This is a genomic window from Streptomyces sp. NBC_01334, from assembly GCF_035983595.1.
Taxonomy (GTDB): domain Bacteria; phylum Actinomycetota; class Actinomycetes; order Streptomycetales; family Streptomycetaceae; genus Streptomyces; species Streptomyces coriariae.
On record NZ_CP130718.1, the window covers coordinates 7207969 to 7265639 of the forward strand.

The window sequence follows — 57671 nt, forward strand, 5'->3', positions numbered from 1 at the left end:
ACACCGCGTACAACGGCTTCCCGGTGCTCGGCTCGATCCTGGCCCAGGACCGCTATCTGCCCCGCCAGCTGCACACCCGCGGCGACCGCCTCGCCTTCTCCAACGGCATCGTGCTGCTCGCCGGCGCGGCCACGCTGCTGGTCGTCATCTACGGCGCCGACTCCACGCGGCTGATCCAGCTGTACATCGTCGGCGTGTTCGTGTCGTTCACCCTCAGCCAGATCGGCATGGTCCGGCACTGGAACCGCCTGCTGGCGACCGAGACCGACCAGCTCAAGCGCCGGCACATGATCCGCTCCCGCGCGATCAACACCTTCGGCGCCTTCTTCACCGGCCTGGTCCTGATCGTCGTCCTGGTCACCAAGTTCACGCACGGCGCCTGGGTCGCCCTGCTCGGCATGGTGATCTTCTACGGGACGATGAGCGCGATCCGCCGCCACTACGACGGCGTCTCCGAGGAGATCGCCGCTCCCGAGGGCCCCAGCGACGACACCGTCCGGCCCTCGCGCGTCCACTCGGTGCTGCTGATCTCCAAGATCCACCGCCCGACGCTGCGCGCCCTCGCCTACGCCAAGCTGATGCGCTCCGACACCCTCGAGGCGCTCACCGTCAACGTCGACCCGGCCGAGACGAGGACGCTGCGCGACGAGTGGGAACGGCGCGGGATCGACGTACCGCTGAAGGTCCTGGACTCGCCCTACCGCGAGGTCACCCGGCCGGTCATCGAGTACGTCAAGAGCCTGCGCCAGGAGTCGCCGCGCGACGCGGTGTCGGTGATCATCCCCGAGTACGTGGTCGGCCACTGGTACGAGCACCTGCTGCACAACCAGAGCGCCCTCCGGCTCAAGGGCCGGCTGCTGTTCACGCCGGGCGTCATGGTCACGTCCGTCCCGTACCAGCTCCAGTCCTCCGAGGCGGCGAAGAAGCGGGCCCGCAGGCGCTCGGAGTGGAACGCCCCGGGCTCGGTACGACGCGGTCCCGCGCAGCAGGGTCACCCGAAGGAGCCGACGGGCACCGGTTCCGGCAGCGCCCCGGGCAGTGCTCCCGGCAGCGCTCCAGGGTCCTCGAAGCCGGACGCGAAGAACTGACCCTCGCGCCGGGCGGGCGCTCGACTCTCGCCCCTCGCCCCGGCGCGTGGTGAACGGCCGGACGACAGCCACGTAGACTGGTGGGCTGTTGTCCGGCCGTTCCTCGTTCGACGTTGTGGAGTCACCCCGCCATGCAGGCAGAACCGAAGAAGTCGCAGGCGGTGTCGCTCGTGGGGCAGGAATACGAGGTCGAGATCGGCCCCGTCGCCCACGGCGGCCACTGCATCGCCCGGACGGAAGCCGGTCAGGTGCTGTTCGTCCGGCACACGCTGCCCGGCGAGCGGGTCGTCGCCCGGGTGACCGAGGGCGAGGAAGGGGCCCGGTACCTGCGCGCGGACGCGGTACAGGTGCTGGAGGCGTCCAAGGACCGCGTCGAGGCGCCCTGCCCGTACGCCGGACCCGGCCGCTGCGGCGGCTGCGACTGGCAGCACGCCAAGCCGGGCGCCCAGCGCCGCCTCAAGGGCGAGGTGATCGCCGAGCAGCTGCTGCGGCTCGCGGGCCTCACGCCCGAGGAGGCCGGCTGGGACGGCACCGTGATGCCGGCCGAGGGCGACAAACTGCCGGCCGGCGAGGTGCCCGCATGGCGCACCCGCGTCCAGTACGCGGTCGACGCCGACGGCAACGCCGGGCTGCGGCGCCACCGCTCGCACGAGGTCGAGCCGATCGAGCACTGCATGATCGCGGCGCCGGGCGTCAGCGAGCTGGGCATCGAGGACCGCGACTGGTCCGGGATGGCGTCCGTCGACGCGATCGCCGCGACGGGTTCCCAGGACCGCATGGTGATCCTCGAACCCCGCCCCGGCGCCCGTCTGCCCCTCGTCGAGCTGGACCGGCCCGTCTCCGTCATGCGGGTCGAGGAGCACGACGGCGGCATCCACCGCGTCCACGGCCGGGCCTTCGTCCGCGAGCGCGCCGACGGCCGGACGTACCGCGTCGGCAGCGGCGGCTTCTGGCAGGTCCACCCGCAGGCCGCCGACACCCTCGTCAAGGCGGTCATGCAGGGCCTGCTGCCGCGCAAGGGCGACATGGCGCTCGACCTGTACTGCGGCGTCGGCCTCTTCGCGGGCGCCCTCGCCGACCGCCTCGGCGACAAGGGCGCGGTGCTGGGCATCGAGTCCGGCAGGCGCGCCGTGGAGGACGCCCGGCACAACCTCGCCGGGTTCGAGCGGGTGCGGATCGAGCAGGGCAAGGTCGAGGCGGTGCTGCCGCGCACCGGGATCACCGAGGTCGACCTGATCGTCCTCGACCCGCCGCGCGCGGGCGCGGGCAAGAAGACCGTCGAGCACCTGGCTTCGCTGGGCGCGCGGAAGATCGCGTACGTGGCCTGCGACCCGGCGGCCCTCGCCCGCGACCTGGCGTACTTCCGGGACGGCGGCTACAAGGTGCGGATGCTGCGGGCGTTCGATCTGTTCCCGATGACTCACCATGTGGAGTGCGTGGCGATTCTGGAGCCGGTGGGCAAGGGGGCCTGAGTGCACCGTTCTGCATGGGTGAGCGGCAACCAGGGGAAGGACCTCGCTCTCGGCGTGGAGAGCCTGCGCCGTGGCCACCCAGAGCCTCGGTGCCACCATCGGCCAGCTCGGCTACCGCAGCGGTTCGGTTGTGGGCAAGGGGCTTCCCAGCTCGCAATGACGGGCTTGGAGGCCGGCCCCGGTGGTGTCAGTGACCCTGTTGGAAGGCGACCGCGGCAGGGTTGTGGGTGAGCCACCATTGGCACAGGTTCCGGTGATTGTCAGGGCCCCCGGCGTCGTCCGTCGAACGTCACGACAGCCACGGCAGGGCTACTGCAGTTGGGGCTCGGTGCGGTGTGCATGCTGCACTTCAGTGGGCTGCCAGGTGGCATCTCGTCAATGGCCTTGATGACGGACCATGGGGAGGAGAGACGCCAGCGACGAAGCGTTCGTCATTGCCCTGTGCAATGAGGTACTGGGCGAGACAGCCCTGACCAAGCACAAGTTCGACTGGCTTCTGGGCGATCTCGACACGAGGGGCCGACGAGCCAAGCTGCCCGTTGATGCCTACTGGCCGGGGCGTCAACTGGTCGTCGAATATAAGGAGTTGCAGCACGAAAAGCCTGTTCCGCATTTCGACAAACCGGACAGGCTGACGGTGAGCGGTGTCCATCGAGGTGAGCAGCGGGCCCTGTACGACTCGCGGCGCGACACCGAGATCCCCGCCCATGGGCTGCGACTGGTAGTTGTACGCCCCGCCGACCTCAACGCGGACAGTCGTGGGCGCCTGCGCCGAAACGCAGAGGCCGACATCGCGGCACTCAGAAGGATCCTCGCGCGGGACAGCGACGAGGACTGGGTCACGGATGCCTTCCGGGCCTGGCTGCTGACCGAAGGCTGGACACCGGTGAATCCGACCGACCGTTGGACGGACATCGAAGCGGTACGCCGGAGTGAGCGACTCGTCGGCGAAGCCAAGGGACGAACCAGTGAGAAGGGCATCGACGCCGACATTGCGTATGGTCAGCTCCTACGCCCTATGACCAGCGACCATCCGGATGCGCGATATGCGCTGGTTGTCCCTGCATCGTCAGCCAGGGCCGCCGAGCGCGTTCCGTCACAGGTGCGACGACTATTGCGCATCGATCTGTATGAGGTGACAGACGACAATCATGTGCGACGACTGCCCCCCCGTAGCCGTTGCCCCCGCGGCGACTCTCAGGTGATCGGTTCGTTGGAGAAGCGCTTCGGTTCCAGGAGCGCTGCGCGTGCCCCGTCGAAGTCGGCAAGTCTCGTCGACAGCGTGGCCACGGCCAGTCGCTGTGGGAGTGCTGCCGAGAACTTGAGTCCGCGCACTGCTCGGTGGTCGACGTCAGGGAGGACAAGTGCCGACCCGGTCTGGACGGCATCGACTGCGGTGCGCCACATGTTCGGATTGAGATCCTCCCGCAGACGCAGGTAGCAGTCAGTGGGGCGCTGTACCGGGTCGGCGATCGACGCCAGCGTTGCGGCCAGCGTCGCGTTGGCGCGGTAGCCCGCCCACGTCCACCAACGCACGTCGTTGCCCTGCCGAGCCACCAGCGTCCCACCAGGGTGGACCCATCGCGGCGCATCCTCGTCACGCCATTCCTTGAGACAGACCTCGGCTCGTCGTGTCAGGGCGACAGGTGGGTCCGCGCCCAGGAGAACATCCCGCATGGCGCGCGTCAGCGCGTTCGACAGTCCGACGAGGGTGCCTCCTGACCACTTGGCGACCCCGCCGCTCTCGACCGGCTCGACGAAGACACGTTTCCGTCCCCAGTCGATGAACGTCACCTGCCAGCTACGGCCGGCCAGCAGCAGACGCCGCGGTCCTGGACGTTCCTCGGTGAGTACGGAAGGGTCCATCCGGCCGATCTCGGTGCGCCCGGACAGAACGGTGAACTGCGGTGGCGCGGTGAAGGAAGCGGTCAGCTCGATGAAGTGCCGTCGTCCGAAACGGTGTTCGGCCTCCGGGCCGATGAACAGCATGCCGCCGTCGGTGTCCAGGAAACCCTCCTCCGTCAGATGACGCAGGATGGGAGCAGCCGAACGGTCGAAGGGAGCGAGGCCGTTCCACTGGTCGGGCCAGAGCTGGTCGCCCAGCTTGTGTTCCTGGAGCGTGACGGCGAGCAACTGCTGAGCCACGAGGTGGCGCGGCTCGGGCGGTGGGACGACCGGTTCGACCCAGCCGCGGCTCCAGAGGAGAAGGAGACCGGCAGCCTGCAGCAGTGAGTCCTTGTCTGTGGCAAGAAAAAGGCAGTTGCGGGTACTCCCTGCGCGGCGCCCGGTACGGCCGATGCGTTGGAGGAACGAGGCGACGGTGCCGGGTGAATCGATTTGGATGACGCGGTCCAGGTCGCCGACGTCGATGCCCAGTTCCAGGGTGGAGGTGGCGACGATGATGCAGTCCCGTGCTTCGGCGAAAGCCTGCTCGGACCTGGCCCGTTCGTCGGCCGAGAGCGAAGCGTGGGACAGGAACACCGTGACATCGCGTGCCCGGAGGGCGGCGCCCAGTTCCTCGACCTGTCGTCGGGAGTCGCAGAACACCAGTCGCTTCTCGCCCTTGTGCAGGACGGAGAGAACCTTGGCCGCGTTGGAAAGGGAGCCCACATAGTCGAGTTCGATGTCTCCCGGCGGCGGCCCGGTCACGCCGCTTGCGGTGCCCGAGCCGGACGAGTGGCTCGTGATGTCCGGGGCGACGACCCGTCCCGGGCGTCGGCCGGCACCCGACCCTTGCAGCCAGGCGAGCAGCTCTTTCGGATTCCCGACCGTCGCCGACAGCCCGATCCGCTGGATCGGACGCCCCGCGACCCGTTGCAGACGCTCCAGGACCGCCAGCAGATGCCAGCCGCGGTCGTCACCGGCGAACGCGTGGACCTCGTCGACGACGACGGCTCGGATCCCGCCCAGCAGGTGTGCGTGGTCCGTCTTCACCCCGATCAGCATCGCCTCCAGCGACTCAGGTGTCGTCAGAAGGATGTCGGGTCGCTCGGTACGGATGCGCTGGCGCTGGGACTCCTTGGTGTCCCCGTGCCACAGGGCCGCGCTGCGTCCGAGCCACTGCGCGTATCCGTCGATGCGGGTCACCAGGTTGTTGAGGAGCGCCTTGAGCGGGCAAAGGTAGAGGACCGAAGTACCGGTCCAACTCTGCGCGGACATGGCCGAGAGGACCGGCAGACAGGCTGCCTCGGTCTTGCCGCCGGCCGTGGGCGCGAGCAGCACGGTGTCCTCGCCGTCCATCACCGGATCGATCGCGGCCCGCTGGAGAGGCCGTAGGTCCGGCCAGCCCAGCGTGTTGACCACGTGATGCAGGATGACGGGGTCGAGCCGGTCGACGGGGTCCGCGGCCGGCGTCATCACAGTTCCAGGTCGATGTCGTCGGCCGACGACGAAGCGGCGAGGTTCCGCTCGACGTCGGTGAGTTCACTGCTGCCCACCGTGAGCCGGTAATGCTGCCTTGGGTCGAAGTCCGGGAACTGGTCGATACGGTCGAGAACGTCGCCGACCAGCTTCTTGAGGAAGAGCCGCGGCGCGACGCCCACCTTGCCACCGAGGGCTCCGCCCACCGCACGGGCGAGATCGGCGATATACGCGTCGTCTGCCAGCGTTTTGACCCGGTCGGCGGAGTCCGCCCCGGACGCGTAGAGATCGCGGATGGTCACCCCGAGGCCTGTCAGCGAATCCAGAGTGAACCCGGACAGACGCAGCTGGACCGCCCGAGGATTGTCGAACCGAGGATCGGTCGTGAAGTCCGTGGCGAGCCGCTGTGCAAGCGGCGGGAGCCGCTGCACACCCTGTTGACCGTCGTAGAAGGCGGGTGTGCCGGTGATGACCAGATAGAGGCCGGGGAAGCGCCCGGAGTGGACTTCGTCGATCAGTTGCCGCAGCGCGTTGAGTGCCTTGTCGCGGGCGTCCGACCGCACTCTCTGAAGGGTCTCCACCTCGTCCAGTACGACGAACAGCCCCCGGTGGCCGGAGTCCCGCAGGACGGTGAGCAGTCCTTGCAGGAAGCCCAAAGCGCCGAAGTGGTCCAGGTCGCCGCGTACCCCCGCAGACCGGCGGGCCGCCGCCGCCACGTGGGGCTGGCCGCCGAGCCAGGCCAGGACGGCCGCCGCAGTCGACTCGTCGCCTTCGGCGAGCGCGGACCTGTATCCGCGCAGCGCCGCCGCGAAGGACGGGGCGTGCCGCGACACCTCGGTCAGCCGGGCGGCCAGCAACTCCTCCACCGCGCCGCTCAGATCGTCCTCGTCCGCTCCCGCAGCGAGGGCATCCTCTTCCAGGGCGTAGAACCAGGCGTCCACCACGGGACGGAGTGCGCTCGGGGGGAAGCTCGTGGTGGACAGCCGCTCGGTGAGGCGCCGGTAGACGGTCTCCAGCTTGTGCAGCGGGGTCTCCGTCTCCGAGACCTGGATCTCGGAGACCGCGAAGTTGCGCTGCTTGGCACGCTCCCCGAGCCACCGGGTGAAGAACGTCTTGCCGGAACCGTACTCACCCCGTACGGCCTTGAAGACCGAGCCACCGGAGGCGACCGCGTCGAGTTCCGCGTCTAGCGCGGACTCGAAACGGTCGAGGCCTGTGGCTAGCAGATCCAGGCCACTCTCGGGCACGGCACCGCGCCGGAGAGCGTCGAGGGCGGTGCGCCGCCGGGCGGCGGAGACGGGAGAAGGGCGAGGACCGGTCACTGGCTCATTGTCCCATCCGCGCCGCCTGGCGGACCGTGCCCCGAGGTCACCTGCGGCGGAGGCTGCCGTACCCGAGGTTGGCCGTGAGGTAGGTGACGAAGTCGCTGCTCTTCGCGGTCTTGTCGGGCCCCGATCGGCTCTCTCGCTGGAATGCGTCGAACTGCTCCTGGAGTGACGTCCACAGCGAATCGAGGCGCGTGGACGTCGGGAAGACGTCTTCCCGGGCGGCGTTGTTCAGCGCTTCGGGCTTGCTGAACACACGGCCCACGAGGTCTACGGCACCGAGCATGGCGAGGTGGAAGCGGAGGTTGGTGTGCAGGGAACGGACGGCGGGATCCGATATCGACTGCAGATACTCGTCGACCTGGCGTTGCACCCTGGCCAGCCATAGGTAGACAGGGAGTTCCGTCTTGTCGGAGAAGACGCGGCGGTAGTCGGAGTCCGATTTCAGCAGGCTCGACGGGCGGGCGCGGGCGTAGTCCGGCTGTCCCAGTGCCATGGCCATCACGGATTGCGCAAGCAGGGGGATGCTGACGATACGGTCGGTCGACTTGCCCTGGTTCCGATAGAAGTTCTTGCGCCGGTCGTAGAACCAGTCGTGCTCGAGGAAGTACGACTCGATCTGCCGCTGGATGTCGTCCGTCGCCCTGAGGGAGGCGACCGGCACGCTCGTCTGCCGGTTGGTGGCGCGGATGACCGAGTCACGGGCTGCCTGGTCCACCGTGACGAGGATGCGCACCTGCACCAGCCTGCCGAAGACGGCGTCCGTGGGATCGTCGGCATAGAGGTCGCTGAGCGTCTCGTGGAGCGTGTACGACGTCTGGAGACCGTTGACTATCTGCACGTCGGAGAGGCTGAGCCGCTTCCCGACCGAGGTCGCCTGCGAGCACACGATGGTGATGCCGTTGTTGAGCCACCAGAATTCGGGTGCCTCGGGGTTCTGGAGAGATGCTGTGATCTCCCGGTTCACTTCGACATTTCCCTGGTAGTCACGGACGTTCCAGTCGAAGATGTGCGACTTGATCGCCCCGGTCTCGTCGCTGAGGAAGTCGAGGTACTCGCCCAGCGAAACGAGGGCGATATGGCTCGTCCCGTGAGTGATGCTCTCCCGGTAGGGAAGCTCCAGGGTGTAGGAGGGCAGGGTGCTGGCCCGCTTCCAGAGCTCCGCGGGGCCCAGGAACTCGACCTCACCGGTGGAGACGGCGAAGGCGTTGGAGAACTGCGCCTCCATGATCTTGGCCTTCGCCTGGACCTTGGGATGCACCTCGCTCGCGTCGCCGCGCGTCACGTACGAGAACTTGATCAGGACGGTGGGATGTCGGCTGAGGAGCCGCAGCAGCGCTGTCCTGAACAACCTGAAGCGGGCGAGCAGGTCTTCGGTGTACAGGATCCCGACGGTGGCCTCGTCGACCTCCATGTCAAGAAGGTTCGCGCAGGTGGACGCCACCTTGTCGAGGGCCACCTCGGAAAACCCGGGGCTGGTCTTGGCCTGGACGAGCCAGAGCGTCAGCTGGGTCCCCTGCTCCACGTTCGAGACGGCGGAGGTCTGCTGAAGGATCTCGCTGTCCTCGTGCAGGAGCCGACCACCGAGGAAGACGTACACCCCGTCGATGCCACCGTCGTTCGCCCCACCGATCACACCGGCTTCGATCTCCTCTTCCGAGAGACCGAAGCCGTGCAACGCGTGTTCGCTGGCGAACCGCTCGAAGGCCGCGTCGAACGAGAGAGGGACGGCGCGGGTGTTGCGGCGCTCCTCGATCATCTGGTTGATCAACACACGGTCGTTGGCGCTCATGGCTCCCGGCTCATCGGTGGGCGACAGGGCTGATGGATCGTCAGACTAGGTCGAACTGCATGCGGAGCAAGGAGAGATCGAGGCGGACGGTCCGACCGTCCGGCAGCGTCTCCAGGACTTGCACTCCGTCGTAGTTGAGTAGTTGGCGCAGGATCGCCGCGAAACCGTCGGCGCGGGTGGTCGGGTAGGACACGCGCTGGGCGAGGGCCGTCACCGGCAGGGTGCCTCCGGCGTCGAGCAGGGCCCGGATCGCCCCTTCGACCTTGTCCATCGGCGGCTTGCGTGCGAGCAGGCCGATCTGGCCCTGGAACGCCTCCGAGGCGAAGAGGGCCGAGACGAGGGTGTCGTCGGGACCGACGACGGTGGCTGTCACGAGTGTCCCCTCGTCATCGGACGCCGGGACTACGGCGACTTCGAACAACGAGGCGTGCGTACGCGCCAGTTGGGCCTGAATCTTCGTCGGCTTCTGCCGCGTCGGACGCTTCGCGGTGGCCGCCGGCACGGGTGGGACGGTGGCGGGGCGGGGCGCGGGCTCGTCCAGCAGCCACCAGGTCGGCCGCTGATCCCCCAGCTCCCGCCAGGCCGGAGGCGCGGGCGCCCCGAAGGGCAGCAAGGCCAGCACGGGAATCGTGAACTCCGCCAGGGACGCCCCGCCGTGATATCCGGCCTTGCGGGCCGTGTACCGCGAATCGGCGTCCCACAGGGCGACGATGGAGCCTCCCGGCTGCGGCGCGACTACCCGGGTGCCGCGCAGTGCAACCTCGGCGGGGCCCGTGTCGCCGCCCGGGGCGCGGTGCCGTGCGGACAGCGGCGAGCCGGTGTCCACCTTCACCCCGTGCCGGTCGACGACATGCCCGTGGTCGCTGGTGACGACCACGGCCATTCCCTGCGAGGCGGCGATCCGCAGCAGGTCCGGAAGCCCCGGGATGTGCCCGGCCTGCCAGGCCCCGTCACCCAGCTTCTGTTCCTTGGCGAGCCGGTCGTCGATCGCGTTGAGGACTACCGCGACATGCGTACGGCCGTCCATCAGCGCTTCGGTGAGCGCGGGCCCGAACGTGTCCCCCGCGCTGTCGGCCCGCAGATCGTCCTTGTGGAACACAGCCGCCGGCGCCCCGCCCCAGAGCGGGAGCGCGGGGAACAGGTGCGCCTCGTCGTTCTGCGATCCCTGCGTCAGCCTGCCAGCGAACAGCGAAGTACGGCACACGGAGGTGAGGGTGGGGAGAGCCGCGGCCATGGCACGGCGTCGCGGAGGCTTTCCCTCCTCGATCACTGGGTCGAACTCGGCCCAGGAAGCACGCAGTTCCTCACCCATCTCGGTGGCGATGGCCGCGCTCATCCCGTCCAGGACGATCAGCAGCACGCGCCGGTCGGTGCCCCGCACCACCGGCTTCACCACCCGCTCCAGGAACGTCTCCACCGTCAGCATCCCGCCGGGATCGGTGCCCGCAGCGGTCCAGGTCGCGAGGACACCGACGAAGTCACGGTCGATCTCGTGCCGGCGTTCCCGTACGCGCTCGGCCAGTGCGTCATAGGCGGCCCTCAGCCGGTCGTCCGGGTCCCCGCCGGCCTCGATGTGCTCCAGGGCCCGGTCGACCCACGCGGTCTCGTCGACATGGCGCTTTATGGCCGCTCCGACATGAGACGCCTCCACAGCCGGTTCGGTGGCCAGCCACTGCACGAGCCGCTGCGCCATACGGGTCCGCTCGATCCGCGATTGGACCTCCGGTCCTTGAGCACGTCGGTGTTCGCTCAGGGAACGCACGGCCGTGTCGAGCGGTCCCGGCTCACCGGTTGCCAGGGCAGTCCCGACGGCGCTGAACCTGGCGTCGAGGCCTGCAGGCAGGAGGGGACTGGTCCTGGCTGCGGCTTCCGCACCGAACTGGCGGACCAGCGCCGAGGCACGCTCCAGCACCGTGTCGCTGGTCCGGCGGGCCTCGCGGGCTGCCTCCGAGTCCGCCGCACCGTCCCTGGCTGCTGAGGCGAGGAGCGTGCCGACGTAGTCCTCCGAGGACCGGCCGAAGGCGCCCGCGATGGCATCGAGCTGCTCGCCCCGCGCCGGGGGGCGTTCTCCGAACCAGCGCTCCGCGCGACCGCGTGCGGTGTAGACGGTCGCGTCCGGTTCGGCATGGCACCACAGTGCGGCACAGACGAGTCCGAAGGCCACCGCGTCCGGTCCGTGCTCGGCCTCGACCAGCGCCAGGAGTGCGCGGCCGGCCAGTCCGGCCCGGTCGTCCTCGCCGAGGAACTCCGCTAGGCCGCCGCGTTCGGGGCCGCGCAGCGCCAGGAAGCGCTCCGGGCGGCCTGGAAGCAGGGACCAGCCGAGCAGCGCGTGGGTGTCGAGCCGGTCGGCGGACGTGGTGTGGTCCTGACGGGCCGCCTCGTCCTCGTAGCTGCCGAGCCGCAGGCGTCGCAGCGCGAGCGCGGACAGTGCCGTGCCGCGCGACAGGATGCCGCCTCCCAGCCGGGGCCAGCCGCCCCTCGGCGGCGCGGCGTCCAGCAGGGCCTCCGCGGCCCACTTGTCGTCCCTGAGCCGCTGGTCGACCTGGTGTGCTCCGAAGGCGTCCCGCACCACGTCCCAGCTGTCCACCGTGTCGATGCGCTTCTTGTGGGCGCGGGCGAGGATGGCGGGGTCGAGCTCGTTCTGTTCGCGGTCGGTCAGGACGACGAGCAGGGTGGGGCCGGCCGCCGTGCCCGACAGATGGCCGAGCAGCAGCTCGTGCACGGCGAGCGGGGAGGGTGCCGCCGCGATCCGGGCCGACAGCCCGTCGCCCCAGGCGTGTTCGGCGGGTCCGTCCCACTGCGGCGACGAGCGCAGCAGCACGGCCCGCCGCTGGTCCTGGCCCGCGAGAGCGTCGGCGAGCGAACTCTGGGCCGACAGGTACTGGGTGATCGTCGCGAGGTTCAGCCGCACCGCCACCGTGCTGGTCGTCGCCGTGCTCATCCTTCGACGACCCGCCAGGTGATCTCCACGGCGGCACCGGGCTCGCGCGCCGCCAGCTCCGCGATCTCGGCATGGAGCTCGGCCACCGCCCTGGACGCGGTCGTCCGTCCGCCGCCGGAGCGCTTCACCCGTCCCGGGGTGGACGGGCCCGGGCTCGGCGTCTGCTCCGGAACCGACGGATGACTCGTCGGAGTGTCGAGCGGCACGTCACTGGGGCCCGGGGCCGGGGGAGCGGGCGGCGGAGCCGGCGTCGCGCGGTTGCGCTTCACGAGCGCCAGCACCTCGCGCTGCGTCCGGGCCAGTGCCTCCTTCAGGTCGTTGGTCCGCTGGTCGCTCTGTGCGGCGTTGCGGAGGGACTCCAGCAGCGCCTCTCCTTCCGGACCTTCCGAGGTGGCCAGGTCGAGCGTGGTCCAGGACGCCGAGTCCAGCGCCTGTGCCACCGCGCGGGCCTGCTTGACCGAGGTACCGAACCGATCCGCGCCCACCTCGCCGAAGTCGAAGGCGGCCAGAGCCTCGACGGTCTTCCGGGCTCCGGCTGCGCCCTGACCGGCCGAGCGGGTCAGCGCCTGGAGCAGCTCGACGGCCCGCCGCGCGAGGGCCAGACGCCCGGCCTCGGTGGTCTCGTCGAGCTTGAGGAAGCCGGAGTGCCGCTCCAGCTGGGTCACCAGCTCACGGGCCGCCTCCTGATGGGTGCCCGCCTGCTGGGCGATCTGCCGGGCCAGCTGGTTGACCATGCGGCCGCGCCGCAGCGTGGGGGCCGGTTCACCGAAGACCGCCGTGAACCGCTGCCGGGCGGCCGACCAGTCCTCCTCCGAGGGCAGCGGCTGGCTGCGCAGCGCGTCATGGTCCTTGATCTCGTTCAGCGCGGGCGCCGGGTCGAGCGGTGTGCCCGCGCGCACCCACACCCGGTCGTCCATCTCGGCGAACGAGGCCACCACGAGCCGGGCGAGGAAGCCCGGCAGGCCGCGCGATGTCGGACGGTCCGTCCAGTCGGTGAGGGTGATCAGGCTGAGGTCACCCGTCACACCCTGCCCGCTGGCGAGCTGCCGGAAGTGGTCCGCCCAGTACTGCGACAGCTCGAAGTACGCCTCCTTCTGCAGTCCCAGCCGAAGCGGAGTGGCCACCCGCCGCATCAGGTTCCGGTCGGGGGCGGGGACTTCGGCGCGTCCGTCGCGGGCTTCGGCGGCGGCCCGTACGTGCGTGAACACCTTCCTGGCGTCGGCAGGCTTGACGACGGTTCCGTTGCCCTCGGGGTCCAGGTTCGGGTGATCCGGGTACTGGCTCGCGAGGAGCTTGCCGGCGATGTGCCGGATACCGTCCCGCAGCGACTGGCCGAAGGACAGAGTCAGCCCCTCGACCTCGCGCAGCGACTCCAGGTGGTCACCGAAGCCGAGTTCCACGTCGGTGGCCTTCTTGTCCGCGAGGCCGTACGCCTGTTTGAAGGCCGCCTTCACGTTCTTGAGCAGCGATTCCCGCTGGGTCTCCAGAAGACCCTTGGCGCGGGCCCGGTTGTCGGGGCTCAGATGGCCCGCGTACTGGCCGTCGAACCGCTGGCTGTCGGAAAGGGCCTTGTCGATGACGACGAGGCGGCGGAAGTCGGCGTACCGCTGGCTGGAGAGGTGGGTGGGCAGCCAGGCGACGCTGCGCGACGGCTCGCCCTGCCGCTCACGCAGCCGCTGCATCCGGTTGGCGTCCTCGCGCGGCCCCCACTCGCTCTCGTCGAAGGGGAGGTCGATCACGATCCGCCAGTGCCCGTCCTGCTGGGGCATCAGGTCGTGGTCCGGCAGCGCGTCCTCGTCGGCGACATTGCCGAACACCACCTCGACACTGCGCTCCGTGCCCCGCCACGCGAACCGCAGCTCGTTGATCAACTGCGACTGGTCGATGGCGAGTTCCTCGACGAGGAGCCGCTTGGCGAGGGCCTCACGGTTGCCGGGGTTGTCGTTGACGTTGGCGTTGGCGATCACCGAGTCGACGTCGACGCCGGACAGTTCGAGCCGGACGCCCGGGTTGGCCTCGGTGCCGGTCTCCTTGATCTCGGGGAAGCGGCCCGCCCACTCGGCCACCTTGTTCTTCAGGATGCCGTACTCGCGGCCAGGGATCGGGGCGACCACCGAGCCGTAGTTGAGCGCCGACAGACGGCGGATGGTCAGGTCGGACAGGGCCGGGACACTCGGGGCGAGCGCCGACAGCAGCAGGGTGCCGACGATCCGGTTGTCCCCGGTGAACTGCTTGAGCCTGCCTCGCAGGTCCGGGTCGGTGATGCTGTCGGGCCGGTGGACGTACTGCTCGATGACCTCCTCCGACACGTTGTACGTGAGGATGAGGTACGGCCGCAGCTTGGTCCGGTACAGCTTGTCAGCCGCCTCGAAGACGACTTTCAGGCTGTCGGTGAAGGGCTTGTCGCCGCCCGCCGTGATCAGCGGATACAGGTCGCCGACCGGGATCAGGTCGCCCAGCCGCAGCTCGGCCCGGTGGTCGGCGAGCAGCTGCCCCATCAGCTTCATGCCGGTCCGGTTGCGCTGGAGCGCCGACGACACGTGTACGAGGGTGTCCATGAACGCCGGCGAGAACGGGTACGTCAGCCGGAAGCTCTGCTCGTCCGCGCCGACGCCGTCGGCACCCCGGTCGGAGCCCAGGAGGGTGTCCCACACCTCCTGGCGGATCCTGCGGGTCTTCTCGAACTCGGCGTTGACGAGGGCGGCGGACGCGTCGTCCTTGGGCTTGAGGAGGCGGGCATGCGCGACCTGGGGGAGGTTGCGGTCCTCCAGCGTGATCTTGTCGAACCGGCCCGAGGCCAGGTTGAGCGTGTCCTGGATGGAAGCCTCTGCCGCGCCCGACACCTCCTCGCCGACCAGCTCGCGCAGGTCGCGCTGACGGGCGATGAACGAGATCACCGGGACGGCACGGCGGGCGTCGCCGCCCTCCACGAAGTTCGTGATCTTGCCAGCTTCCCGGGCCACGAACTTCTGGTCGTGGATGAGGGTGGCGAGCCACAGGATCAGCTCGTCCATGAAGAGGATCAGCCCGTCGTAACCGAGCGCCTTGGCGTGCTCGGCGATCACGGACAGGCCGGCGTCGAGCGAGACGAACCCGTGCTCGTCCTCGGCGGCGTTCTTCGCGAAGCCCGGCAGCAGGTGCGTGCTGGCGTCCTGGACCAGCCGCGCCCGCAGCTCGGCCGGCGTCGACGGGCTGACCAGGTTGAGCGCCTGACCGCCCTCGTGTACCTCTTCGGCGGCGAGAGCGGTGTCGAGCAGCTGAGGCGTCCAGCCGAACGCCTCGCCCCACTCGTCCTCCTCGTCGGCCGAGCCGTCGCCGCCGTCCGCCGAGGTGAGACCGCCGATCACCGCCTGGTCGCCCAGACGGGACCGCATCGCCCGGATGTCCTCGAACAGGGCGTCCGTCCGGTACACCTGCGGCGTCGGAGCCTCGGGGTGCAGCTTCTTGACGTGACTGACGTACCCACCGAGGACCCGCTGCTCGAGGGCCTTCGCCCCGAGCATGTGGTACGGCACCAGCAGGAACCGCTTGCCCTCCGTGCCGAGCCAATCGTGCTTGGTGAGCACCGGGTCCAGGTCCGTCCGCCCACGGGCCGCCGGGGCCCCGCTCAGCAGGGCGTGCAGCACCGCCATGAAGTGCGACTTACCGGAACCGAACGACCCGTGCAGGTAGGCCGCCTTCGAAGTGTGCCCGTCGAGCGCGGACCGGATCAGCCCGAGCGCCTCGTCGAAGTTCTCCAGCAGCCGTTCCGTGACCACGTAGTCCCGCAGCGCGCGCTCGGCGCCTTCCGGGGTCGTCGCCTCCGAGAGCTGGAGGACGAAGTCCGACGTGGAGATGGACTCCTTGATGTCGATGACATCGCGGAGCAGGGGCGGCTGCTGGACCATGAACGATCACTCTCCGACGGGCGGCTGCGCGGGCTCATCCGATCGTATGGCGTACCACTGACAACGCATGACCACTTTTCGCACACGCGCGACTACGCGAGGACGGGCGCTTCCACCCCGGACACCGGATGCACGAGCGAGCGCAGCTTGTCGCGCGTCTCCGGGTCCGTCGAGTAGATGATCGTGCCGACCATGCCCCGGGTCAGCAGCACCTTGTAGGTGTTGCGGATCAGCCGGTCGATCTCGCTGTCCGGCGTCGTCTTCGTGAAGATCGGGTCCTTCGACGCCGACCGGTCCACGACCCAGCGGTCCGTACGCCACACCAGGTCCGGGCCGACGATCACGCCCGACCAGTCGTACTCGAAGCCCTGAGCGGTGTAGACGCACCCGACCTGGCCGAAACCGTCGGGGTCGGTGGCCCACAGGGGCGCGGGCGGCGCACCGAGCACGGACCGGTCGCCGTACACGTTCCAGGGCCGCGCCCACTGTCCGATGACGACGTCGGTGGGCAGCTCGGTCATGTCCGGGGTGACCTTGGTGGTCCACCTCCAGCAGTAGCCGGCCGACATCCGCGCGCCGTAGCCGTCCGCCCGGCGGGCGACGAGGAAGTCCTCCAGCTCTTGCGGGCTTTCGGCGGTCCGCAGCTCCAGCTTGCCGTCCGGCTCCCAAGAGCTGGGCGTGCCGCCCTCCAGCCCGAGCAGGTCGACGACCCACTTCTCGTACGCGTCACTGCCGCCGCACCGGAACTGGCCGTCCAGCTCCACCACCGTGCACTCGAGGCCCTGCGCGGCGGCGGCCCGCTGGATCTCCGCCTTCGTCCCCATCTCGCCGGGCCGCACCACCTGGTGCTGGTCGAGCAGGAACACCGGCACCCGGGCCGCGTCGATCAGCTCCGCCACCTGGGGGCGGCCGGTGCGGAGTTCCGCCTTGGTGTAGCGGTTGGCGGAGGTCTTGCGCAGCCGGTGGGCCTCGTCGCAGATCAGCACGTCGATGTCATTGGGCTCGGCGTCCATGAAGCTGTTGAAGTACATGAACAGCTTCTGCACGGCGGGCTTCCGCGCCCCGGCGACCTTGCGCATGGTCTTGGTGAACGACGCGGACCCGGTCGCGTGCAGAGCGGTCACCCCGCGCCGGTACAGCTCGCCGAGCAGCGACAGCGCGACGACGCTCTTGCCGGAGCCGGGACCGCCGGTCACCACGACGACCTGCTTGTGGTTGGACTGCTTCGCCCTGCGTACGGCGGACATCACCTTCTCGTAGGCGACCCGCTGCTCCGCGAGGAGGACGAACTGCTCGCGGTCGCGGATCTCCGCCGCCGCGACGGCCATCAGCTGCTTGGACGGCCGGATCCTGCCGCTCAGCAGTACGTCCGCGGCCTCCGCGCCGGGCTTGGCAGCGAGCCGCGAGCGCAGGAAGTCCAGGAAGGCGCCGCGCTGTTCGCCGGTGTACATCCGGCCGTGCTGGTCCTCCTCGACGCCCCGCAGGCCCGCGATGCGGGCTTCGTTGGCGTTGTGGAGGAACGCCACTCCGGCGAGGGCCTTCGGCATCCGCTCCAGCGCGCCGTTGAACGACAGCAGGTACTCGCAGTAGCCCCGGACCTGCTCGATCGGGTTGAGCACAGCGTTCGGGTAGGCGTCGATCCGGCACAGCAGCGGCTCGTCCTCCTCCGGGTAGGCCGCGCTCCACTGCTTCAGTTCGACGATGACGTACGACGGTTCGCCCGTGGTCGGGTGCACGCCCGCGAGGACGGCGTCCGCGCGCTTGCTGGTGAGGGGCAGGCTGTACTCGATGAGTACCTCGACGTCGCCGAGCCCGGCATCCATGAGGGCGTTGACGAGAGCCGGGAGGCTGCGTTCCCAGGATCGTCGTTCCGACTGCCCGGCGTTGCGGCCGTGCAGGTGACGGAAGTTCTCGGTCAGATGCAGCGCCAGCGACCCTTCGAGGATGCGGGCGGCCACGGACGCCGCGGACTCACGGAACAGCAAGGAGATGCCCCCAGGCAGCACGAAGAAGACTCGTGCGGGTGGGGGCATGTCCTTCGTGGTCCGCCGTGCGCTCTCGCGAGGCGGATCAGGAAGCCCGTCGGGCCGCTGAGATTGGTTCTCGTCATCCTAGGTGAGGGTGTTGATCACGCGGGAGGGGTTCGGTATGAGTCGGCCAGGGCGGGCTGTCACCGGGGTTGTCTGCTGCGGGCGTTCGCTTCGGCGACGAGGGCGCTGAGCAGTTCGGCCGGGGCGAGGGTGCGGAGGTGGTCGGGGTCGGCGTCCCATTCGCGGCCACCGGCGAGCGGGCGGAGCTGGACGTACGGGCCCACGTGGTCCATGACCCGTCCGACGCGGTCGCGAACGGTGTCGTGGACGGCCTCGCCGACGGCGGGGATCCCGTCGGCGTCCTCCGTCACCCTGCGATCCCCTTCAGGATCACGTCCGCGAGCAGGAGAGCGACCGGGGCTGAGCACGCCCCGAGGTGGACGAGGGCGTACTGGGCTTCGGCCTTGCGGTCATCGGCCCAGGGGGTGCGGATGTCCATCGCGGGGAGCTGGATGCCGGCCTGGGTGAGGGCGGTGGCGAGGGCGTCGCGGGCGTCGAGGGCTTCTTGGGTCTTGGGAGTATGAGGTGTGGGGGTCATATGGGTCCTCGTCGGTGCGGGTGGCTGGGTGGGTTCCGCTGATTCCACGACGGACTGCGTTGGGTGAATTACGCTGCGTAGTCCGGTCGTTACGAGGATGCGCCCGGGTGTGGGCGACCGGGTTGTGGGCGGGGTGGTGGTTCCCCGTGGCGCGGAGGTGGTTCCACACGTTCCACATCGGTCTCGCGAACGTCCCGGAGGGAGCGGTATGCCGCAACGACGCGTCGTCACCGGCCGCAGCCAGGAACCCCGTCAGCGGTTCGCCGAGGAGTTGCGGATGCTGCGGGCTGGGAGCGGGACGAGCCTGCGGGCGCTCGGTGAGCGGTTGGGCTGGGACTACTCGTTGTTCGGCAAGATGGAGAAGGGCGAGACGCTCGGCAGCCCCGAAGTCGTCCAGGCCCTCGACACGCACTACGGGACGCCGGGGCTGTTGCTGGCGTTGTGGGAGCTTGCTGCCGGGGACCATACGCAGTTCCGGGAGCGGTACCGGCGGTACATGGCGCTGGAGGCGGAGGCGGTGAGCCTGTGGCACTTCGCGGTGAGCGTGTTGCCGGGGTTGTTGCAGACGCCGGGGTATGCGCGGGAGGTGCTGGCGGCGGGCGGGATCAAGGGCAAGGAGCTTGAGCAGCAGGTCGAGGCTCGGATGGGGCGGCGGGAGTTGTTGGAGGGGGAGGACGCGCCGGCGTTCCGGACGATCCTGTCGGAGGCGGTGCTGCGGACGCCGTTGCGGGATGTGGGGGAGTGGCGGGCACAGCTTGAGTACCTCGGGGAAGCTGCGGAGCGTCCGAATGTGACGGTCCATGTGCTGCTTCAGAGCGCAGGACTGCACGGTCTCATGAGCGCCGATATGTGGTACCTGCTTCTTCCGGAGGGCAGGACCGTGGCGTATACCGAGAATGGATATCACGGCGAACTGATCGAGGAAGCAAGCCCGGTTGTGCGTTTGCAGAAGACATACGATGCGGTGCGCGATCTGGCACTCACCCCTGTCGAGTCGCGCAAGTTCATCCTGCGGATGTTGGAGGAAGTAACGTGCGATCCATCGACCTGACTGCCGCCTCCTGGCGCAAGAGCAGCTACAGCAACCAGGACGGTGGGGCGTGCGTCGAGGTCTCCGACGACTTCGCCGCCACCGTCCCGGTACGGGACAGCAAGGTTTCGCACGGCCCTGTGCTTGTGTTCCCGGCTACCGGTTGGGCCTACTTCGTCTCGGCGATTAGGGGCGGGCAGTTGGGGGACTGACCAGGCAACGCAACGGCCCCGCGATCAGTTCGGATCGCGGGGCCGTTGGCGTCACTGGCGGGCTACTTCTTGGTGGTACGGCGTCCTCTGACCGCGGCGGCCGGGCGCCAGGCGCGCAGGTCGTCGTCGGTGAGGCCGTGCTTGGCCTGCTCCATCTGCCGGTCACCCTCGAAGAACTTGGCGGGGGTCGGGGCGAAGAGAGGGTCGGGCTCGTTGTGCCACTGGTTCAGCCAGGGCTGGAGTTCCAGCAGCCCGGCGAGGAGCGGGGTGACCTCTTCGGTGGTCAGGCCCTCGTGGGTGGCGATGTACGTGTCGAGCGCGATCGCCTGCTCCCTGTGGTCCCAGCCTGCCCAGCCGTACAGATCGGGCGTGGCCACGTTGGCCCGCGCGTACGAGATGAACCGCTCCTTGGGCACATCCAGCTTGCCGCGCGCCCGCCAGTAGGAGGGGCGCAGGAAGTCGGCGGAGGTGTACTTCGGCGGTACGGGGATGCTGTCCCGGATCTTCCGCTTGGCCGGCTCGTCCGGAGCGGCGTCCTCCTGGCGCTGAAGATCCCAGACGTTCTCCCAGTCCGCGCGCTTCTTGAGAGCGGCGGGCTTGTAGCGCAAGGCGGGGAGGAACGGAACGTGCTCGTTGGTCATCAACTCGGTAACGACGGCGGGCAGTTCCTTGTGGGGTGCGTAGATCTTGGCGACTGAGACGAAGTCTTCGTCACGGGAGAGGTTGTCGGTGAGGCGAGAGAGCGTGACGAGGGCGGCCATCCCGTTCTCGTCGAACCAGTGGGCGCGGTCCTCGATCCGGTCGAGCAGCCAGCTCCGGAGTGCCTTTTCCTGGAGTGAGTCCCACCCCTCGGTGGTCCAACGCCGCTTGTACTCGGGCCGTTCAATCATGCCAATGGCTTGGGACGACTCGATGGCGTCGATCCGCTTCTGGACAACCTCGCGGTATGGGGCGGGCCAGTGAACGGGGATCTCGGTGATGGGGGTGGAACCGTGCCGCTTGAACCATTCGTCACTGGCCTCGCCTACGGCGACTTGACGAGCTAGGACGATTTCGAAGGCGCGCTCACCGAGAGCCAGTTCGGGAATATCGGGGGAGTCGGGGTCTTCGGAGACGCGTAGGTCTTCGGGATGCAGGTCGTAGAGAGAGTAGACCTGCCAGTCCAGTTCTTCTTGAAGCGTAATCATTCGAGCGCGAACAGAGCGCCAAATTGCTTGCGCTTGGCGGAGGGCTGGCGCGGTAGGGCTGGTTTCCCTCGCCAGTAGGGATGGGGTCGTGGCAGAGAGTTGTTGGCCGTGGGCGTACAGGGAGGTCGCGAGGCGGGTGGGGGATTCAAGAGGTAGAGGAAGCTCCTGGAGCTTTGTTCCCGTGAACTCGTAGAATCGCTCCCAATCTGTACTAGTGAAGCCGCCGCCCTCGCCTCGGATTCCCTTGTCGTGACTAACCATCTTGAGCCACAATCCAGCGGTTGCGCTGTTTAGGACCCCAAGCAGTCCCAGGTATTCCTTCTCGTCCGCACCTTTTCGGAGCTTGATCACGGGGGCATGTTGGTTGTATGTCATTCCGGAGGTGCTGAAGTTTGCGCGCATATGCGTGGCGACATGGCTAAAGGAGATCATCTCCGGTGTGGAGTAGCGGTCGGCGACCCATCGGTACCAAGACCACCAGGGGATCTCCGCTGCAAAGCGCGTCTTGCCTGAGAAGTCTGTCAGGTGTCCCATGATTTGCCTGTAAAGCCACAAGTGCCGCCCCCAGTGGGCCTCTGAATCCAGAGGAATGAGTTCTCCGGATTCGCGGTAGGGGGCGATCGCAATTTCTGCGGGGGTAGCAGTCCAGTCGCGGATATCTTCCCCAGTGATCATCGGACGCAAAAGGTGATCAGGGGTTGCGAAGCGGCGATGCCAATCGCGTGGCAGATAGAAAGCATCATCCGTGCCGGAAAAACTCGCAAAACCGATATCGCGAGATAGTTTAGCCGAAAGGCGCTCTGCGGCAGCTTGTTGGATCACTTCGTTGATCTCAAGCCCTCCAGCAGCCAGGTTCCATGGTTGGGTGCTGAAATATTGAGTGCGATCCATGTCGTCAACCGAGACCCACTGGCTCACACTTCCGGGCTGATCGACTTGGCTCACGATGGCAACCCAAACGTGCCCACACTCTGCATTCTCAGGTGCGGATGGTTCTCCCTGTACGCCTCGCACTGTTCGGATGGTTGACGCACGCCTTTTCCCTCCCCGCCGCTTTCCGACGAGGATGATGGTTGGTGTCCCGTGCCCTGGAATGTAGGCCCCGGAGGTGTCAATGACTTCAGTCAGTTCCACCTCGTGCCCGAAATACGTCTCAATCAGCCGAGTACCGAACTCCCTCTTCATGAAAGAGTTTGCGGTAATCTGCCCCACCGTGCCGAATCCGTGCCCACTGTCTGCGTCCCCCGTCTTCGCCAACTCAAAGAACCGCTGAGCAAAGGGAACTGACAGTGCATACTTTCCCACGCAAGCGTCGTACAGCCCTCGATAAAGCTCGTTAAGCTTCTTGTCTTTCACCGTGATATATGGCGGATTCCCCACCACCACGTGATACCGTCCCGGCCGCAAAATATCCGGGTGCTCATGCACATCCTCAGTCTCATACTTGAAGTCGGCCAGCTCATCAGCCCCCTCCTCCTCCAAGTCGTCAAACAGGTTCCCCTGCTTGTGCCGGTGCTTGATGAGCGAGTCACCCACCGCCAGATGGATCGGCCACTCGTACTTAGCGGCCTCCCCCAGGGTGTGCACCCCACTCGCAGCCATAGCCGCCACCAGCAACCGGAACCGAGCGATAGCCACCGCGAACGGGTTCAGGTCCACCCCGTGCACCGAGTCCAGCGCCTCCCGCACCCGCTCGTGCACGTCCTTGCCCGGCCGACCCTCCCCCCACAGCCGAACCAACCGCCGAAACGCCCCCAGCACAAAGTGCCCCGACCCACACGTAGGGTCGATCATCTTTAGGCCCTCGTACCCGAACTCCCGCACCGCCGGATCCATGGTCCGGTCGAGGATGAACTCCTCCACGAACTCCGGCGTTTGAAGCAGCGCGTACGTCTTCCGGGCGGCCTCGCTCAGGTCCTGATACAGGTCACCCAGGAACCGTGTGTCCCAGCCCTGCGTCCCGTCCCCGTCCTCCTCCAGCGGGTCCGTGAAGTCGTGGACGAGAACACCGTCGTCATCCCGCCCCCGCCAGAAGTCCACCAACTCCCGCGCACCGTCATGCGACAGCGGGATCTGGAACAGCGGGTTGTGCTGCCGGTCGAACAGCAGCCGCCCCGCCTGCCCTGCCCCCAGCTCCTCGAACGCCTGCTCAAGCCAACCTCGGTAGGTCGGGTCGTCCGACCGCGCGACGTACTCCTCGAACCGAGCCAGCGCCAGATCCCGCCGATCGCCCTCCGGTGCCGTCAGGTACGGCTCCGGGATCAGGCCGTTGTCCTCGCAGAACCGCACGAAGACAGTCCCCAGCACCCACGCCACCGCGACCTGCGTGACCCGCTCGTCCAGCCAGGAGTTCCAGGTGGCGGCCGTACGGCCCAGCTTGCGCGCACGGTCGTACTCGGCGCGGAGTTTCTCGCCCTCCGCCACCACCTTGACCTGCTTGCCGAGGTCGGTCTCGACCGCCTTGACCTGCTGCTTCAGGTCTTCCAACAGAGCCTTGCGGTCGATCACTTGTCGTCCCCCTCGTTGCCGTTCACGTGCACGCCCACGACACTCACGTCCGTCACCCCGGACAGGTAGTCCTTCTTCACCCACGAATCCGGCAGGTCTATCCATTCGCCCAGGCCGGCCTGGTACGCCACCGCCGTGTGCCCCAGCTTCGGCTCACGCCCCGGGTCCGCCTGCGGCACCAGCAGCCACAGCCCGCGTCCGCCCTGCCTCGCCGCCTCCGCGAGCCGGTCGAGGACGCCCATCCCGTCGTACCGGGCGAACACGGCCACCTCGGTCAGCAGCACCGGGCCCGAACCGGCCCCCGGGGCCAACAGCTCCCGCACCTGCGGCTCCACCGTGCCCCACGCGGTCCGCGCGTACTCGGTGAACTTCAGCGCGCCCCGCGAGCCGGGCTCCGCCACGTCCGCCTTCAGCAGCGTCTCCCACGTCGGCTTCGTGCCCGGAGGGACCAGGGCGTGCATCGACTGCAGGAAGAGTTCGGTCACGGAGACCGCCTGTGCGCCGATGCGGTGGCCCGCCAGCCGCCGTACCGCCTCGACCGTACGGGCGTGGTGCACGGTCAGGACCCGGTAGCCGTCCTTTCGGGCCGAGGCCAGCAGCCGTTCGTCCGTGCGGACCCCGCCTGCCACGAGCGGGTCGTCGGAGTAGCGCGTCACCGCGCCGGCCTGCGTCGACTGGCGCCAGTTCCCGCCCGTCAGATAGCTGGACGCGCTGTCCATCCGCGTCGGCAGATAGCGGAGCGTCCTGGTGTCCTCGCGCGTCGACAGAGTCAGATCGAAGCCTGCGTCGCGCAGCGCCTTGGTCAGTGGGCCGCCGGTCGGCAGCTCGTGGGTGCTCGTGTCCCGGGCGTCCCTGATGACCAGCTCCGGGAAGCGGGCCCGTACCCGCTCGTGGACGTCCTCGCCCGTCAGGCCGGGCTGCCGGGCCTCCGGTACGCCCGGGATCAGCCGTACCAGGCCGGCCTGGGTGAGGCGCAGGGCCCGTACCAGGGGCAGGTCGCGCGGGTAGATCTCCAGGCGGGGCGTGGCAGCCGCGTTGACGGACGCGGCGGCGGCCAGTTCGACCAGTCGCCGTTCGTCCCAGTCCACGACACCGGGAGGGGGGGTCAGCGCGCCCAGCTCGCTCAGGACCGTCGTAGCGGTCGGCAGAGTCTCCAGGCGGGTCAGCCGGTCTGCCGTCCTGCCCAGACGGGTGGCGTAGTCCAGCAGACCCGGAGCCGTCGGGGTGTCCGGGGCGTCGATCTCCCGTACGTCCAGCGCGAGCAGGCCCGCCGCCAGGACGTCCTCCGTGGCCTTGCGGTTGGCCTGGTGCTGGAACTCCGCCTCCTCCGGCTGGAGTTGCTCCACCTCCACGACCGCCCGCACCGCGGCCAGAGCCAGCGCGCGCCGCTGCTCGCGTCCCGCCAGCTGCGTACCGCGCCGTACGGCGAGGGCATCGGCGATCTCCACGGCGGAGGCGACCCGGCCGAGGCTCACGAGCAGGCCGACGATCTCGTCCCGCAACGCCTGGACCGCCGGATGCTTCTTCCAGCGCTTGCGCTCCTCCTTCAGCATCTGCGGGATGCGCCCGGCGGAGAGGCCGAGCGCCTCGGCCACGTCCTTCTGCTTGGGCCAGACGCCGATGCCGGGCAGCTCGCCGCGTTCGTCCGGCAGGCGCAGCAACAGCCGTACCATCTCGACCTTGTTGCTGTTGGAGCGGTTGTTGTTCAGCTCCGGGACGAAGAGCGTGGCGAGGAGGTCGAGGCTGACCGACCGCAACGCGGACTCGCTCAGACCCGCCGCTCCCTCGCCCACGGCCAGGGCTCCGGCGACCGCCGACTCGGTGGCGGTGAGCTGGGCGAGTTCTTCCTTCGCCTCGGCGCGGCCCTTGGGGGTGAGCGGGGAGAGCGGTGCCTCGCGCAGCAGCCTGCCCCACTGGCGCTGGCGGCGCTGCACCTCGGTGCGGGTCTTCGTGCCGAGACCGGGGGCGTTGAGCAGCTTGCTGCGGCTGTAGTCGAGGAGACCGCCCACGGTGGTGATCTCGAGGCTGTAGAGGAAGGCCTCTGCCGCCGGGGTGAGGCCGGCGGCGGACAGGTGGGTGTCCCGGGTGACCGCCGCCGCCAGGCGTTCACGCTGCTCGTCGGCGGTGAGCGGCTCGGCGTCCGCGATCGTCGCCGCGCGCTCGCCCGTTACAGGCTCCTGCGGGGCGGGTTCCGGGTGGCGGGAGCGGTGGCTGGACGGCACCGTCTGCGAGGCGTCCAGGAAGATCTTCTTCCAGGCGTCCCGCATCGGCTTCAGCTCGGCGAAGCGCTTTGCCGCGTCCCGGTGGAGCGCCTTGCGGAAGAAGGCGACCAGACCGTCCCGTACGGCGGGCTCGAAGGCGTCGGCCTGGACGGTCGGGTACGGGAACTCCTTCGGGTCCGTCATCCGGGGCGGGACCGAGCCGTCGCCCCACCTGGGCAGCTCGCGCGAGGCCATCTGGTGCAGGGTGACCGCGATGGCGTACCGCTCGGCGTGCGAGTCGTACGCGGTGCGGGTCAGCGTGCCGATGAAGGGGTCGAGGTAGCCGTCGGTGCCGGCCTCGTAGTCCTTCGCCGGGTAGCCCGCCAGGGAGAAGTCGATGAGGACCAGCTCGCGGGTGCGGTTGGGGCGGATGCGGATGGCGATGTTGTCCGGCTTGATGTCGCGGTGCCAGACGCTCTCGCCCTCCAGGAAGTCCACGGCCCCGAACAGATAGTCGCCGTAAGCCTCCAGCTGGTCCATCTTCAACCGGCCGTGCTCGCGCAGCTGACGCGCGACCGTCTCCTCACGCGTGCGGGTGCGGGTGCGCGTACCGGTGTTGGAGTCGGTGGTCTCGGTGCCCTGGTCGGTGGCTTCGCGCTCGTCGCCCACGTACTCCAGGGCGAGGACCGTACGGGGCCCGATGCGCAGGGGTTCCGGTTCGACGAGCCGGATCACCCGGGAGTCGGGGCGCAGCCGGTTCATCACCTCGGCCTCGTGGACCAGCACCTGGCCCCTGCTGTCCGAGAGGGCCACCTTCAGGACGGCCAGCGGCCGGGTCTTGCGCGCTTCGGCCTGGAGGTCGCGGACGAGGAAGGCCCGGCTGGTGGAGCCGGTGCCGAGGCGGCGGCGGACTTCCCAGCGCCCGCCGAGGACGTCACCTGCCACCGCTTCGAGGGGGTCCTTCTCGGGGTCCTCGGCCGGTTCCGGGTCGGGTGCCGAGGTCGGGGCGGTGAGGGTGTCCTCGACGATCTCCAGCATCTCCAGGAACTCGTCCACCGAGGACAGGCGCTGTCCGGGCCGGTAGGCGGTCGCCGCCTGGACGAGGAAGTCGATGTCCTCGGAGAGGTCGTCGACCAGCGAGCTGGGGCGCAGACCCTCGCCCGCCTCCAGCCGTGCCAACAGCTCGGCCTGGCTCGCGGCCGGGGCCTTGCCCGTGACCAGGAGATACGTGAGAACGCCGAGGCCGTACACGTCGAGGTAGACCGGGTCGGCCTTGAGGGCGGTCAGCTCGGGGGCGAAGTAGGGGTCGGAGCCCTCCGCCAGGTGCATCGCCGAGAGCGCGGTGGGCGCGAAGCGGGTCATGCCCTGCCCGCTGTCGCCGTCCGTGCCGGAGGCACGCTGGGTGGCGATCTGCCAGTCGGAGATCTCCAGACGGGGGGTGAGCCAGGCGGCGTCCTCACCGACCGTCTGCCCGCGCCGACCCCGGTCGCGGGGGATGACGTGCACGGCACGGGCGGCCAGCGCCCGGTGGTGGATGCGGGCGGAGTGCGCGGAACGCATCGTCTCGGCGAGCTGGCGGACCAGCGCCATCCGGCCGAGTATGTCGAGGCTCCTGCCGTGCTGGAGCAGGTATTCGTCCAGGCGGAGCGTGCGCGGGTCGTAGTCGAAGATCAGGGCGGGGCCCGCGGTGTGCCCGGACGGGTAGTACTGCTTGAGCTGGACGACGCCCGGGTGCTTGAACCGCTGGAGCACGGCGGCTTCACGACGGGCCGCGTTCTCGACCGAACGACGGATCGAGGCGTCCGATCCGCGCTCGCTGAGGTAGACGCGGACGCGGGCGACCTCGGGCAGCTCGCTGTGGCTCGCCTTGTAGTCGGCCCAGGTCGGGCCCGAGTCGAAGGACTTCCGGTCCAGCTGGTACGGGCCGACCTTGTACTCGGCGTCACTGCGCCGGATGCCGATCCGTTCGAGGGTGGTCCTGATCTCGCGGGATTCGACGGCCGTGATGCGGCGCCGCTCGTCGCGCGGCGGCTGCTTCAGCATGGTGACCAGCTCGTCGACGGTGTGGACGCCGTTCTGGTCGTGAGCGGGCAGACGGACACGCAGGCCGCCGTCGGTGAAGCAGACGGCCTCGCCGACCCACACCCGCCGGCCGTTCTGGCCGAGCAGGCCGGCCAGCTCCTTCGCCTTTTTGTTGACGAGGTGGAGCGGGTTGCCGTGCGGGCGACGATGGCCACCAGGGGTGGTCTGCACCCAGGTGCCGTTCTCACTGGTCACGGAGCCGTGCCAGTCCTTGAGCTCGATCATGTAGACGCCCCCGGGGGCGACGACGAGGAGATCGACCTCGCGGACGTGGCCGGTATGGGCGGTGAACGTGAAGTTCGACCACGCCCGCCAGGGATCGGCGTCCGGCAGCTTCTCCCGGATGGCTTCCAGGCCACGGTGTTCATGGTCGAACTCGGACTCGGTGACCGTGGTCCACCGGCCTTGCCGCATGCGCTGTCCCCGCCTCTTGGTTCCGTCCCCAGTCACTGTCCGTTCGTGGCCTTACGTGCCGTTTCCGCCACGTCACGGACCTGGTGAATCCTAGCCTCGGCCTACGACAGCGGGTAAGCCGTGCGTCGGTCCGCAGCCGACGGCCCTGGGGCGCGTGCGGGGGACACAGCAACAAAAGAACAACGTCAGTGCTCCAATGCGCCACCACTTTGCTTGGTTCGGCCGAAGATGCACTCGCAGGGACGGAGGCTTTCCCGCTACTCATGGAGGCTTGGGTCGGGGAACGGGGGGATCCGATGCTGCTGGTCGTGGCACTGCTGGTGGTCGGCGGTACTGCGTTGGTGTCGCGTTGCGGGGGGCCGACGGGGTACCACAGGCCGTGTCGCCGCACCCGCAGGGGGCTGTTCGCGCGCTGCCGGGACCATGCCTTCACCTTGATAACGATCACTGATTTGGCGGGCCTCGCGCTGTTCGGGCTTGCCTTCGGTATGTGGGCGCTCTTCGGCCCGGCCGCCTGATGCGGCGCAGACGGAGCCAAGGAGGGTGGGCGGCGGTTCCCTGGTGGGCGTGGGGCATCGGAGCTTTCGCCGGGGTCAGCGGTCTGTGGCGGGCCGCCGAACTGTGGCCGGCGTGGACGGGCATCGCGCTGACCGCCGGGGTCGTGGGACTGGGCCTGAAGCCGGGGCGGCTGGCCGTACAGAGATGGACCGACCGCTCGGCGCTCACCGCGGGGCCTGTGCGGTATTCGCTGGCACATCTCGACGCCCTCGACCCCCGTGCGTTCGAGCTGGCGGTCTGTTCCTTGCTGCGCCGGGACGGACTGACCGCGGAGCATGTGGGCAGAGCGGGGGACAAAGGCGCCGACGTACTCGTCGTCGACCGATCGCGACGACGGGTCGTCGTGCAGTGCAAGCGGCTGCGTCCCGACCGAAGGGTCGGGGACCAGGACGTGCAGCGGGTCAACGGAACGTACCGTCACGACCACGGTGCCCACTTCGCGGTGATCGTCACCACCGGAGGTTTCACGGCAGCCGCGAGAGCCAGCGGCCCACGCTACGGGATCCGCCTGGTGGACCGGGACGCGCTGGAGCGGTGGGCGGACCTGGGTGAGCCGCTCTACGGCATTCTGCGGGTTCCGGACGCGGACGCACGACGCAGGCGCTGGGCGCCCGGCTCATGGCGGCGGGACACACACTAGGGTGACGATGCATCAGTAGAAGTTCCAACTCATCTACAGGACAGGCGAGTTGGCGGCATGAGGGGGAACATGTCCGGCGAGACCGAGTCTGCACGGATCCAGGTTTTCGGCGCCGACCCGCGGCATGCGGAGCTCGAAGCGAGAGAACTTCGTGAGGTTCTGCGGGGGCTGGACGGCGCTCAGGTGCGCTTTGCCCCGCCTGAAGCGCCGCACGCCACGCAGGGCGCGAAAGGGTCGGAACTGCTGACCCCGGAAGTTGTGCTCATCCTCACCACGGGCACCCTCGCGCTGGCGAGGACCGCCATCAAGGCGTGGGTCGAGGTGCGCAAGAGCCGCAAGGTGCGAGTCGTGCATGCCGACGGGACGGTCACGGAGTTCCAGGGCGGAGTGTCCGGGCGTGAGGTGAAGGCGCTGCGGGAGGGCCAGGGCGGTAAGCCGAGCACTGGTTCGGGAGACCGACGATGAGCCGCAATCACGCCTTACTCGTCGGCACCGCCGCTTATGAGGACGTGAACTTCCCTGCCCTGCCCTCCGTGCGCGCGGACGTTCACTACCTGAGCCAGGTCCTGGAGATGCCGGCGGTCGGCAGGTACGAGAAGTGTGTACGGGTCGAGGACTCGTCGAAGGCGGCGATCAAGCAGGCCGTCGAAAAGTTTCTCAGGGACCGCGAGCCGGACGAACTGGTCGTGCTGTATATCAGTGGTCACGGGGCCTACGACCGTGAAGACGGTCAGCTCTACTACGTCACCACGGACACCGAGGCCGACCGGCTCCAGCAGACCGCGCTCGAAGCCTCCTACGTGACCGACCAGTTGGAGAAGTGCGCCGCTCGGCGCAAAGTCCTGCTGCTCGACTGCTGTTTCAGCGGCAGCGCGGTGCAGGGCTTTCGCAGCAAGGGAGCTTCGCACTCGGCCACCGCGCCTGTGGTCGAGGCCAGCGGCGTGTATGTCATCACCGCGTCGCAGCACTGGGAGCAAGCCTTCACCACCGATGCGGACCAGCCCTCGCAGTTCACCAGAGCGGTGGTCGAAGGTCTGCACTCGGGGCAGGCGGACCTGGACGGTGACGGGCGCGTCTCGGCGAACGACCTGTTCCGGTACATCAGCCGGGACTTACGGAAAGCGCCTGACGGGCGCCGGCAGACGCCGACCCAGTCGAGTCTTCAGGTGACCGGCGACATCTATCTCGCCGATGCCTCCACCGGACGTCAGATCCCCGCTCTCAAGCCGTTGCCCGCCGGGCTCACCCCGGTCACCGACGGCGCCGGAGGGGTGTCACCGGCACGAGTCAAGGCCACCGAGGCAGTACACGACGACGCCGCCTTCACCGACACCGACTGGGCCGGGCTGCTGACGTACTACCAGCACTGTCTGGAAGCGGAAAACTCCACCGATCAGCTGCTGCCGCTGGTGGGCAGCGATCCGCCGCGCGTCGTCTGGCCGGCAGGGGAGGAAGTTCTGCTCTCCGGCGTGGAGGCCACGGTACAAGCGTCGGAACGCGTCGCGGACCTCGCCGAACGTGCCCACAAGGACGGCGCCGACCTCTGGTACGGATACCCCGTCGCCGTCCTCTACGACGGCAAGCGACAGGTGTGCGCGCCGCTCGCCATGCGTCAGATCGAGGTAGAACGCGGTCCGCAGGGACGCAGCGTGGTGACACCCACAGGGCCGATCGTCCTGCATCCCAAACTCGTTCTCGAGCGGTTGGGCAAGGACGAGGGCAAGGAACTGCTCGCCGCCTACCAGCCCAACTGGCGGCCGGGCTTCCGGGAGGACATGGTCCGCGACCTGCGCAGTCTGTTGCAGGAGCTGCAACTCCCCGACACGGAACACCTCGACCCCGGATCGCTCGGCGACGGCAGCTCGCTGTACGCCGCGCACGAAGGCGCCCGCAATGTGGCGGTCGTCTTCGCCGCGCGCTCGGATTCGGCGGCCACCGCACAGTTGATGAAGGACTACAAGACGTTGCAGAAGAGTGTCGGGCAGTTCGCCGACACCGCGCTCGGGGCGTTCACGGGACATGTGGACTCAGAAGCGGACGAGAGCGCCGAGCAGGGGGTGCAGGTCGTCGCTCCACTGGAACTGAACGAAGGGCAGGAGGCGGTCATCCGGGCAGCCATGGTCCGCAGGCTCACCGTCGCCACCGGACCACCCGGCACCGGGAAGAGCCAGCTCATCGTCAACGCGGTGGCCACCGCCAGAGCGGCCGGCCAGACCGTGCTCGTGGCCTCCACCAACAACAAGGCGGTGGACGAGGTCTGGGAGCGCTGCGAAGCCCTGGCTCCGGGCCTTCTCGTACGTACGGGTAACCAGACAGCCGTCGAGGAGGAACTGCGGTCGCTTGAGCAGTTGACCCGCAGCGTCCGGCCCCACCAGTCATCCCAGATGCACAGGGGGGAACTGCGCAACCGCCTCCGGGATCAGGAGGCACTGCGTCGTCAACTCGCGGAAGTCGCCCATAGGGAGCGGGAACTGGCGGACCTCGGCCGGCTGCGCTTCTCCTACGCCGAACAACACCACGCTGATCCTCACGCGCTCGCTACGGCCCTGGGCGACGATGTGTCCCTCGGCCGGTGGCTGCGCCGGGCTCGTACGGCAGTGCGCCTCGGGTTCTTCGGCGGGTGGCTCCGCAGCCGGTGCCTGCGTGGTCTCGCCACGCTGTCCGCACAGGCCGCAGGGCGATCGGAGTTCGCCGGCCTGGTGTCCTTCGCAGAGGCCGAGGCCGCCTGGCGGCAGAAGAGCACCGAAGCCGACGCGGTAGCGGACGACCAGCAGCTCCTGACGATGCTTCGGGCGGCCGATGGACAGGTCCGGAAGACGGCGGCAGCACTACTGCAAGCCGTGGTGGCGGAGCAGGCGACGACCGCGCGTGCGGCCATCCACGACCGCATCGAAGCCGTGAAGTCACGATCCCCGCGACAGTGGTCGTCCTTGGAGCGGATCCTGCCGCAGGTGTCGTGCTGGGCCGTCACCGCGAGGTCCCCGCGGCGCTTCCGGGACCGGGCCGCCCTCTTCGACCTGGTCATCGTCGACGAGGCGAGCCAATGCTCCACGCCGGACGTGCTCCCCCTGTTCTTTCGCGCACGACGGGCCCTCGTGATCGGTGACCCCATGCAGTTGCAGCACATCACCACACTTCAGCCCCGTCAGGAGGCCGAGGCGCACCGCGGGGCGGGGATGCGGGCGAGCTGGCTCGATGAGCACCGGCTCGAGCACCGCCGCTACTCCTCGTTCCACGCAGCCGCGCACGCAGCAGGCAGGACCCTGCTGCTCGACGAGCACTTCCGTTGCCACCCGGACATCGTCGCCATCTCCAACCGGCACTGTTACGGCGACCGCCTGACCGTCCTCACCGAACCCCGATCGTTGCGACGCCTCGAAGGAGTCGACGCGGTTCAGTGGCTCGATGTCGTAGGAACAGCGCGCAGAGGCGGCAACGGGTCGTGGGTGAACCAGGAGGAGGCGGAGCGCGTCCACCTTTCGGTGGAGCGACTGCTGAAGCGGCTGCCTGAAGGCTCGACGGTAGGGGTCGTCACCCCCTTCCGCGCCCAGAAAGATCTGATCGCCGAGCGCTGGAAGCACGAGTCGCGCGTACGGGTCGGTACGGTGCACACCTTCCAGGGAGGACAGCAGGACGTGATCCTCTTGTCACTCGTCGCAGGCGCGAGAATGCGCCCCAGCGCCGTCAACTGGCTCTGCCGCGAGGTCAACCTCTGGAACGTGGCCGTCACCCGCGCTCGCTCGCATCTCATCGTGTTCGGCGACCGTGACTTCTGGTCAGCCCGTGCGGGGATGCCGCACGCGCTGCTGGAGGCGGCCGAGACCAAGGCAGCGCTGCCTTCGCCCGGCGCCGGATCCGGACAGCAGAACGAGCTTGTCGGCGACCGGTTGCAACTCCTGCTGGCAGACGAGATCTCCGGCGTCATGCTGGACCGGAATGTCACGGCCGACGGATATCCCTGCGACTTCGACGTCCGCCGGGGCACGAGCGTGGCGCAGGTCCAGCTGGACCACGGGGCGTCCGTTGACATGGAGGACGCGCGCCACCTGAGGCTCGCCCTCAGCCACGCAGACCTTCTGCCGAACGGCGTACGACTACCTGCCTGGCACGTGTGGGCCGGCCGGCTCCAACGAGTGACGGGACGGCTCAGCGGCCGGTGAGGGCGAAGCGCAGATACCGGAGTGAGGACAGCGCCCGTGCCGATCGCCTGGCCGCTGCGATCTCCGCCTCGACCGCGGTCAACCGGCTGTGCGGGTCACCGAGTTGTCTGGCGCGCTGGGCGAACTGCTGACGTTGTTGAGAGGCGTGCCGGGCGGCGAGCTGGTCTTCGCCGGAGAGCCTCGCGAGCCCCGATCTCAGCTGCTTCCCCGCTTCCTCACGCGCTGTCCGGACTGTCGTCTCCGTCGCCAGACGCCGACGCGAAAGGTCCGCCTCACGCCGTGCGAAGTCGGCTTCGATGGACTGACGCCTGGCCGCGGGCAGGCTTGACGGTGCACGGGAGGAGACACGGTCATACTGCCTTGCCCGCCACGCGTCCAAGGTTCTGGCGCGGGCCTCACCGATACCTTTGATGTCGAGCCTGCGTCCGTCGGCCGTATTGATCAGCCCCGTGACGTTGTTGTACCGGCCACCGGCACTGACCAGGGTGATGCCGGTGAAGTCCGCCGCAGTCCGGACCCCGTGCGCGGCGAGCGTCTGGACGAGCGACGGCCCGATGCCGGTCAACTCCTTCGCATGCAGGCGGGCTTTGCCCAGTGCGCCGTCGATGAACACCTTGCGGTGGCTCGTCAGGGCACGGTCCAGAGCCGTTCGGCGTTCGCCTGCGAGGGAGGCGATGCTTCTGTCGATGGCCTGCTGGTCCTGGACCTTCTTCTTCTCCGCCGTCTTGACGGCCTTCTCATGGGAACGCTCGAGCTTCGTCTGCGCGGCCGTGAGCCGACTTCTTCGGGCGGTCTCCGATGCGTCGAACTCCTGTCGCTCCCGCTGGAGCTGATCAGCTTCCCTGACGGGGCCGAGCGTGGCGCGCCGCTTCTCCCGGAGCTGACTCAGGTGGGCGCGAAGGATCTTGGTCTCCGGACGAGTGCCACGGGTCGCGCGGGTGGTGAACGCTGTGACGCCCAAAGTTCCGCCGTAGGACAGGGCTGTGACGAGCGGAGTGATCAGCTCGGACAGAGCGAGGGCACTCGGGGTCAACAGGGCCAGCGGCAGCAGGAGCCCGAGCAATACGTCCGCTGAACGGCGGTGGGCGTACCTGCGCGGAAGTGAAGCGGGGGGCGTCGCGGATACGCCCGCATCCGACACGGTGGCGGTGACATGACCGTCGAGCCAATCGGGCCTGCGTCCGGCACCCGTTCGGGGCCCGGGGATGTGAGTGCCGGGTGTGGAAGCGGCCGCCACCGAGAGGCGTGGAACGAGCGACAGCGGTTGCCAGGCCAGGATCTTGATCTGTTCTGCCAGGCCGCGCACCGTGCTGTCGGTGTGACCGAGCAGAGTGCGGAGACGGACGGACCCGGCGGGGTTCTTGAAGTCGTCCTCCGTCAGCAGGAGGTACTCCCCGTCCGGTTCGTGAAGGCGCGTCCACAGGGATGGATCGGCGGCGACGGCGTGCAGGGCGAGATAGATGACCCAGTTCGAGAAGTGGTCGAGGGTGCCGTCGAAGTCGTCGTCTCCTCGGGCCGGCGACTGGTAGTTACGGTGTCCGCGTTCTGTGCTGTGGCGTCCGTCCAGGGCCGGCACGAACATGCCGTCGTAGTCGACCAGCCGAAAGGTACCGTCCTGGGCGACCAGCAGATTTCCGTGCTGCAGATCGCCGTGCGCGATGTCGTGCGCGGCAAGGTCCGTGGTCAGCTGGGCGAACCGCTCGGCGAGTCCCCGCACTGCCGCGCTGTCCGTGTAGTGATGGTCGAGCCAGTTGGAGAGTGTCACGGCCTCCACCCAGTCCATCTTCAGGACCGGGAAGCGTGACCCGTTGACGAGAATGCCGTCCGGCACGTAGTCGAAGCCGATCCGCCACGGCTGCGACAGAGAACCTGGATCGATACCGGAAAGCTTGTTGCTGATCGCCTCGTAACGGTCCTGCTGATCGCGTACGTGAGAGGTGAAACACTTCAAGGCATAACGTCGGCCGGCGGCGGAGGTCAGGGAGAAGACGCTCGCGAACTGTCCGGAGATGGGACGGGGGAGGCCGAGCTTGTTGGTCTGTGGCCTGGCTCCGCGCAGGTCGTGATCCCTGAAGCACACGGCGGTGTTCTGTAAAGCTTCCTGGTACTCCCGGCCCGAAGGAAAGGCCAGTGGCCCCTGCACAGTGCTCACGTCTCACTGCCCTTCGACATCTATGCGTACGACGGCCACGTCGTCGTTGTGGAGTGAGCCTTCCGCGCGTAGTCCCTGTAACCAGTCCGAGAAACGAGGTCCGTCATGAGGGCCCGAGAAATCCGACAGCTCACCCAGAACGCGCGCGTGATCGGTGGCGGACAGGAACCAGTGGGCAAGCGCGTCGGTCATGAGGAGCAGGCGGTCACCGGATTCACAGCTGCCCTCGGCGAAAAGGGTGCGGGCAGAGAGGAGCGCACTGTCGCGATTGAGACTGTTGAAAAGTCTCGGCGTGACGCCGAACTCGCGCGTCTCTTCAACGGGAAAGGATCTGAGTATCTTTCCGTCCCGAACGTGAAAGAGGCAGCTGTCGCCCAACGCGGCACAGCGCCAATGCCAGCTGCCCCCTGCCACGGGGTCCATACGAAACATCAGCAACGTGGCGGACGCTCCGGCTGTGAGTTTTGCTTCCTCGTACCACTTCAGTGGATTCCCCTGCGCGACGCGTGCCGCAATGTACTCTTCGAGCCACGGTTCCCAGAGCGAGACGGCGTTCTGAGTGAACGACTCAAAAGAAGGCCCCCTGCGGAAGACGTGCTCGTCCTCCCAGGCGTGTTGGGCGGCGGATCGGGCCAACAAGTGTGCCCAGTCCCTGGCCAGCACGCTCTCTGTCGCCCCGTCGGACATGCCCACGGTCAGTGGGACATCGACCAGTTCGTCGAACCGTGAAGCTGGGACGACGTGGGCGGCATCTTCGCACTCGGCTGCCGTGCTGCCGTTCTTGGGCGCGAGAAGCCGAGTGAGGTAAAGGCCGCTCGAAGTCACCGGAGTTCGGTGGCGCGGGTGCCGATGTCGAGGAACTGGACCACCGACGTGACGTCCGCGTTGTAGACGAAGCCGCGAGTGTTCTCACTCACGCGTTGCCCCTGGGAAGCGGCATAGGAACGCATGTGCGTGGGCAAGGGGCTCGACATGGAGAACAGCGCGCGAGCGTAGTCGTCCGGCAGGTCGGCATCCGAGTCGGGGAACGCGCTGGGAGCGCCGCCGGCCGCGGAGACGTGCAGGTTGAAGAGGAGCACAGAGCCGTCGGCTGTCGCGTGCGCGGTGATCGCGGCCGCCGAGGCGGCGGGATCACCGTCGGTCGACTCTCCGTCAGTCAGATTGAGAACGATGGGCGGAAAGCTGCCGGGGTAGCGCTCGGTCCAGCCCGCCACCAGGGTTTCGGCGTACTTGAGCGCACGGTTCATCGGAGTTCCGCCCTGCGCGACAGGATCCATCCAGAGCGGAAATTGCACCGAAGTCTCGACCAGCCCTCCGGCACCGTCCGACACCTTCTTCGCCCGGGTCTCGATTCTCGCGGGTGCGTCGGCGACCTCGCTCAGAGGTACCAAGTCGCGCCCGGTGAGTTCTCCTTGAAATGCGGATCCAACGGAACTTCCATAACCGATCACGGCGATGTGAAAATAGTCGCGTACGCCTTCTTCTTTTGCGCACTTGACGGACAGCTCAGTCAGTAACCGATTGATGGCATCCGCCACCACATCGGCTTTTCTCGTGGGGTCGTCACCACCGATCGGATCGGTCATGGAGGTGGACTGGTCGACCAGGAAAATGAAGCAGGTCGGACTGGTGCGGCTGATCTCGGCTGTGTAGGGCATGCCGGTGTGGCCCCTTCCCCCGTTGTTGTGAAGGGCTTCGCCGGGTGTTGGCGGGCAACCTGCCGGACCTGTCCTTCCTGACCAGGGGCACACTATCGGTCCTGGCGCAGGCAACGCAGGAGAACAGAGGCGTTGATCCGTCCACTCAACGACCATTTTGCGCTTTCGCCGACGATTTTCAGCCAGCGGCTGTTAAGGCGTCACGTCGGATGAATGTGATTTCCGCAGGGCCATCCAGTCTTCGGCGAGGACTGCCCGGAGCATGGCGAGGATCTCGTCGGCCGTCGCGAAGGTGAGCTTCTCTACGAACTCACGGGCCGCTTCGTTGACCTGACGTGTGTCGGCGCCGTCGATCGCCTGGCTGAGGCTCCTGGCCGCGGGGGTCGGATCGTGCATCTCTCGCTTCTCTCAAAGGATCTCTCGCCGGGGGTCTGGACGGCACGGGCGCCGAGAGCCCAGCCCCTGACAGTCGATGGCGGTCGAGCCCGGCGGTGTTCCGGGCAGCCGGTGCGCTGCTGGCCGCGGACCCGGTCGCTACGGCTACACGTCCGAGACGATCGCTTGCTCGATCCGCCCGGTCCGGTGTGGGCTCGGACGTAACCGTGGCCGGGGTTGAAGTGCCCCTGGCCGTCGCCCACCATTCTGGAGCGATGGGGGACCTGCCCCTCGCCCTCGGAGGTGTACTCGCCGATGGGCGGACCTTCGTCACCCGTTCCCGTAGTCCTCGACCAACGTGGCGATCAGCGCGAGCAGCGCGTCCGCCCGGTGTCGGTCCTCGCGTTGGTTGCGCAGGGACTCGTCGGCGGCCCGGAGGCGGGCCAGGGCGCGTGGTTCGCCGTCCATCACGTCGTCGATCAGCGGGGTGGTGATCAGGTCCAGGCATTCGGTGAGCAGGCGGCGGGTGGCGGGCGAGGGCGGGTCGGGGTCAGGGGCGGCGAATCCAGAGGTCAAGTACCGGACCGGGTCGGTCAGGCTCCAGCCGACGACCGCGCCCTGCTGGACGAGGAGCGCCACGTCGGGGGCGATGCCGATGCGGGCTTCCAGAGGCTCGTCGAGGACGTCGAGGTCGCGCAGACAGGTCAGCACGGTATCGCCGGGGGCGCGGCACAGCACCGTGCACATCTCGTGCCGGAAGTTCTTGACCTCGTTCGCGCGGAGCCCGCCCGGGCGTACCGCGGGCGTGGCGGGAAGGCGGACGCGGTCCTCGGCCGACGCGGACTCTTCCGGCATCTGGAACTCAGCCCCGACCAGCTGTCGGCCGGTCGGGTCGAAGCGGAAGATGTCGGGGTCGTCCCACAGCCAGTCCTGGCTGCCGAACGTGTCCGCGAGGAACTTCTCCCTTTCCACCCTGTCGGCGTAGGGGGAAACGATCACGAAAGTGCCCAGGAGCCGGGGGACGAGGGGGAGCGGTTCGTCCGTAACGGTCGCGCACCAGTCGCCGTCGAACTTCAGTTTCGTCGTCATCACTGCCTCATCTGATCCGCACTGCCGGAGGCTGGAAGCCGTCCTTGGCGGGAATCCTGCCTGTCACGATGGCCTCGTCGGTCACCGGCGCACCAGGGTCCGTGGGTTTGCCGCCGAGCGCCTCGGCTCCGGAGCCGCCCTTGATGCCCGACGGCCCGTACGCCGTGATGGCCTGGCCCTGGGTGTTGCCGGGCCCGTCGATCACGACGATGTCGTCGCCCTGTCGGAAGGTGAATGTCCCGGCCTGGCCCGTCGAGTGGTACACGGCGTCCGGGTTCTTCAGGATCTCGATAACCCGTTCGTCGCTGAAGGCGTGCCGGGTGTCGCCGTGGTAGTCGAAACGCTTCTTCAACTCTGCGTTGTTCGCCCTGTCGACGACGCCGTCCACGATCTTGTCGATCCGCTTCTGGGCCCGCTCCTCCTTCGTGTACTTGGGCATGAGACCCAGCGGGTCGCACCCGCTGTGCGGGTTGTCCACGTACGCGAGGGGGTTCGGGGCGGGAGCCAGGCCGAGAGGGTCCGGCGAGGTGTAGCGGCCGGTCTCGGGGTCGTAGTGGCGGAAACAGTTGTGGTGGAGGCCGGTCTCGGGGTCGTAGTACTGGCCGGGGAAGCGGAGCGGGGTGTAGGCACTGCTGTCCCGGGACCAGGCCGTGGTGCCCCAGAGCGTGCTCCGGGTGCGCCAGGCGATGCCGCCCGTCTCGTCGATGAGTTCGGTCGGTGTCCCGACGAGGTCCGTGGCGATGGCGAAGAACCGCCGGTCGATCTCCTCCTGGCGGTCGTCGGCCGTGAGGATCCGCTCGGTCTGGGCCAGGGGGACGACATCACGGTGGTCCCAGGTGAGGGCGACCGTGTTCGGTGAGTCCGGCCGGTGGCTCGTCTGTTCGCACAGGGTCAGGCCGTCCCAGGTGAACCGGACCTCCTCGACGACGCTCTCGCCGTCGGCCGCCAGGCGCTGTTTCGCGGTGCGGCGGCCGAGGGGGTCGAAGCGGTACCTCCACCGGGTTCCGTCGGGGGTCGTGACGGAGGTGAGGCGGTTCTCCGCGTCCCACGTGTAGCGCCAGGTGTCCGGCTTGCGGGAGAGGCGGGTCTTCTGCCGCAGGACGACCCGGCCGAGGGCGTCGTACTCGAAGCGGACGTCTCCGGCGCGGGTGAGGGTGGTGCCCGTGTAGGCGCGCGATCCGGTGGCCTCGTGGCCGGGGTGGCCGGAGGGCCAGGACGCCGAGGTCTGGTTGCCGGCGTCGTCGTAGGCGTACCGCTCCGTCCATCCCTGGGCGTGGACGGCGGTGACTCGGCCCACGCGGTCGAGATCGAAGGTGCGGGAGCCCGACAGCCGGTCCACCACGGAGGTCAGTTGACCATCGGCGCGGTAGGAGTAGGCGCGGCTGTTGACGTCGCGGCCCCCGGCGCTGATCTGCTGCGTGGCGAGCCGTCCGGCTTCGTCCCAGGCGGAGGTCATGGTGATCGCGTCGCCGAAGACGCGGGCGAGCTCCCGGCCGGCGGCGTCGTGCGTGAAGTCGATCCGGAGACCGCCGCTGGTCAGGTGGTGGGGCAGTCCATCGGCGCCGTAGGAGTAGGAGGTGACGTGACCGGTGGGGGTGGTGCGGCGCGTGCGCCGGCCCAGGACGTCGTAGGCGTACAGGACGGCGCGGCCGTCGACGAGTTCCGCCTTGGTGAGTCCGCGACGGTCGTACCGGTAGCGCAGTTCACCGTCCGGTCCGGCCGCCTCCAGCAGGCGCCCGGCCCGGTCGTAGGCGTAGGTCGTCACCCGGCCGTCGACGTCCTTGGTGACCACCTGGCCGAGTCGGTCGCGCTCGAACGAGATGGTCCCGCCGAGCGCGTCGACGCGGGCGGCCAGTCGGCCCGCCGCGTCCATCCGGTAGGTGAGGGTGCGGCCGTCGAAGTCTGTCTCGGAGACGATGTTGTCGGCGGCGTCGTACTCGTAGGTCCAGGCCAGCCCCTGCGGGTTCGTGACGCGGGTGAGGCGCAGCCCGGCGTCGTGCTCGAACTCGTAACGCGCGCCGTCGGGTCGGACACGGGCGGCCGGCAGGTCGAAGTGGGTGTACTCGAAGCGGGTGACGCCACCGGACGGGTCGGTGCGGGTGAGCAGGTTGCCCTCGCCGTCGTGGGTCCACGACTCGGTGGAGCCGTCGGGACCGGTGCGCCGGGCGAGTTGCCCGTCGGCGTCCCACTCCAGGCGGGTGACGCCGCCCAGCGGATCGGTGACGCGGACCGGCCTGCCGAGGGCGTCCCGCTCCGTGCGGGTGAGGGCGCCGACCGGGTCGGTCACCTCCACGGGCAGCCCCGCCGCGTCACACACCACGTGTGTCGTGGATCCGAGAGGGTCCGTGATCGAGGTGAGCCGGCCGGTGTGGTCGTACGTGTAGCGGGTGGTGGCGCCGGACTGGTCGGTGACCGCCGTGCGGTTGCCGCGTTCGTCGTACGCGTGGACCATGCGTGTGCCGTCGGGGCCGATGACCTCCACCGGCAGGCCGAACGGCCCGCGCACCGTGCGCAGTTCGCTGCCGTCAGGGCGGACGGCGGAGACGACCCGGCCCTCCTCGTCGTAGGCGAAGGCGGTGGTGAGGCCCAGCGGGTCGGTGCGGGTCACGAGGTTGCCGCTCGTGTCGTGGTGGAACCGCGTGGTGTGGCCGAGCGGGTCGGTGGTGGCCAGGACGTGACAGCCGGGGCCGATCAGATGCCGGGTGGCCCGGCCGTCGGCGGTGGTCAGGACCGTCGTGCGGTGACCGGTCTCGGCCTCCGGTTCGGTGTAGGTCAGGGTGATCTGGACGTGACCCGCCTCGCCGCCCTCCGCCACGATGCGGTCGCGGTCGTCGTAGACGTAGTCGTAGCGGCTTGCGTTGGAGTCGATCCAGGCGATGACGCGGCGGCGGTCGTCGTAGAGGAAGGTGGTGACGGCGCCCGACGGCTTGGTGACCGTGGTGAGGTCGCGGTCCTGGTAGCCGTAGCGCATCAGCGGCAGATCCGCCCCGTCCTCGCCCGCGCCGGCCAGGGACAGGCCGGTGACCAGGCCGTCGGCGACGGACAGGTTCACCCGGTGCCCCGCCGAGTGGACCAGGGTCAGCGGCAGCCCGTCCTCACCGCGGTCGACTTCGACGGCGTGGCCGTTGCGTTCGGTGATGCCCGACAGCCAGGCCACGCCGTCGCCTCCTGGTCCGCCGCCGGACGGGGCGGTGAAGTGGAAGGTCAGGCCGCTGTCGAGGGCGGTGACCGTGTAGCCGCCGTCGGTGTCGCGGGCCAGCAGCGTGCGGGCCCGGCCCGCCTCCGGCCGGGTGGGCGAGCCCGGGACCGGGTGCGGGTACGGCACCAGAAGTCCCTCGGCGGTGACGTGGACGACGCCGATCGCGTCGATCTCCAGACGCTCGTCGACGGTGGACGTCCAGGCGGGCCCCAGGAAGCGGCCGGTCGCGGTGCCGGACTCGGTGCGGCGGGTGAAGACCAGCGGCAGGATGCCGGGGATCTCGAGGTCGGTCTGGGGCAGGAACATCCTGCCCGAGGCGAGGTCCACCGGGTCCGTGCCCTCGGCGGGGCGCTCCCCGTCCGGTCGGCTGTGGGTCCCGTCCGGGGCGTCGTCGATCAGGCGGCGCAGCCGCGCGGCGTCGGCGGCCTCCTCGGCGATGCGCACGCCCTTCACCGCGGCGCCGCCGCCCCCGGTGGCCACGGTCAGCGCGATGTCGGGCAGCAGCCGGCCGAAGCCCTCGGCCGGGTCCTTCATGAAGTCGCCGATCATCTGCTTGCCGGTGCCGACCGGGTCGTTGGCGGCCACCACCAGGCCCGCGGCCAGGCTGTTGAGGGACGTGGCGTACTCGGCCGGGTGCGTGATGTTGTACGGGTCCATGGGGTTGACGCTGCGGACGAAGTTCAGCAGCCCCGCCGTGCCCTTGATGACTCCGCCGCCGACGTGGTCGCCCATGAGCTGCAGCTCCTGCATCCCGTCGCCCAACTGCTCGGCGTAGGACGGCTTCTGCGGAGCCATGTCGCGGGCGGCGCGGACCGCCGTGCGCGCGGTCTCCGCCGCCGAGTTGCGCTGCTTGCGGGCCTCGGTGAGGAGATCCTGAGCGTCCTGCATCAGCTTCTTGCCGGGATCGTCGAACGTCGCCGCGGGCTTCGGCGGCAGCGAGGCCGGGTCGCGTTTGTCCGCGGGTTGGGCGTTGTAGCGATCGACGGCGCCGTTGTAGTCGTCGACCTTCTTGCGGTGGGTGTCGGCGGCGTCCTCGGATGCCTTGACGCCCTCCTTCCACTTGTCGATCGCCGTCTGCGCCTGTCCCTGCGCCCAGGTGACCGTGCCGGCGAACGCCTCCAGCGCGCCGACCGCCTTCGCGCAGGCGTCGGCGGCGGTGTACCACTTGGGCGGCTGGGTGCTCACCGCCGTGCGCAGCGCCTCGGCCGTCTCCCCCTTGAGCCGGGACGAGTCGAGGCCCTTGAGCCCGTCGCCGGCGTTGTCGAAGGCCGACTGGAAGGCGCGGAGCTTCGTGGCGGTGGAGGTGATCTCGCTCGGGCTGCCGTAGATCAGCTTGGTCTTGTCCTCGGTCTGCCCGAGGTCCATCTCGTCGACCTCGGCGCCCAACCGGTTGGCGACCGAACGGGACTGCTCGCGCACCCAGTCCGCGCCGGACTCCCACCCGACGTCCTCCAACCGGTCGGCGGTCCAGTTGCCCGCGTCCTCGACCCGGTTGCCCACCCACTCGACGCCGTCCTCGACCGCGTCCTCGACCGAGTCGGGCGTGATGTCACTGATGAAGTCGCCGATGCCCACCGTCAGTTCCCCCCGGACTCACCCTGCTGCTCCTGCTGGGCGCGTTCCTCCGGCGACGGGCCGAAGGTGTCGTCCAGCGCCTGGTTCCACTGGTCGTCGGAGATATCGAGAGCGTCGTTGAGCACGTGTGACTGCTGACCGCCGTGGCCCTCGGTGAGAACGGTGCGGCCGGTGTCCTTCCAGGTCTGCTCCATGTCCTGACCGGCCTTGTCGAACGACTCGGCACTCCAGTCCGGGTTCAGGTAGTCCGGCGTGAAGATGTCGCCCCAGTTCTGCTGGGCGATCTCCTCCTCACTGGCGTGCGGGTTCCCGCCGAACAGGGAGTTGGCGCCCACCTTGAGCGTGGCCGCGACGTACTGGTCGTGCTCCCACTGGGTGCCCGCTGCCAGGCCGAGGCGGTTCGCGAGCGCACTGGCGTCGTGCACCAAGGCGCGCACGCCCCACTCCCAACGCTCGCAGAAGTCCTCGAAGTCGACCGCGAGGCCGTGGTGCCCGGCCTCCATCCCGGTCATCGCCAACTCCGAGAAACCCTTTCCCATCACCGATCCGGTGGCGCCGCCGAGGTCGCCGAGCTGGTCGATGGTCGCGCCCACACCCTGGGTGAACTTGGCGACGGATGCCTTGTCGAGCCGCAGGTCCGGTCCGTCACCGCTCATGACCGCGGCCCCTCTCCCACCGCGCCGGAGTCGACGGCGGCCGCGTCCGGCACGATGCCGACGACCGGCGGGAAGAACATCGACCCGTCCTCGGTGGCGATGTCGACGGCGAGACCGGCGGGCTCGCCCAGGGCGGGCACGATCTCGTCGACGATGCGCGCGCCCAGCAGCGCCGCGTAGTCCATGGGCTGGTCACCGCGCGTGTGGCGCAGGGCGAACCGGGCCAGGGCGGCCTCGTCGGTGAACCCGCAGATCCATCGCACCCCGCCCGAACGCACCGACCACAGACCTCCGTCGGCCATCGGCACCAGGAGCACCGAGCGTCGCATCTCGCCGACCAGAGCACGCGGGTCGTCGCCTCCGCCTCTCCGCTCGGCGATGCGTTCGACGAGCGACGCCTTCGGCTGCTGCACGGTTCCTCCCCGGTCGTAGGTGACTGATGGCACCGTAGAGCAGGACGCGCGCGAAGAAGCGGGCGGTTCTGGTGAGGCCCGCCCCGTCCGACAGGCGCCTCCCTAGGGCGGGATCCTGTCGCACAGCCGACTTCCGACCTACGCCGTCAGCCCGGCTCGGCTCGGCCACCACTGGGCCGAACCCGGGTTCAGCCGTGGCGTCCCTGCCCCTCCATCGACTCGACCAGTCGGCCCAACGCCCTGAGGACCCAGTCCCGGTCGTCTCCCAGTCCTGCCAACAGATCCACCTCTGCGGCGAGTTGGCGGGGGAAGAGGTCGTCGACGGCCTTGGCGCCCGACTCGGTGATGGTGAGCAGGGCGGCGCGGCGGTCGGCGGGGTTGGGGGTGCGGGTGATGAAGCCGCGTTTCTCCAGTTTGGCGAGGGTCTTGCTGACGCCCGCGCGGGAGAGGCCGAGGCGTTCGGCGAGGCTGCGGGCGATGACCGGCTCGGTGGCGTGCCGCAGGGGGATGAGCGTGTCGACCTCGGGGGCGGTGAGCGGGGCGCCCGCGTAGAGGGGTTCGACGGCGCGGTCGAGCAGGCCGGTGGCGCGCTTGAGCAGGCCGACCACTTCCATGGGGGAGGTGTCGAGGCCCGGATTGTGCGCGGCCCACTGGGCGCGGACGTCGGCGGGGGAGGTGGGCATGCGGCTCGCCTTCTGACCTGCTCGCTATTTGTTAGCTAGTGAACTATTGGTTATCTTTAATTTCATGGTACCTCCGTCATCCTCCCGTGCCGCCGCTTTGCCGACCGCCGGTGTCCCCGCCCCAGGGGAGCGTTCGGCCGTCGGCCTTGTCGCCGTCCTCGGTGCCCTGACGGCGGTCGCCCCGCTCGCGACCGACATGTACGTGCCCGGCTTCCCGGCCATGGGGGACACGCTCGGGGCGAGCAGTTCGGCCGTGCAGCTGACGATGACCGCCTTCCTGGCCGGGCTGGTCGTCGGGCAGTTGCTGATCGGGCCGCTCAGCGACGGGCTCGGGCGGCGCCGACTGCTGATATCCGGGTCGGTCGGGTTCGTCCTCTTCTCCCTGGTGTGCGCCGTCGCCCCGAACGTCGGTCTGCTGACCGGCGCCCGCTTTCTCCAGGGCGTGGCCGGCGCGGCGGGCATGGTGCTGGCCCGGGCCGTGCTCACCGACCGCTTCCACGGTGCCGAACTGCCGCGCCACTTCGCGGTGCTCTCCCAGGTGATGGGCGTGGCGCCGATCGCCGCGCCGGTGCTCGGCGGGGTGATCCTTAGTGTGTCCACCTGGCGTGCGGTGTTCGCCGTGCTGGCCGTTCTGGGCGGACTGCTGCTCTTCGCCGTGGTGCGCCGGGTGCCGGAGTCCCTGCCGCCCGACCGGCGTCAGAGCGGCGGCTTCGTGAACACGTTCCGTGCCATGGGAACGCTGCTCGGCCGCCGGGCGTTCATGGGATACGTCCTGGTCGTCGCCTTCGTCGCGGCGGCCCTGTTCACCTATATCAGTGGTTCCAGCTTCGTCTTCGAGAACCTCCACGGCGTCTCCTCGACGACGTACTCCCTCATCTTCGCCACCAACGCGGTCGGCATGCTGCTCGCCGGCACGGTCTTCTCCCGGCTCGCCGGACGGGGCGTGCGGCTGAACACCCTGCTCACGGCCGGTGTCGGCGTGGTGCTGGTGGGCGCGCTGGCGCAGGTTCTGCTGGTCCTGTCCGTGGGGGAGAGCCTCGTGGGCACGTGGGTCACGTTGTTCGTGACCGCGAGCGGCATCGGGCTGGTCTTTCCGGGCGGCATGAGCATCGGACAGGCAGTGGGTCGGATGGCGCCGGGAGCGGCGTCCGCGCTGCTGGGCGGCCTCCAGTTCCTCTTCGGGGCGCTCGCCTCGCCGCTGGTGGGGCTGTTCGGGGAGGACAGCTCCCTGCCGATGGCCCTCATCATGCTGGTTGCCGCCACGGGGGCTGGACTCGCCCTTGTCGGGCTGGCCCGGCCGTGGCAGGGACACGGGGAACCGGCCGCCTCGGTCTGACGCGGTTGTCGGCGTGGCAGTGCCGGCGGTGTGTCGGTGCCGGTGCTGTCGGTGCGATGCCGCCCGTCGGTGTGACGGTGTTGTCGTCCGACGTCGTGTCGGTGTGACGGTGTCGTCGGTCTGGCGCTGTTCTTGGTGAGGCGCTGCCCTCGTTTCGCGGCGCAGCCGGGGCGCACCCAGGTCACACCCGGGGTGCATCCGAGTCGCCCCCGCGGCGGAGATCGGCCACAATGGGCGCCCGTCGTCCGTTCGTCCGCACCGAACCACCCGAGGTTTCCCGTGACCCACTCCGTGGCCCGCGAGCCGCAGCGGCGTAATTCGCGGTCCAACCGGGCGCGCATTCTGGCCACGGCCCGGCAGGAGCTCGGCCGGAACCCGGACGTCACCCTGGAGGAGATCGCGCGGGCCTCCGGCGTCGTACGGCGGACGCTCTTCGGTCACTTTCCCGGGCGGGCGGCATTGTTGGAGGCGCTCGCGGAGGAGGCTTCCGAGGCCTTGCGCGGCGCGCTGGCGGTCGCGACGGCCCCGCAGGACCCGGCCGAGCGGGCGCTCGCGCACTTCGTGCACACGATCTGGCCGGTGGGCGACCGCTACCGGCTGCTCCTGGCACTGGCCCGGCGTGACCTGGGCGACGAGCGCGTCGCCGAGATCCTCACCCCCGCCCGCGACGAGGTCACCGCCATCCTGGCGCGCGGGCAGCGCGACGGTGTCTTCCACACGCAGCTGCCGCCCGCCGTGCTGAGCGCGGGGCTCGAGGCGATGCAGGTCGCGCTGCTGGAGGAGGTCAACACCGGGGCGTTGGAGGACGACGGGACCCGGACGGCCGTCGTGACGCTCGTCGCGGCGGGGGTGCCGGAGGAACGGGCCCGGGCTGTGGTCGGCGAGGTTGCGGCGGCGGCACCGGCGGCAGCGGCAGCGGGTGCTGAGTCGGGGGCCTGAGGTGTCCGGATCGCCGTAGTTCTCAGTCCCTCAGTTAGCTCCCCGGTTCCCCGGTTCCCCGGTTCCCCAGTTCCCCCAGTTCCCGGTTCTCCCCACCTCTCCGTTCTGCGCTCACAGGTCCTGGTCCTGGTCCTGGTCCTGGTCCTGGTCCGACGGTGCTTCTTCCGGTCGGAAGGTGACCAACCTTCCCGTGAACCGGGCATCGAGGCCGGTGGCGGTGGTGGTCACGGAGCGCAGGCTCAGGCCGTCGGGGATGTTCCGCAGCTGGATCGGCTGCTCGAAGACCCGGTCGAGCAACGCTTCCCCGGCCCCGGGCAGCGTGCCGCCGTCGACCTGGAAGTCGTCGAACGCGATCCGGTTGCCGGACGCCGCGGAGACGGTCGTGGTCACAGTGACCCGTCCTCCGCCGAGAGGCAGCAGGATGTCCGCGCTGATCCGGCCCGGCCCCTTGCCCTGGGACACCTCCAGACCGAGGGCCTCGGACAGGTCCGGGTAGGACAGGAGGGCGGTCGCCGTCGCCGAACGGGCCCGCGCCTCGCTGCCGTCGTCGGACCTGGTCAGCCCGTCCAGCTGTAGGTCGAGTTCGGACAACGGCAGCGGGCGGGCGGACCCGTCGGCGGGAATGTCGTGGGCGGTGATGTCCACCCGCCGCAGGGTGCCGGAGGCCACCTGCGTCAGGACGGGGAACCCGCGCACGTGGACCTCGGGCCGCGATGTGGTGTCCATGCCTTCCTGGAACGCCTCCGCCGTTCGCGACTCCACCCGTGCCGTCACGAGCCGGTCGACCGTGACGGGGACCAGGATCAGCGTGAGCAGGGCGGCGATGGCGACGGTGGTGGCGGCCGGTCGTCGCCTGCGTCGGATGCGGGGTGCTTCGGTCGTGTCGTAGGACGCGCCGGTCTCGTACGTGGGCTGGTACATCAACTCTCCTTCTTGGAAGGCGGTTCCGTCTGCCGGGCGGGCCGCGGGTGGCGGACGGTCGAGGCCTCGGTGCCGCCGTCGACGTCCGCGGCGATCAAGGGGGAGGCCGCGGAGCGGGTGCCTCGTCCGTCCGGTCTCCGGTGTCGACGGTGGTAGGGGGGCCGGTACGGGACGGCCATGTCCCGTGCGGTGGCGAGGAGTTCGCCGAGCCGGGCGGCTTCGAGGTCCTGAGCCCGATGAATGAGAGGCGGTGAACGAGACCGGTGAACGAGACCGGTGAACGAGCCCGGTGAACGAGACCGGTGAACGAGCCCGATGGGTGAGCCCGTTGAGCGTGCGAAAGCGGTCGTTCACCGTGCACAGGGTGAGGGCTGGGCGGGCCAGGGCACTCGTGGCGTCGGCGATCCCGGCGACGATCCCGGCGCGGCCAGCGATCCGGGTGTCGGGGCCAGGGGTTCGGTCCCGTCGGCCGTTTCCCTGGCGCGGGCGATGGGTGCGGGCGGATCGGGGGTGGCGCGTGAGGAGGTGTGGAGTTGCGGTTCGTGTGGGGGAGGTCGGCCGGTCACATCGCCTCCTCGCGGCTCAGGACTCGGGACTCGGGACTAGGGCTCGGGCTAGGGCTCAGGGTCGGGGCTCGGAGCAGCGGGCCATCGGCATATTTGCACACTGGTGGGCAATAAACTAGCCTGCACATCAGCGGGCAATTAACTCGTCCTCTTAGGAGCCCCCCATGCCCTTCCCCGTCAACACACCCGTCGAGAAGATGACCGGGCCGTACGCCAAGCGCTGGTCGGCGCTGATCGTGCTCTGCCTGAGCCTGTTGATCGTGGTCATGGCGAACACCTCGCTGATCGTGGCCGCGCCGGACATGACCACGGATCTGGGCCTGAGCAGCAGTGACCTCCAGTGGGTCATCGACGGCTACACCGTCCCCTATGCGGCGTTGATGCTCGTGCTGGGGTCGATCGGCGACAAGTACAGCCGCCGTGGCGCGCTCGTCACCGGGCTGTTGGTCTTCGCGGGCGGTTCGGTGATGGGCAGCCTGGTGGACCGGACCGAGCTGGTCATCACGGCCCGCGCGATCATGGGTGTCGGTGCCGCGGTCGTCATGCCGGCCACGCTGTCGCTGCTGGTCGCGATCTTCCCGCGCCGTGAGCGTGCCAAGGCCATCACGGCCTGGACGGCCACCTCGGGGCTGGCCATCGCCGTCGGTCCGCTGGTCGCGGGCTGGCTGCTTCAGGACCACGCGTGGGGCTCGACCTTCCTGATCAACGTCCCCATCGCGGTCATCGCCGTGTTCGGCGCGCTCGCGCTGGTCCCGCCGTCCAAGGCGGCGGGCATGGGCCGGATCGACTACGTCGGTGGACTGCTTTCGATCGTCTCCGTCGGCTCGCTGGTGTACGCGACCATCGAGGGCCCGCACTTCGGCTGGGGCACCGGTCCGATCGCCGCGGCCGTGGTCGCCGGGGTCGGTCTGGTGGGGTTCGTGGCCTGGGAGCTGCGTCATCCGCATCCGATGCTGGACGTCCGCAGGTTCCGGCTGCGGCCCTTCAGCGGTTCGATGCTGGCGGTGCTGTTCTTCTTCTTCGGCACCTTCGGCGCGATCTACTACTCCACCCAGTTCCTCCAGTTCGTACTGGACTACGACGCGCTGGAGACCGGTGTACGCCTGCTGCCGCTGGCCGGTGCGGTCTTCGTCGGCGCCGCGGTGACCGGGCGGCTGACCCCGAAGCTGGGCGTGCGGGCGATGGTCGTGTCCGGCATGGTGATCGGCACCGCGGGCGTCTTCCTGCTCACCCGGGTCGACACGGGTTCGACGTACGCGGACTTCCTCGCGCCGATGATGATGCTGGGCTTCGCGATCGGCCTGAGCGTGTCCCCGGCCACCGACACGATCATGGGTTCGTTCCCGGAGAGTGAGCTGGGTGTCGGCGGCGGCGCCAACGACACCGCGCTGGAGCTCGGCGGTTCGCTCGGCATCGCGATCCTCGGCTCGCTCCTCGGCACCGCCTACCGCGACGAGCTGACCGACCTGGTCGGCGGCAACCTTCCGGCCGCCGCGCTGGAGACCGCCAAGGACTCGGTGGGCGGTGGCCTGGCGGTCGCCGAGCAGGTCGCGAAGGACCCCGCAGGCGGGGCGCAGCAGGCGCAGGCCCTGGTCGAGGCGGTGCACGAGGCCTTCGCGCACGGTGTCGCCCAGACCAGCCTGGTCGGCGGGATCATCATGGCCGCCGGCACGCTGATCGTCTTCGCGGTCCTGCCCGGCCGTAAGGCCTCAGCGGACGCGGAGGTGTCGGAGGCGTCGGAGGTGTCGGAGGAGGCCGCGTCCGCGGAGGAGTACTCGGACGCTTCCCGGTAGGACGGCCCACCCTGCTGCCCTGCTGCCCGCTGGCCCCGCCCTGCCGTGGTGTTCCTCGGAACCCCGCCGGTGGGGCGTCCGGCGTCCGGACTTCAGTCGGAGACGGTGGAGTGCGCCGACGCCGACTCGGCCGCCGACTCTGGCTCGGGCGCCGGCTCCGGAGCCGTGGCTGTAGCCGTGGCAGTCTTCGGTATCAGCCCGCTCATCGCGGCGCACTGCTCGGGGCCCATGACATGGGCCAGCGCCCCCGTCACCGTCTCGGCCAGGGCGCCGGACGCCTCCCGGAGCATGCCCCGGGCCTTGTCGGTGAGGGCCACCTCCACGCCGCGCTTGTCGCCGCAGACCGACTTGCGGGTCACGAGGCCGGCGTGCTGAAGGCAGGCGATCTGATAGGTCAGCCGCGTCTTGGGTCGCCCCAGCAGCTCCGCGATGCGGGTCATGCGGAGGCCTTCCCGGGGCTGTTCCGCCAGCAGGCACAGGACCAGGAACTCGTCGTGCGACACGTCGAGCCGCTCCTTGACCACCGAGCGCAGCCGCTGTTCCACCGCTCCGGTCGCGGCCAGCAGGAGCATCCAGCCACGCAGTTCGGCCGGCAGCAGGCCGGTGCCCTGCGCGGACGGGCATGAGGGCAGGTCGGTGGGGTGCTCAGCGGGGTCTGCCATAGCTACGAGTGTATCTGTGGTCCAAATTTGCACGACCAGGTTGTTCAGGTTTGGATTACCGGCTAGCGTGGGTCGTCCCAGCTTCATCCAAATTTGGATTATCAAGGAGGACGGCCATGACCGTCGCCGTGGAAACCGGACTGTGGCAGCTCGACACGGGCGCCTCCACCGTCGCCCTGAAGCACAAGACGATGTGGGGCCTGGTCACAGCCAAGGGCGTCTTCGCCACCGTCAGCGGCGGGGGCGAGGTGGCAGTCGACGGAACGGTCACCGGCACCCTGGTCCTGGACGCGGCCTCCATCGACACCAAGAACGCCAAGCGGGACACGCACCTGCGCAGTGCGGACTTCTTCGACGTCGAGAAGTACCCCGAGATCACCTTCGCGGTGCGCGCCGCCGAACTCGGCGCCGACGGAACCGTGAAGGTGTCCGGCCAGCTGACGGTGCACGGCATCAGCCGGCCGCAGAACTTCACCGCCCGCCTGAGTCAGGCGGACGCCGACGCGGTCACCCTGGACGCCGCATTCACCGTGGACCGGAACGAGTTCGGGATCACCCTGAACCAGCTCGGCATGATGGGCGGTCTGACGACGATCACCACCACGCTCCGCTTCACGCGCACGGTCGCCTGAGGTAGGACCTGAGGTATCGCCTGACGAGGCGTCAGTTGACCTTCATCTGCTTGGGTTTGGGTGAGGAGGCGAACTGCCTCGCAGGTGAACGGAGTTCGCAGGGCGCCGTGGGGTGGGCTCGGAGGGTGGAGAGCGGAGAGTGAAGGGCGGGGGCCCTTCGCGATCCTCCGTTCTTGCTTCATGCCTGTCGGCGATCCATGCGAAGTGGTGCTCGGGGGCGTCGACTTCGGTGCTGCTTACCTCAAGTCGGCACGATTGACACGGCAGTTGTCGAGGCACGGCGGGCCGACGTGACCCGCATGCACAGCGGGCGTGTCATCCCGTCGCGGCAACTGTCGTACGCGCCAGAGACCGGGACGGTGATCGGTGCGGCCGCGGGGATCCGACGCGGGGATCCGGCGCGGGATTCGGGCGGGCCGACCCGGTCGGTCGCCTGTGCGCTCCCGCCGGCGGGCCGGGGTGCGGCAGCCGACACGAGGGCACTTCGACGGGAGCGCGGTGACCGTGGCGGCCACCCGCAGCGGTGTCGTAAACGGGCTGCGGCAGCCCTGGTTCGCATCGCCACGAAGAGGGCTGCCCGGGGGCGGATCGGTAACCGTCGGACCAAGCGCCGCACGAACAGTGACGCCGGGCAGCACGGACAGCGCAGGCGCCGCCGCTGCCGGAGTGCTCGCGTGCACATACCGTGAGTCGCTCGCTGCTGCCTGGCGGACGCCACAGGATCTCGCTTTTCGACGGGTGTTACCAGCGCTGATTCTGCCGAGCAAGCGGTTTCGCAACGTTATCGGGCCTGGTGAGCGGGGTGCGCCTGGACGTGAGGATTCCGGTGCGGCCACGGTGGGAAGCCGTTGCGGGGCAGCGGAGACCGTGGCGGACCGTGTCGCTGTTGGGCTGAACGGGTGACTTGGCGTAAGAATGGCTGGTGCAGGCATTGAAGGCGAGTCAGTTCGGGGGGTGCCGGTGAACCGTTACGACGTCACCGATGAACAGTGGGAAGGGCTCGCTCAGGTTGTTCCGCTGCGGGGCCGGGACGCGTGGCCGTCGGCGGTGAGCCACCGCTCGCTCCCCGACGCGGAGACAGAGACCCGGCGCCGTTTCGTCGTGCTGCGGGTCAACGTCTTCGCGGACGCCCGCGAGGTCGCCGAGACGCTGATGGCGGGCATCCCGGTGCTGCTCGACCTGACGGGTGCGGAGACCGACACGGCCAAGCGTGTCCTGGACTTCTCCACCGGAGTCGTCTTCGGCCTGGCCAGCGGCATGCACCGGGTCGACCGAAACGTGTTCCTGCTGACCCCACCGGGCACCGAGGTCAGCGGGATCATGGAGGGGGCGGGGGTTCCCGGAGTCTGAGTGGTCCTCGGGCGTCGAGCGACCGCACCGAGCGCGGCGCTCGGCGACCCCCGGGCACGTCGGCTCGCCGCCCGCGCCGCTGTCGCTGTCGCTGTCCGCGACGATCGTCGGAGTCGGCTTGGTCGTCGGAGTAGTACCCGATCCTCGGGGCCTCCGGGTTGTCCGGGTCCTCGAGATCGTCGGGTCGGCGTGGTCGTCGGGTCGGCGTGGTCGTCGGGTCGCTCGATCGTAGGAAGCTTTTCGGGGCGGAACGGTTCGTCTGGTGGCGGAGTTCTACGGTCCGGATATGCCCTCGCCGTTTGCGTCCTCCTCCGCCTCCTCCATGTCCTCCACCTCCTCCGCCACGCAGTTGCCTCACCCGGCCTTGCCTCACCCGGTGTCCGGCCAGCCGCCGCCCGGGGACGTCTCCCGTACCGTGCCCGCGCAGGCGCCTTTCGTGGCGGAGCGAGACGGTCCGTCCCCCGCGCCGGGTCTCCGTACGGCGGCCGCCCAGGTGCGGTACGTCCGGCCCTGTGTCACCGAGCTGCGGCTCTCCGCCTTCGCGGGGCACCGGCGGGCCCGGTTTCCGCTGGGGCCGGTCACGCTGTTCGTCGGGGCCAGCGGGAGCGGCAAGAGCAGCGCGCTGCGCGCCTACGAGGCGCTGGCCCGGCTGGGGGGTGGGGCCCCGCTGGGCGAGGTGTTCGCCGACCCGGCCGCGTGTGTGCCGCAGCGGGCGCGGCCCGATGCCCAGCGTCGTCGGGGGTTCCGTATCGGATGCACGGCCGACGGACCCGGCGGCCCGGTGCTGCTCGACGTCGCCGTGCAGGCCGAACCCGAGCTGCGCATCGTGGGGGAGCGGCTGAGCGCGGCGGGCGTCGTGCTGCTGGAGACGGCGCTGCGCGATCCCGGGCGCCGCACGGTACAGGCGGCCTGGCACACCGGCGGCTCCGCACCGGTGACGCGCGCCCCCCTGCCCGACGACCGGCTCGGCACCGCACTGCTGCCGCTGCGCGTGGCCGGCAAGACCGACGGACAGCGGCAGGTGCTCGCCGCCGCGGAACAGATGATCGTCGCCCTGCGGTCCGTCTTCGCCTGCGATCCGCAACCGGACTGGATGGGGGTCCCCGTCCCCATCGGCTCCGGCCGACTGCTCGCCGGCTGCGACAACCTCGCCGACGTCCTCTGGCGCACCCGCGAGGAGTGCGGACGGCGGCACGCGCAACTGGTGGCCGCGCTGTCCGCCGGATCCACGGGACCGGTCGTGGACCTGCGCGCCGAACCGCTGGCCGACGGCACGGTCCGCGCACTGCTCCACCGCGCCGACGGCAGCCGCACGGAGCTCGCCCGGCTGGGATACGGCGAACTGCGGTACGTCGCCCTCGCGCTGGTGCTGCTCACCGGGCCGGGCGTCCTCGACGTGGACCCGGCCGGCGAGGTGCCCGCCGCGATGCAGACCCTCACCCTGCTCGCGGACGGCCTCGACCGTGGCCTCGACGTACGACAGCGCGCCGAACTGCTGCGGCTGGCGGTGCGGATGGCCGAGCGCGGGCACATCCGCTGCGTCGGCGCGGTCGGCGACGGGTACGGGGCCACCCGGACCGAGGGAGTGACGGTGGTACACCTGGGTCCGTGACAGAACAACACCTCGACGTGGCGAAGCTCCAGCGCAGACTCGCCGAGTTCGCGGCCGCGCGGAACTGGCAGCCCTTCCACACCCCCAAGAACCTCGTCTCCGCGCTCAGCGTGGAGGCGTCAGAACTGGTCGAGATCTTCCAGTGGTTGACGCCGGAGGAGTCGGCGAACGTGATGGAGGACCCGGAGACCGCCCACCGGGTGACGGACGAGGTCGCCGACGTGCTCGCCTATCTGCTCCAGCTCTGCGAAGTGCTCGGTGTCGATCCGCTGGCGGCGCTGAACGCGAAGATCGACCGCAACGAGCACCGGTTCCCGGCGCCGTAGCGCGTACCCGGCGTCGGCCAGGCGGTGGCCAGGCGGTGACATTGCGGCGACTGGGCGGCCTCTCGGAGGGAGCCGAGCAGTCCGTTTTCACTCTCCGCAGTCAACGGGCGGACCGAAATCGATTTGTTGTCCACAGATTTCGGTCTTCCTCTGGCTTTTCGCCCCACAGACCCTCACTCTGGGTAGTGGAGTGGTGGACACGGGTGTTCGGGCGGACGTGCGGGCAGCACGTCGGGCAGACGGGGGCAGCGCATGGACGCGGTGCGGCTCATCCTGACGAGCAGGCGCGCGCTCGCGGGCAGCGGCGAGGGAGCGGTGATCCTCGAGGAGGTGTGGCAGGCGCAGGCCCTGGCGCAGGCGATCGGCAGTCGCCTCGCTGTCTCCGGCCCGCCCGAACTACGCGGCGAGGCACTGGGGCTGACCGAGCTGGCGGGCAGAGGCTGCGGTGTGCTGGGCGCGCCGGACCTCGATCCCGGGGACCTGCTCGCCGCCCGGCTCACCGAACTGGACGACGCCCGCCGGGCGCTGCTCGACCTGAGCGGCCTGCTGGGCGAGGTCGGCATCGCCCTGGTCGGCCTCGCGAGTTCGGCGGACGACCAGGGCACGTACTGGAAGTGCATGGAGGCCATCGACGCGGCGGACGAGTCCAGGGACCGGGTCCTGGAGATGCTGCGGAAGCTGGCGGCGAGAGAGGAACGGGAGGAGAGAGAGGGCGCGTTGCCGGAGAGGTGAGGAAAGCCGACCTGTCCGGCCCTCGGCGCTGGGCGCCCAGCGAAGGGGCGGAAGTGGAGGAGGGGGCGGGAGGGGGGAGGGGGAGGGGCGGAGAGGCTCAGCCCGCCATGCCACCTTCTTCTCTCGGCCCCCGCCGCGCACCCCCGGTCGACTGGAAATCCGCATCCAGCGCGGAGAGATCCGCGTTAAGGGCCGCCATCAGCTCCTCCATCTGCTGCAACAACCCCTTCGGCTGGGCTGCGGCGGGGTCCCCGCCCTGCTGCGGCACGGTCTCTTCGGACATGACGGCCTCCTCGGCCCGGGCCCCTGTGAGGAGGGCCGATGCGGGTGACGTCCCGGCGATGACCGGCCGGGCACGGGCGCCGGGCGGTCCGGCTCCGCCCGTCCAACGATCATCAGAGGGGCGGGTCACCGGCCCGGGCAACCCCCCACGCAGGGCGCGGGCGATTTGCACCCGACCGGGGACGGCTGGGGGATACGGGACCGGTGGGGTTGACGGGAAGGCCGGAGTGCAGGATGGAGGTATGGATCTGCGTATCTTCACCGAGCCCCAGCAGGGGGCGACCTACGACACCCTCCTCGCCGTGGCGAAGGCCACCGAGGACCTCGGGTTCGACGCCTTCTTCCGGTCCGACCACTATCTGAAGATGGGCGACGTGAGCGGCCTCCCGGGCCCCACGGACGCCTGGATCACCCTCGCCGGGCTCGCCCGCGAGACCAAGCGCATCCGCCTCGGCACGCTGATGACCGCCGGCACGTTCCGGCTGCCCGGCGTCCTCGCCATCCAGGTCGCGCAGGTGGACCAGATGTCCGGCGGGCGGGTCGAACTGGGCCTGGGCGCGGGCTGGTTCGAGGAGGAGCACACGGCGTACGGGATTCCCTTCCCGAAGGAGAAGATCGGCCGACTGGAGGAGCAGCTGGAGATCGTCACGGGCCTGTGGGCGACGGAGCTCGGCAAGACGTACGACTTCCACGGCACGTACTACGACCTCACCGACTCGCCCGCGCTGCCCAAGCCCGCGCAGGCGAAGATCCCGGTGCTGATCGGCGGCACCGGTGCGACCCGCACGCCGCGGCTGGCCGCCCGGTTCGCCGACGAGTTCAACATGCCGTTCGGCTCGGTCGAGGACAGTGAGCGCCAGTTCGGCCGGGTGCGGGCTGCCGCGCAGGAGGCAGGCCGCGCAGCCGACGCGATCACCTTCTCCAACGTCCTCGTCGTCTGCGTCGGCAAGGACGACCAGGAGCTCGCCCGGCGCGCCGCCGCGATCGGCCGCGAGGTCGACGAGCTGAAGGCCAACGGGCTGGCCGGTTCTCCGGCCGAGGTCGTCGACAAGATCGGCCGTTACGCCGAGGCCGGCTCCCGGCGGTTCTACCTCCAGGTCCTCGACCTGCACGACCTGGACCACCTGGAGCTGATCTCCGCGCAGGTGCAGGCGCAGCTGAACTAGTACGGCGAGCGGGGACGTGAACGGCGGCGCGCCCGGCCCGGCTTGGATATCTTTGTCTTCGTTGTCTTC

The 57671-nt window shown here is 69.3% G+C and carries 38 protein-coding genes (1 of these 38 running past the window's edge); 16 read left to right on the top strand and 22 right to left on the bottom strand.

Features of this window, described 5'->3' with window-relative positions; all coding sequences use genetic code 11:
* Both OG736_RS32425 and OG736_RS32430 read left to right on the top strand, forming a co-directional pair.
* Positions 1 to 1088, top strand: partial view of an APC family permease gene (locus OG736_RS32425; RefSeq protein WP_327185507.1) — the 3' portion only. Its footprint begins 1030 nt before the window's first position; 1088 of the gene's 2118 nt are visible here — the last part of the coding sequence; its start codon lies off the left edge, out of view; its stop codon occupies positions 1086 to 1088.
* 131 nt (positions 1089 to 1219) lie between these two features.
* Positions 1220 to 2560 (top strand): class I SAM-dependent RNA methyltransferase, encoded by a 1341-nt coding sequence (locus OG736_RS32430; protein ID WP_327185508.1) that lies wholly within the window; start codon positions 1220 to 1222, stop codon positions 2558 to 2560.
* A 1197-nt stretch (positions 2561 to 3757) separates the two neighbouring features.
* Here the strand turns inward: OG736_RS32430 and OG736_RS32435 are convergent.
* The 8 genes from OG736_RS32435 to OG736_RS32470 all read right to left on the bottom strand — a co-directional run bounded on the left by OG736_RS32435 (position 3758) and on the right by OG736_RS32470 (position 18493).
* Positions 3758 to 5917 carry a DEAD/DEAH box helicase gene (locus tag OG736_RS32435; protein ID WP_327185509.1) on the bottom strand — a complete coding sequence of 720 codons (2160 nt, stop codon included), beginning with the start codon at positions 5915 to 5917 and terminating at the stop codon, positions 3758 to 3760.
* Positions 5917 to 7242, bottom strand: coding sequence for a BREX system ATP-binding protein BrxD (gene brxD, locus OG736_RS32440; protein WP_327185510.1), 1326 nt, complete (start codon positions 7240 to 7242; stop codon positions 5917 to 5919). The genes OG736_RS32435 and brxD overlap by 1 nt, the downstream gene beginning before the upstream one ends.
* Before the next feature lie 46 nt (positions 7243 to 7288).
* The gene (locus OG736_RS32445; protein ID WP_327185511.1) at positions 7289 to 9037 is read right to left on the bottom strand and encodes an AIPR family protein; all 1749 of its coding nucleotides are present in this window, start codon (positions 9035 to 9037) and stop codon (positions 7289 to 7291) included.
* 40 nt (positions 9038 to 9077) lie between these two features.
* Positions 9078 to 11978 (bottom strand): BREX-2 system phosphatase PglZ, encoded by a 2901-nt coding sequence (gene pglZ / locus OG736_RS32450; protein WP_327185512.1) that lies wholly within the window; start codon positions 11976 to 11978, stop codon positions 9078 to 9080.
* Positions 11975 to 15865 (bottom strand): BREX-2 system ATPase PglY, encoded by a 3891-nt coding sequence (gene pglY / locus OG736_RS32455; RefSeq protein WP_327185513.1) that lies wholly within the window; start codon positions 15863 to 15865, stop codon positions 11975 to 11977. The genes pglZ and pglY overlap by 4 nt, the downstream gene beginning before the upstream one ends.
* A 92-nt stretch (positions 15866 to 15957) precedes the next feature.
* Positions 15958 to 17898, bottom strand: a complete 1941-nt coding sequence (locus OG736_RS32460; RefSeq protein WP_327185514.1) for a DNA/RNA helicase domain-containing protein — start codon at positions 17896 to 17898, stop codon at positions 15958 to 15960.
* 137 nt (positions 17899 to 18035) lie between these two features.
* Positions 18036 to 18266, bottom strand: a complete 231-nt coding sequence (locus tag OG736_RS32465; RefSeq protein WP_327185515.1) for a hypothetical protein — start codon at positions 18264 to 18266, stop codon at positions 18036 to 18038.
* Positions 18263 to 18493 (bottom strand): hypothetical protein, encoded by a 231-nt coding sequence (locus tag OG736_RS32470; protein ID WP_327185516.1) that lies wholly within the window; start codon positions 18491 to 18493, stop codon positions 18263 to 18265. The genes OG736_RS32465 and OG736_RS32470 overlap by 4 nt, the downstream gene beginning before the upstream one ends.
* Positions 18494 to 18701: 208 nt before the next feature.
* On the opposite strand from OG736_RS32470, the gene OG736_RS32475 reads away from it, so the two are divergent.
* Together OG736_RS32475 and OG736_RS32480 are read left to right on the top strand one after the other, a co-directional pair.
* Entirely contained in the window at positions 18702 to 19544 is an 843-nt protein-coding gene (locus OG736_RS32475; protein WP_327185517.1) for a helix-turn-helix domain-containing protein, read from the top strand.
* Complete coding sequence (locus tag OG736_RS32480) at positions 19526 to 19735, top strand: DUF397 domain-containing protein (RefSeq protein ID WP_327185518.1); 210 nt, start codon at positions 19526 to 19528, stop codon at positions 19733 to 19735. The genes OG736_RS32475 and OG736_RS32480 overlap by 19 nt, the downstream gene beginning before the upstream one ends.
* Before the next feature lie 62 nt (positions 19736 to 19797).
* Here OG736_RS32480 and pglX read toward each other — a convergent pair whose 3' ends face one another.
* Both pglX and pglW read right to left on the bottom strand, forming a co-directional pair.
* Positions 19798 to 23430 carry a BREX-2 system adenine-specific DNA-methyltransferase PglX gene (pglX, locus tag OG736_RS32485; RefSeq protein WP_327185519.1) on the bottom strand — a complete coding sequence of 1211 codons (3633 nt, stop codon included), beginning with the start codon at positions 23428 to 23430 and terminating at the stop codon, positions 19798 to 19800.
* Complete coding sequence (pglW, locus tag OG736_RS32490) at positions 23427 to 28127, bottom strand: BREX system serine/threonine kinase PglW (RefSeq protein ID WP_327185520.1); 4701 nt, start codon at positions 28125 to 28127, stop codon at positions 23427 to 23429. The genes pglX and pglW overlap by 4 nt, the downstream gene beginning before the upstream one ends.
* A gap of 490 nt (positions 28128 to 28617) precedes the next feature.
* Here pglW and OG736_RS32495 point away from each other — a divergent pair, with 490 nt between their 5' ends.
* From OG736_RS32495 to OG736_RS32505, 3 genes are all read left to right on the top strand, one after another.
* Positions 28618 to 29325 carry a restriction endonuclease gene (locus OG736_RS32495; protein WP_327185521.1) on the top strand — a complete coding sequence of 236 codons (708 nt, stop codon included), beginning with the start codon at positions 28618 to 28620 and terminating at the stop codon, positions 29323 to 29325.
* A gap of 69 nt (positions 29326 to 29394) precedes the next feature.
* A complete protein-coding gene (locus tag OG736_RS32500; RefSeq protein ID WP_327185522.1) occupies positions 29395 to 29790 on the top strand; it encodes an effector-associated constant component EACC1 in 396 nt (131 codons plus the stop codon).
* Complete coding sequence (locus OG736_RS32505) at positions 29787 to 33485, top strand: caspase, EACC1-associated type (RefSeq protein ID WP_327185523.1); 3699 nt, start codon at positions 29787 to 29789, stop codon at positions 33483 to 33485. The genes OG736_RS32500 and OG736_RS32505 overlap by 4 nt, the downstream gene beginning before the upstream one ends.
* Here the strand turns inward: OG736_RS32505 and OG736_RS32510 are convergent.
* The 9 genes from OG736_RS32510 to OG736_RS32550 form a co-directional block, all read right to left on the bottom strand.
* A complete protein-coding gene (locus tag OG736_RS32510) occupies positions 33472 to 35637 on the bottom strand; it encodes a hypothetical protein (protein ID WP_327185524.1) in 2166 nt (721 codons plus the stop codon). The two genes, OG736_RS32505 and OG736_RS32510, sit on opposite strands and share 14 nt — an antisense overlap.
* Positions 35638 to 35640: 3 nt before the next feature.
* Positions 35641 to 36462: a hypothetical protein gene (locus tag OG736_RS32515; protein ID WP_327185525.1), complete on the bottom strand. Its 822-nt coding sequence runs from the start codon at positions 36460 to 36462 to the stop codon at positions 35641 to 35643.
* Entirely contained in the window at positions 36459 to 37295 is an 837-nt protein-coding gene (locus tag OG736_RS32520; RefSeq protein ID WP_327185526.1) for a vWA domain-containing protein, read from the bottom strand. Before OG736_RS32520 ends, OG736_RS32515 begins: the two co-directional genes overlap by 4 nt.
* A 192-nt stretch (positions 37296 to 37487) precedes the next feature.
* On the bottom strand, positions 37488 to 37691 hold the full coding sequence (locus tag OG736_RS32525; RefSeq protein ID WP_327185527.1) for a hypothetical protein: 204 nt from the start codon (positions 37689 to 37691) through the stop codon (positions 37488 to 37490).
* A gap of 309 nt (positions 37692 to 38000) precedes the next feature.
* The gene (locus tag OG736_RS32530) at positions 38001 to 38759 is read right to left on the bottom strand and encodes a hypothetical protein (RefSeq protein WP_327185528.1); all 759 of its coding nucleotides are present in this window, start codon (positions 38757 to 38759) and stop codon (positions 38001 to 38003) included.
* Positions 38760 to 38766: 7 nt separating this feature from the next.
* Positions 38767 to 43533 carry a putative T7SS-secreted protein gene (locus tag OG736_RS32535; RefSeq protein WP_327185529.1) on the bottom strand — a complete coding sequence of 1589 codons (4767 nt, stop codon included), beginning with the start codon at positions 43531 to 43533 and terminating at the stop codon, positions 38767 to 38769.
* 2 nt (positions 43534 to 43535) lie between these two features.
* On the bottom strand, positions 43536 to 44189 hold the full coding sequence (locus tag OG736_RS32540) for a hypothetical protein (protein ID WP_327185530.1): 654 nt from the start codon (positions 44187 to 44189) through the stop codon (positions 43536 to 43538).
* Positions 44186 to 44602 (bottom strand): hypothetical protein, encoded by a 417-nt coding sequence (locus OG736_RS32545; protein ID WP_327185531.1) that lies wholly within the window; start codon positions 44600 to 44602, stop codon positions 44186 to 44188. The genes OG736_RS32540 and OG736_RS32545 overlap by 4 nt, the downstream gene beginning before the upstream one ends.
* 188 nt (positions 44603 to 44790) lie before the next feature.
* Entirely contained in the window at positions 44791 to 45285 is a 495-nt protein-coding gene (locus tag OG736_RS32550) for a MarR family winged helix-turn-helix transcriptional regulator (protein ID WP_327185532.1), read from the bottom strand.
* Positions 45286 to 45349: 64 nt separating this feature from the next.
* Between OG736_RS32550 and OG736_RS32555 the strand changes: the two genes are divergently transcribed.
* Both OG736_RS32555 and OG736_RS32560 read left to right on the top strand, forming a co-directional pair.
* A complete protein-coding gene (locus OG736_RS32555; RefSeq protein ID WP_327185533.1) occupies positions 45350 to 46621 on the top strand; it encodes a multidrug effflux MFS transporter in 1272 nt (423 codons plus the stop codon).
* 279 nt (positions 46622 to 46900) lie between these two features.
* Positions 46901 to 47560 carry a TetR/AcrR family transcriptional regulator gene (locus tag OG736_RS32560; protein ID WP_327185534.1) on the top strand — a complete coding sequence of 220 codons (660 nt, stop codon included), beginning with the start codon at positions 46901 to 46903 and terminating at the stop codon, positions 47558 to 47560.
* A 111-nt stretch (positions 47561 to 47671) separates the two neighbouring features.
* On the opposite strand, the gene OG736_RS32565 is transcribed toward OG736_RS32560, so the two are convergent.
* A complete protein-coding gene (locus tag OG736_RS32565) occupies positions 47672 to 48481 on the bottom strand; it encodes an LmeA family phospholipid-binding protein (RefSeq protein ID WP_327185535.1) in 810 nt (269 codons plus the stop codon).
* A 730-nt stretch (positions 48482 to 49211) separates the two neighbouring features.
* Between OG736_RS32565 and OG736_RS32570 the strand changes: the two genes are divergently transcribed.
* Positions 49212 to 50840, top strand: coding sequence for an MFS transporter (locus tag OG736_RS32570; RefSeq protein WP_327185536.1), 1629 nt, complete (start codon positions 49212 to 49214; stop codon positions 50838 to 50840).
* Positions 50841 to 50932: 92 nt separating this feature from the next.
* On the opposite strand, the gene OG736_RS32575 is transcribed toward OG736_RS32570, so the two are convergent.
* Positions 50933 to 51502, bottom strand: a complete 570-nt coding sequence (locus OG736_RS32575; protein ID WP_327185537.1) for a MarR family winged helix-turn-helix transcriptional regulator — start codon at positions 51500 to 51502, stop codon at positions 50933 to 50935.
* Positions 51503 to 51618: 116 nt separating this feature from the next.
* Between OG736_RS32575 and OG736_RS32580 the strand changes: the two genes are divergently transcribed.
* From OG736_RS32580 to OG736_RS32600, 5 genes are all read left to right on the top strand, one after another.
* Positions 51619 to 52134 carry a YceI family protein gene (locus OG736_RS32580; RefSeq protein WP_327185538.1) on the top strand — a complete coding sequence of 172 codons (516 nt, stop codon included), beginning with the start codon at positions 51619 to 51621 and terminating at the stop codon, positions 52132 to 52134.
* Positions 52135 to 53094: 960 nt separating this feature from the next.
* The gene (locus OG736_RS32585; protein WP_028806047.1) at positions 53095 to 53484 is read left to right on the top strand and encodes a cell division protein SepF; all 390 of its coding nucleotides are present in this window, start codon (positions 53095 to 53097) and stop codon (positions 53482 to 53484) included.
* 286 nt (positions 53485 to 53770) lie between these two features.
* Entirely contained in the window at positions 53771 to 55096 is a 1326-nt protein-coding gene (locus OG736_RS32590) for an AAA family ATPase (protein WP_327185539.1), read from the top strand.
* Positions 55093 to 55422: a nucleotide pyrophosphohydrolase gene (locus OG736_RS32595; protein ID WP_057605750.1), complete on the top strand. Its 330-nt coding sequence runs from the start codon at positions 55093 to 55095 to the stop codon at positions 55420 to 55422. Before OG736_RS32590 ends, OG736_RS32595 begins: the two co-directional genes overlap by 4 nt.
* A gap of 252 nt (positions 55423 to 55674) precedes the next feature.
* Positions 55675 to 56154, top strand: coding sequence for a DUF6099 family protein (locus OG736_RS32600; protein WP_327185540.1), 480 nt, complete (start codon positions 55675 to 55677; stop codon positions 56152 to 56154).
* 97 nt (positions 56155 to 56251) lie between these two features.
* On the opposite strand, the gene OG736_RS32605 is transcribed toward OG736_RS32600, so the two are convergent.
* Entirely contained in the window at positions 56252 to 56437 is a 186-nt protein-coding gene (locus OG736_RS32605; protein ID WP_327185541.1) for a hypothetical protein, read from the bottom strand.
* A 241-nt stretch (positions 56438 to 56678) separates the two neighbouring features.
* On the opposite strand from OG736_RS32605, the gene OG736_RS32610 reads away from it, so the two are divergent.
* Complete coding sequence (locus OG736_RS32610) at positions 56679 to 57602, top strand: LLM class F420-dependent oxidoreductase (RefSeq protein WP_327185542.1); 924 nt, start codon at positions 56679 to 56681, stop codon at positions 57600 to 57602.
* Positions 57603 to 57671: the final 69 nt, after the last annotated feature.

Bases quoted from the DNA above. Each gene is read 5' to 3' on its own strand.
- OG736_RS32430 (WP_327185508.1), top strand. From the start codon at position 1,220: ATGCAGGCAGAACCGAAGAAGTCGCAGGCGGTGTCGCTCGTGGGGCAG.
- OG736_RS32435 (WP_327185509.1), bottom strand. From the start codon at position 5,917: ATGACGCCGGCCGCGGACCCCGTCGACCGGCTCGACCCCGTCATCCTG.
- OG736_RS32445 (WP_327185511.1), bottom strand. From the start codon at position 9,037: ATGAGCGCCAACGACCGTGTGTTGATCAACCAGATGATCGAGGAGCGC.
- pglZ (WP_327185512.1), bottom strand. From the start codon at position 11,978: ATGAGCACGGCGACGACCAGCACGGTGGCGGTGCGGCTGAACCTCGCG.
- pglY (WP_327185513.1), bottom strand. From the start codon at position 15,865: ATGGTCCAGCAGCCGCCCCTGCTCCGCGATGTCATCGACATCAAGGAG.
- OG736_RS32460 (WP_327185514.1), bottom strand. From the start codon at position 17,898: ATGCCCCCACCCGCACGAGTCTTCTTCGTGCTGCCTGGGGGCATCTCC.
- OG736_RS32470 (WP_327185516.1), bottom strand. From the start codon at position 18,493: ATGACCCCCACACCTCATACTCCCAAGACCCAAGAAGCCCTCGACGCC.
- OG736_RS32475 (WP_327185517.1), top strand. From the start codon at position 18,702: ATGCCGCAACGACGCGTCGTCACCGGCCGCAGCCAGGAACCCCGTCAG.
- pglW (WP_327185520.1), bottom strand. From the start codon at position 28,127: ATGCGGCAAGGCCGGTGGACCACGGTCACCGAGTCCGAGTTCGACCAT.
- OG736_RS32500 (WP_327185522.1), top strand. From the start codon at position 29,395: ATGTCCGGCGAGACCGAGTCTGCACGGATCCAGGTTTTCGGCGCCGAC.
- OG736_RS32505 (WP_327185523.1), top strand. From the start codon at position 29,787: ATGAGCCGCAATCACGCCTTACTCGTCGGCACCGCCGCTTATGAGGAC.
- OG736_RS32520 (WP_327185526.1), bottom strand. From the start codon at position 37,295: ATGCCCTACACAGCCGAGATCAGCCGCACCAGTCCGACCTGCTTCATT.
- OG736_RS32525 (WP_327185527.1), bottom strand. From the start codon at position 37,691: ATGCACGATCCGACCCCCGCGGCCAGGAGCCTCAGCCAGGCGATCGAC.
- OG736_RS32530 (WP_327185528.1), bottom strand. From the start codon at position 38,759: ATGACGACGAAACTGAAGTTCGACGGCGACTGGTGCGCGACCGTTACG.
- OG736_RS32540 (WP_327185530.1), bottom strand. From the start codon at position 44,189: ATGAGCGGTGACGGACCGGACCTGCGGCTCGACAAGGCATCCGTCGCC.
- OG736_RS32550 (WP_327185532.1), bottom strand. From the start codon at position 45,285: ATGCCCACCTCCCCCGCCGACGTCCGCGCCCAGTGGGCCGCGCACAAT.
- OG736_RS32555 (WP_327185533.1), top strand. From the start codon at position 45,350: ATGGTACCTCCGTCATCCTCCCGTGCCGCCGCTTTGCCGACCGCCGGT.
- OG736_RS32565 (WP_327185535.1), bottom strand. From the start codon at position 48,481: ATGTACCAGCCCACGTACGAGACCGGCGCGTCCTACGACACGACCGAA.
- OG736_RS32570 (WP_327185536.1), top strand. From the start codon at position 49,212: ATGCCCTTCCCCGTCAACACACCCGTCGAGAAGATGACCGGGCCGTAC.
- OG736_RS32575 (WP_327185537.1), bottom strand. From the start codon at position 51,502: ATGGCAGACCCCGCTGAGCACCCCACCGACCTGCCCTCATGCCCGTCC.
- OG736_RS32580 (WP_327185538.1), top strand. From the start codon at position 51,619: ATGACCGTCGCCGTGGAAACCGGACTGTGGCAGCTCGACACGGGCGCC.
- OG736_RS32590 (WP_327185539.1), top strand. From the start codon at position 53,771: ATGCCCTCGCCGTTTGCGTCCTCCTCCGCCTCCTCCATGTCCTCCACC.
- OG736_RS32600 (WP_327185540.1), top strand. From the start codon at position 55,675: ATGGACGCGGTGCGGCTCATCCTGACGAGCAGGCGCGCGCTCGCGGGC.
- OG736_RS32605 (WP_327185541.1), bottom strand. From the start codon at position 56,437: ATGTCCGAAGAGACCGTGCCGCAGCAGGGCGGGGACCCCGCCGCAGCC.
- OG736_RS32610 (WP_327185542.1), top strand. From the start codon at position 56,679: ATGGATCTGCGTATCTTCACCGAGCCCCAGCAGGGGGCGACCTACGAC.